General features: G+C 48.2%; 50 protein-coding genes, 2 tRNA genes and 1 pseudogene (1 of these 53 running past the window's edge). 28 read left to right on the forward strand and 25 right to left on the reverse strand.

Annotated elements, in window-relative coordinates:
* Nucleotides 1-426, forward strand: a pseudogene (locus tag E6C74_RS19060) (NADP-dependent phosphogluconate dehydrogenase); the annotation flags it as partial.
* A 59-nt stretch (nt 427-485) separates the two neighbouring features.
* Here the strand turns inward: E6C74_RS19060 and idi are convergent.
* From idi to E6C74_RS19080, 4 genes are all read right to left on the reverse strand, one after another.
* Complete coding sequence (idi, locus tag E6C74_RS19065) at nt 486-1,037, reverse strand: isopentenyl-diphosphate Delta-isomerase (protein ID WP_136487634.1); 552 nt, start codon at nt 1,035-1,037, stop codon at nt 486-488.
* Nucleotides 1,038-1,208: 171 nt separating this feature from the next.
* The gene (locus E6C74_RS19070; RefSeq protein WP_136487635.1) at nt 1,209-1,445 is read right to left on the reverse strand and encodes a non-oxidative hydroxyarylic acid decarboxylases subunit D; all 237 of its coding nucleotides are present in this window, start codon (nt 1,443-1,445) and stop codon (nt 1,209-1,211) included.
* Nucleotides 1,445-2,884, reverse strand: coding sequence for a non-oxidative hydroxyarylic acid decarboxylases subunit C (locus tag E6C74_RS19075; protein ID WP_136487636.1), 1,440 nt, complete (start codon nt 2,882-2,884; stop codon nt 1,445-1,447). Before E6C74_RS19075 ends, E6C74_RS19070 begins: the two co-directional genes overlap by 1 nt.
* Before the next feature lie 22 nt (nt 2,885-2,906).
* Nucleotides 2,907-3,488, reverse strand: a complete 582-nt coding sequence (locus tag E6C74_RS19080; RefSeq protein WP_136487637.1) for a non-oxidative hydroxyarylic acid decarboxylases subunit B — start codon at nt 3,486-3,488, stop codon at nt 2,907-2,909.
* Between the two features lie 203 nt (nt 3,489-3,691).
* Here E6C74_RS19080 and E6C74_RS19085 point away from each other — a divergent pair, with 203 nt between their 5' ends.
* Nucleotides 3,692-4,129 carry a MarR family transcriptional regulator gene (locus tag E6C74_RS19085; RefSeq protein WP_136487638.1) on the forward strand — a complete coding sequence of 146 codons (438 nt, stop codon included), beginning with the start codon at nt 3,692-3,694 and terminating at the stop codon, nt 4,127-4,129.
* Here E6C74_RS19085 and E6C74_RS19090 read toward each other — a convergent pair.
* Nucleotides 4,113-4,496, reverse strand: a complete 384-nt coding sequence (locus E6C74_RS19090) for a hypothetical protein (RefSeq protein WP_136487639.1) — start codon at nt 4,494-4,496, stop codon at nt 4,113-4,115. The two genes, E6C74_RS19085 and E6C74_RS19090, sit on opposite strands and share 17 nt — an antisense overlap.
* 612 nt (nt 4,497-5,108) lie before the next feature.
* On the opposite strand from E6C74_RS19090, the gene E6C74_RS19095 reads away from it, so the two are divergent.
* Entirely contained in the window at nt 5,109-5,888 is a 780-nt protein-coding gene (locus tag E6C74_RS19095) for a DsbA family protein (RefSeq protein ID WP_136487640.1), read from the forward strand.
* 1,167 nt (nt 5,889-7,055) lie between these two features.
* Nucleotides 7,056-10,109: an NEW3 domain-containing protein gene (locus E6C74_RS19100; RefSeq protein WP_136487641.1), complete on the forward strand. Its 3,054-nt coding sequence runs from the start codon at nt 7,056-7,058 to the stop codon at nt 10,107-10,109.
* A gap of 156 nt (nt 10,110-10,265) precedes the next feature.
* Here E6C74_RS19100 and E6C74_RS19105 read toward each other — a convergent pair whose 3' ends face one another.
* Complete coding sequence (locus E6C74_RS19105) at nt 10,266-12,587, reverse strand: hypothetical protein (protein ID WP_136487642.1); 2,322 nt, start codon at nt 12,585-12,587, stop codon at nt 10,266-10,268.
* Nucleotides 12,588-13,331: 744 nt separating this feature from the next.
* On the opposite strand from E6C74_RS19105, the gene E6C74_RS19115 reads away from it, so the two are divergent.
* Both E6C74_RS19115 and E6C74_RS19120 read left to right on the forward strand, forming a co-directional pair.
* Nucleotides 13,332-13,418: transfer RNA gene (locus E6C74_RS19115), tRNA-Leu, on the forward strand.
* A gap of 29 nt (nt 13,419-13,447) precedes the next feature.
* Nucleotides 13,448-13,521, forward strand: a tRNA-Cys gene (locus E6C74_RS19120).
* A 145-nt stretch (nt 13,522-13,666) separates the two neighbouring features.
* Here E6C74_RS19120 and E6C74_RS19125 read toward each other — a convergent pair.
* The 3 genes from E6C74_RS19125 to E6C74_RS19135 all read right to left on the reverse strand — a co-directional run bounded on the left by E6C74_RS19125 (nt 13,667) and on the right by E6C74_RS19135 (nt 17,684).
* Entirely contained in the window at nt 13,667-15,271 is a 1,605-nt protein-coding gene (locus E6C74_RS19125; protein WP_136487644.1) for a BCCT family transporter, read from the reverse strand.
* A 543-nt stretch (nt 15,272-15,814) separates the two neighbouring features.
* Nucleotides 15,815-16,009 (reverse strand): hypothetical protein, encoded by a 195-nt coding sequence (locus tag E6C74_RS19130; RefSeq protein WP_136487645.1) that lies wholly within the window; start codon nt 16,007-16,009, stop codon nt 15,815-15,817.
* Between the two features lie 460 nt (nt 16,010-16,469).
* Nucleotides 16,470-17,684 carry a winged helix-turn-helix domain-containing protein gene (locus E6C74_RS19135; RefSeq protein ID WP_136487646.1) on the reverse strand — a complete coding sequence of 405 codons (1,215 nt, stop codon included), beginning with the start codon at nt 17,682-17,684 and terminating at the stop codon, nt 16,470-16,472.
* Nucleotides 17,685-17,805: 121 nt separating this feature from the next.
* Between E6C74_RS19135 and E6C74_RS19140 the strand changes: the two genes are divergently transcribed.
* The 5 genes from E6C74_RS19140 to cobA all read left to right on the forward strand — a co-directional run bounded on the left by E6C74_RS19140 (nt 17,806) and on the right by cobA (nt 23,514).
* Nucleotides 17,806-18,333, forward strand: coding sequence for a hypothetical protein (locus tag E6C74_RS19140; RefSeq protein ID WP_136487647.1), 528 nt, complete (start codon nt 17,806-17,808; stop codon nt 18,331-18,333).
* 350 nt (nt 18,334-18,683) lie between these two features.
* The gene (nirB, locus tag E6C74_RS19145; protein ID WP_136487648.1) at nt 18,684-21,260 is read left to right on the forward strand and encodes a nitrite reductase large subunit NirB; all 2,577 of its coding nucleotides are present in this window, start codon (nt 18,684-18,686) and stop codon (nt 21,258-21,260) included.
* Nucleotides 21,257-21,583, forward strand: coding sequence for a nitrite reductase small subunit NirD (gene nirD / locus E6C74_RS19150; protein ID WP_136487649.1), 327 nt, complete (start codon nt 21,257-21,259; stop codon nt 21,581-21,583). Before nirB ends, nirD begins: the two co-directional genes overlap by 4 nt.
* Nucleotides 21,584-21,710: 127 nt before the next feature.
* Nucleotides 21,711-22,559 carry a formate/nitrite transporter family protein gene (locus E6C74_RS19155; RefSeq protein ID WP_136487650.1) on the forward strand — a complete coding sequence of 283 codons (849 nt, stop codon included), beginning with the start codon at nt 21,711-21,713 and terminating at the stop codon, nt 22,557-22,559.
* A gap of 193 nt (nt 22,560-22,752) precedes the next feature.
* Complete coding sequence (cobA, locus tag E6C74_RS19160) at nt 22,753-23,514, forward strand: uroporphyrinogen-III C-methyltransferase (RefSeq protein WP_136487651.1); 762 nt, start codon at nt 22,753-22,755, stop codon at nt 23,512-23,514.
* A gap of 26 nt (nt 23,515-23,540) precedes the next feature.
* Here cobA and E6C74_RS19165 read toward each other — a convergent pair whose 3' ends face one another.
* A complete protein-coding gene (locus E6C74_RS19165) occupies nt 23,541-23,978 on the reverse strand; it encodes a DUF4174 domain-containing protein (protein WP_136487652.1) in 438 nt (145 codons plus the stop codon).
* Between the two features lie 149 nt (nt 23,979-24,127).
* On the opposite strand from E6C74_RS19165, the gene E6C74_RS19170 reads away from it, so the two are divergent.
* Complete coding sequence (locus tag E6C74_RS19170) at nt 24,128-24,601, forward strand: NYN domain-containing protein (protein WP_136487653.1); 474 nt, start codon at nt 24,128-24,130, stop codon at nt 24,599-24,601.
* Here E6C74_RS19170 and E6C74_RS19175 read toward each other — a convergent pair.
* Nucleotides 24,590-24,793, reverse strand: a complete 204-nt coding sequence (locus E6C74_RS19175; protein ID WP_136487654.1) for a DUF2986 domain-containing protein — start codon at nt 24,791-24,793, stop codon at nt 24,590-24,592. The genes E6C74_RS19170 and E6C74_RS19175 overlap by 12 nt on opposite strands.
* 28 nt (nt 24,794-24,821) lie before the next feature.
* Between E6C74_RS19175 and E6C74_RS21080 the strand changes: the two genes are divergently transcribed.
* Nucleotides 24,822-25,013: a hypothetical protein gene (locus tag E6C74_RS21080; RefSeq protein ID WP_206208449.1), complete on the forward strand. Its 192-nt coding sequence runs from the start codon at nt 24,822-24,824 to the stop codon at nt 25,011-25,013.
* Between the two features lie 79 nt (nt 25,014-25,092).
* Here the strand turns inward: E6C74_RS21080 and E6C74_RS19185 are convergent, their stop codons facing one another.
* Together E6C74_RS19185 and trxC are read right to left on the reverse strand one after the other, a co-directional pair.
* Nucleotides 25,093-26,247 (reverse strand): MFS transporter, encoded by a 1,155-nt coding sequence (locus E6C74_RS19185; RefSeq protein ID WP_136487655.1) that lies wholly within the window; start codon nt 26,245-26,247, stop codon nt 25,093-25,095.
* A 195-nt stretch (nt 26,248-26,442) separates the two neighbouring features.
* Nucleotides 26,443-26,877 (reverse strand): thioredoxin TrxC, encoded by a 435-nt coding sequence (gene trxC, locus E6C74_RS19190; protein ID WP_136487656.1) that lies wholly within the window; start codon nt 26,875-26,877, stop codon nt 26,443-26,445.
* A 234-nt stretch (nt 26,878-27,111) separates the two neighbouring features.
* Between trxC and E6C74_RS19195 the strand changes: the two genes are divergently transcribed.
* Both E6C74_RS19195 and glpK read left to right on the forward strand, forming a co-directional pair.
* Nucleotides 27,112-28,206 carry a ketoacyl-ACP synthase III gene (locus E6C74_RS19195; RefSeq protein WP_136487657.1) on the forward strand — a complete coding sequence of 365 codons (1,095 nt, stop codon included), beginning with the start codon at nt 27,112-27,114 and terminating at the stop codon, nt 28,204-28,206.
* Between the two features lie 192 nt (nt 28,207-28,398).
* Complete coding sequence (gene glpK / locus E6C74_RS19200) at nt 28,399-29,937, forward strand: glycerol kinase GlpK (protein WP_136487658.1); 1,539 nt, start codon at nt 28,399-28,401, stop codon at nt 29,935-29,937.
* A gap of 137 nt (nt 29,938-30,074) precedes the next feature.
* Here glpK and E6C74_RS19205 read toward each other — a convergent pair whose 3' ends face one another.
* The gene (locus E6C74_RS19205; RefSeq protein ID WP_136487659.1) at nt 30,075-30,392 is read right to left on the reverse strand and encodes a DUF496 family protein; all 318 of its coding nucleotides are present in this window, start codon (nt 30,390-30,392) and stop codon (nt 30,075-30,077) included.
* 476 nt (nt 30,393-30,868) lie between these two features.
* On the opposite strand from E6C74_RS19205, the gene E6C74_RS19215 reads away from it, so the two are divergent.
* From E6C74_RS19215 to luxQ, 4 genes are all read left to right on the forward strand, one after another.
* On the forward strand, nt 30,869-31,507 hold the full coding sequence (locus E6C74_RS19215) for a YceH family protein (RefSeq protein ID WP_136487661.1): 639 nt from the start codon (nt 30,869-30,871) through the stop codon (nt 31,505-31,507).
* Nucleotides 31,507-31,806 carry a GIY-YIG nuclease family protein gene (locus tag E6C74_RS19220; protein ID WP_168797065.1) on the forward strand — a complete coding sequence of 100 codons (300 nt, stop codon included), beginning with the start codon at nt 31,507-31,509 and terminating at the stop codon, nt 31,804-31,806. Before E6C74_RS19215 ends, E6C74_RS19220 begins: the two co-directional genes overlap by 1 nt.
* Nucleotides 31,807-32,216: 410 nt before the next feature.
* Nucleotides 32,217-33,311 carry an autoinducer 2-binding periplasmic protein LuxP gene (locus tag E6C74_RS19225; protein ID WP_136487663.1) on the forward strand — a complete coding sequence of 365 codons (1,095 nt, stop codon included), beginning with the start codon at nt 32,217-32,219 and terminating at the stop codon, nt 33,309-33,311.
* 19 nt (nt 33,312-33,330) lie between these two features.
* Nucleotides 33,331-35,919, forward strand: a complete 2,589-nt coding sequence (luxQ, locus tag E6C74_RS19230; RefSeq protein WP_136487664.1) for a quorum-sensing autoinducer 2 sensor kinase/phosphatase LuxQ — start codon at nt 33,331-33,333, stop codon at nt 35,917-35,919.
* Between the two features lie 184 nt (nt 35,920-36,103).
* On the opposite strand, the gene E6C74_RS19235 is transcribed toward luxQ, so the two are convergent.
* Nucleotides 36,104-36,628, reverse strand: coding sequence for a hypothetical protein (locus E6C74_RS19235; RefSeq protein WP_136487665.1), 525 nt, complete (start codon nt 36,626-36,628; stop codon nt 36,104-36,106).
* 271 nt (nt 36,629-36,899) lie between these two features.
* Here E6C74_RS19235 and E6C74_RS19240 point away from each other — a divergent pair, with 271 nt between their 5' ends.
* Genes E6C74_RS19240 through modC form a run of 4 tightly spaced genes read left to right on the forward strand, consistent with a single transcriptional unit; the run spans nt 36,900 to nt 40,962 of the window.
* Nucleotides 36,900-38,381, forward strand: coding sequence for a cobyric acid synthase (locus tag E6C74_RS19240; RefSeq protein WP_136487666.1), 1,482 nt, complete (start codon nt 36,900-36,902; stop codon nt 38,379-38,381).
* 1 nt (nt 38,382) lies between these two features.
* On the forward strand, nt 38,383-39,156 hold the full coding sequence (gene modA / locus E6C74_RS19245; RefSeq protein WP_136487667.1) for a molybdate ABC transporter substrate-binding protein: 774 nt from the start codon (nt 38,383-38,385) through the stop codon (nt 39,154-39,156).
* Nucleotides 39,137-39,856, forward strand: coding sequence for a molybdate ABC transporter permease subunit (gene modB, locus E6C74_RS19250; protein WP_136487668.1), 720 nt, complete (start codon nt 39,137-39,139; stop codon nt 39,854-39,856). Before modA ends, modB begins: the two co-directional genes overlap by 20 nt.
* Nucleotides 39,853-40,962: a molybdenum ABC transporter ATP-binding protein ModC gene (gene modC / locus E6C74_RS19255; protein WP_136487669.1), complete on the forward strand. Its 1,110-nt coding sequence runs from the start codon at nt 39,853-39,855 to the stop codon at nt 40,960-40,962. The genes modB and modC overlap by 4 nt, the downstream gene beginning before the upstream one ends.
* Before the next feature lie 145 nt (nt 40,963-41,107).
* On the opposite strand, the gene E6C74_RS19260 is transcribed toward modC, so the two are convergent.
* The 4 genes from E6C74_RS19260 to yccS form a co-directional block, all read right to left on the reverse strand.
* Nucleotides 41,108-42,364 carry a hydroxymethylglutaryl-CoA reductase gene (locus E6C74_RS19260; RefSeq protein ID WP_136487670.1) on the reverse strand — a complete coding sequence of 419 codons (1,257 nt, stop codon included), beginning with the start codon at nt 42,362-42,364 and terminating at the stop codon, nt 41,108-41,110.
* Between the two features lie 115 nt (nt 42,365-42,479).
* Nucleotides 42,480-42,767 (reverse strand): hypothetical protein, encoded by a 288-nt coding sequence (locus E6C74_RS19265; protein WP_136487671.1) that lies wholly within the window; start codon nt 42,765-42,767, stop codon nt 42,480-42,482.
* Nucleotides 42,768-42,960: 193 nt separating this feature from the next.
* On the reverse strand, nt 42,961-43,122 hold the full coding sequence (locus E6C74_RS21025; RefSeq protein ID WP_168797066.1) for a hypothetical protein: 162 nt from the start codon (nt 43,120-43,122) through the stop codon (nt 42,961-42,963).
* Between the two features lie 221 nt (nt 43,123-43,343).
* Nucleotides 43,344-45,497 (reverse strand): YccS family putative transporter, encoded by a 2,154-nt coding sequence (yccS, locus tag E6C74_RS19270; protein ID WP_136487672.1) that lies wholly within the window; start codon nt 45,495-45,497, stop codon nt 43,344-43,346.
* Between the two features lie 263 nt (nt 45,498-45,760).
* Between yccS and helD the strand changes: the two genes are divergently transcribed.
* Entirely contained in the window at nt 45,761-47,824 is a 2,064-nt protein-coding gene (gene helD, locus E6C74_RS19275) for a DNA helicase IV (RefSeq protein WP_136487673.1), read from the forward strand.
* 93 nt (nt 47,825-47,917) lie between these two features.
* Entirely contained in the window at nt 47,918-48,544 is a 627-nt protein-coding gene (gene pncA, locus E6C74_RS19280) for a bifunctional nicotinamidase/pyrazinamidase (protein ID WP_136487674.1), read from the forward strand.
* Nucleotides 48,545-48,705: 161 nt separating this feature from the next.
* Here the strand turns inward: pncA and E6C74_RS19285 are convergent, their stop codons facing one another.
* The 3 genes from E6C74_RS19285 to E6C74_RS19295 all read right to left on the reverse strand — a co-directional run bounded on the left by E6C74_RS19285 (nt 48,706) and on the right by E6C74_RS19295 (nt 50,242).
* Nucleotides 48,706-48,984 (reverse strand): antibiotic biosynthesis monooxygenase, encoded by a 279-nt coding sequence (locus tag E6C74_RS19285; protein WP_136487675.1) that lies wholly within the window; start codon nt 48,982-48,984, stop codon nt 48,706-48,708.
* 21 nt (nt 48,985-49,005) lie between these two features.
* Complete coding sequence (locus E6C74_RS19290) at nt 49,006-49,461, reverse strand: methylglyoxal synthase (protein ID WP_136487676.1); 456 nt, start codon at nt 49,459-49,461, stop codon at nt 49,006-49,008.
* Nucleotides 49,462-49,621: 160 nt separating this feature from the next.
* Nucleotides 49,622-50,242, reverse strand: coding sequence for a lysoplasmalogenase (locus tag E6C74_RS19295; protein WP_136487677.1), 621 nt, complete (start codon nt 50,240-50,242; stop codon nt 49,622-49,624).
* Between the two features lie 304 nt (nt 50,243-50,546).
* Here E6C74_RS19295 and E6C74_RS19300 point away from each other — a divergent pair, with 304 nt between their 5' ends.
* Together E6C74_RS19300 and E6C74_RS19305 are read left to right on the forward strand one after the other, a co-directional pair.
* Entirely contained in the window at nt 50,547-51,434 is an 888-nt protein-coding gene (locus E6C74_RS19300) for an AraC family transcriptional regulator (RefSeq protein ID WP_136487678.1), read from the forward strand.
* A 515-nt stretch (nt 51,435-51,949) separates the two neighbouring features.
* Nucleotides 51,950-52,933, forward strand: coding sequence for a homocysteine S-methyltransferase family protein (locus E6C74_RS19305; RefSeq protein WP_136487679.1), 984 nt, complete (start codon nt 51,950-51,952; stop codon nt 52,931-52,933).
* A gap of 202 nt (nt 52,934-53,135) precedes the next feature.
* On the opposite strand, the gene glgC is transcribed toward E6C74_RS19305, so the two are convergent.
* The 3 genes from glgC to E6C74_RS19320 form a co-directional block, all read right to left on the reverse strand.
* Nucleotides 53,136-54,380 carry a glucose-1-phosphate adenylyltransferase gene (gene glgC, locus E6C74_RS19310; protein WP_256611817.1) on the reverse strand — a complete coding sequence of 415 codons (1,245 nt, stop codon included), beginning with the start codon at nt 54,378-54,380 and terminating at the stop codon, nt 53,136-53,138.
* Between the two features lie 135 nt (nt 54,381-54,515).
* Complete coding sequence (locus tag E6C74_RS19315) at nt 54,516-56,405, reverse strand: diguanylate cyclase (protein WP_136487681.1); 1,890 nt, start codon at nt 56,403-56,405, stop codon at nt 54,516-54,518.
* 264 nt (nt 56,406-56,669) lie between these two features.
* On the reverse strand, nt 56,670-57,194 hold the full coding sequence (locus tag E6C74_RS19320) for a hypothetical protein (protein ID WP_240798224.1): 525 nt from the start codon (nt 57,192-57,194) through the stop codon (nt 56,670-56,672).
* A 145-nt stretch (nt 57,195-57,339) separates the two neighbouring features.
* On the opposite strand from E6C74_RS19320, the gene E6C74_RS19325 reads away from it, so the two are divergent.
* Nucleotides 57,340-57,671, forward strand: partial view of a hypothetical protein gene (locus E6C74_RS19325; RefSeq protein WP_136487683.1) — the 5' portion only. 346 nt of this gene lie beyond the right edge of the window; only the first 332 of its 678 coding nucleotides appear in the window; its start codon is at nt 57,340-57,342; the stop codon falls past the right edge of the window.

Genomic DNA, 57,671 nt, shown 5'->3' on the forward strand with positions numbered 1-57,671 from the left:
GAAGCGTCAAACGAAAACGGCTGGGATCTGAACTACGGTAACGTCGCTCTGATGTGGCGTGGCGGTTGTATCATCCGCTCTGCGTTCCTGGGCAACATCCGTGACGCTTACGAAAACAATGCGCAGCTGGCTTTCCTGGGCTCAGATGACTACTTCAAAAACATCCTGACCGGCAGTCTGGCAGCATGGCGTAAAGTGGCAGCGAAATCGCTGGAAGCTGGCATCCCGATGCCATGTACTACTTCAGCGCTGACGTTCCTGGACGGCTACACCACGGCTCGTCTGCCAGCGAACCTGCTGCAGGCGCAACGTGACTACTTCGGTGCGCACACTTATGAGCGTACTGACCGTGCACGCGGTGAGTTTTTCCACACCAACTGGACCGGTATTGGTGGTGACACAGCGTCAACCACATACGACGTATAACGCCATACCGATGGGTTTGGTGATATGTACACACAGCCCGCGATGCGGGCTGTTTGCGTTCAGGCCATCAAACCTTGTTTGAGATGGGCGACCAAATCACGATGGCTGAGCTGCTCACGCATCCATGGGCTGAAAGCAAACGGCGCTGTTTGCACGCTTTGCAGCAAGTCATCAAAGTCGATCCAGGCGTAATCGGCGACTTCACTGGCTCTTGGTGCCAGCTCTGAGGTTAAACGTGCCTGAAATACAGGGCAAAATTCATTTTCGACCACGCCACTGCTGTCTTTGGCGTAGTACTGAAAATCTTCACAGACGCTGCGAATGTCAGCTATTTTGGCCCCGAGCTCATACTCGGCACGGCGATGCAGTGCGTCACTGAATACTTCGTCCGGCAGCGGGTGACCACAAAATGAGTTGGTCCAGACCCCGGGCCAGGCCACTTTATCGAGTGAACGGCGAGTCAGCAGAACCTGACCTTGGTCATTAAACAAATAACAGGAAAACGCCAGGTGCAGTGGCGTGTTTTCATCGTGGATGCCGGCTTTGTCGGCCGTGCCAATGGGTTGATAATTACTGTCAAGTAACACAACCTGCTCAGTCGTTGATGTCATAAGACCTCACTTTTGCCATCATTTGCATGACAGGCGAATACGATGGGAAATACAGGCAAAAAAGTCGCTAGATAAAGGGTAGTCAGATAAGCCTGGAATGCCGAATTGAAAATGCCAGTCTGTACAGACTGGCATAAAGGACAGTTAGGATAATCGCTCTTAATGACCGAATCAACGCTCAGATTCAGGTAGCAGCGGCGGAATCGATGGCACCATAGGCGCATTATCAATGTCCGTCTGAGTCATTTTAAACTCTTCCGGGTAGAGAGCCGGGTCAGTACGACGAGCGGGCTCTGTGGAACGCCAGGTATACAGGCAGCGTTGACACTGGAACACTTCCCAAACATCAGGGACGGGTGATTTTGCAAGTATTTCAACGTGGTCTTCACCACAGCGAGGACATACCATTATTTATGCTCCTGTTTCTGTTGTGCCAGCATTTCAGTCAGTTTATTGATCCACTCTTTAGTTTCCGGCAGGTCTTTCACCGGCTGGCTGTAATGGCCACGGGTATCCGGCGCGACAGGGGTGGTGGCATCAATGATCATTTTGTCGGTGATACCGGCGGGTGATGAGCCCGGGTCTAGCTCCAGCACTGACATGTTTGGTAACTGCACCAGATCGCCAGCCGGGTTCACTTTGGACGACATCGCCCACATCACTTGTTGCAGATCGAACGGGTCCACATCTTCATCGACCATGATCACCATTTTCACGTAGCCCAAGCCATGCGGCGTGGTCATCGCTCGCAGTCCGACCGCCCGGGCGAAGCCGCCATAGCGTTTCTTGGTTGAGATAATGGCCAGCAGACCGTGGGTGTACATCGCATTCACAGCTTGTACTTCAGGGAATTCAGCTTTGAGCTGTTGATATAAAGGTACACAAGTTGCCGGCCCCATCAGGTAGTCGATTTCTGTCCATGGCATACCCAGGTACAGCGACTCGAAGATGGGCTTAGTGCGGTACGACACTTTATCGATACGCACAACCGTCATGTTACGACCGCCGGAGTAGTGACCGGTAAACTCACCAAACGGGCCTTCAATTTCACGGACACGACTTTCGATCACACCTTCCAGCACCACTTCTGAGCCCCAGGGCACATCAAAGCCGGTCAGCGGCGCGGTAGCGATCGGATAAGGCTTCTCACGCAGTGCGCCGGCCATTTCATATTCGGACTGATCGTATTGCAGCGGCGTCGCACCCATCAGAGTGATCATCGGGTCGTTACCCAGGGTGATCGCCACCGGCAGATCCTGACCGCGCTCTTCGGCTTTGTTTAGGTGAATCGCAATATCGTGCATAGGCACAGGTTGCAGGCCAAGTTTACGCTTGCCTTTTACTTCCATGCGGTAGATACCGACATTCTGCTTACCGAAATTATCCGGGTCAGTCGGATCGCGCGAAACGGTGCAGGCTTTATCCAGGTAGAAACCACCGTCGCCATCATTGAGGCGGAACAGCGGCAGAATATCAAACAGATTGATATCATCACCGTCAACGCTATTTTCTGCCCATGGCGGGTTGTCACGACGTTCCGGTGCGACAGGGAATTTATCCCAGCGACGGACAAATTCGGCGATCTGCTCACTGACCGGTGTTTTTGGTGGCAGATTCATTGAAATGGCGTGGTTCTGCCATGAGCCAATGGTGTTCATTACGACACGAGCATCGGTAAAACCTTCGATATTGTCGAACCACAAAGCCGGGGCGCCGTCACCGATACGGCCAGTGGCATTTGCTGCTGCGGCGATGTCCGGTTCGGCTTTTACTTGTTCAGAGATTCTTAATAGCTGTCCATGTGCTTCTAATGATTGCAGAAAACTGCGTAAATCATCGTATGCCATAGTCTTTCTCCTTAGCGGTGTATTAGTCTAAATTTTGTGCGTGTGCGATGCCTTCCCAGCGTTTAGCTTGGGGGTAATCGAGATCAAACTGGTCGAGCACTCGGGTGACGATATGATGCTGCACATCTTCAATACTTTTCGGATGGTTGTACCAGGCAGGCATTGGCGGCACGAAAGAGACCCCTTTTTGTGCCAGAGCCAGCATGTTTTCCAGATGAATTGTGCTAAGCGGGGTTTCACGAGGCACCAGCACCAGTTTGCGGTTCTCCTTGATCACCACATCGGCGGCGCGGCCAACCAGTCCTTCTGAGTAACCGGCGCGAATACCGGCCAGGGTTTTCATACTGCAAGGAATAATGATCATGCCGTCGGTCTTAAATGATCCGGATGAAATCTTCGCTGCTTGGTCTGATGAACTGTAAGTGACGTCAGCTAATGCACTGATATCGCGGGCAGTGTATGCAGTTTCTAACTCGATCGTGGCCTTGGCCCAACGTGACATCACTAAGTGAGTTTCTACGTCCGGTATTTGTTGCAAGGCTTGTAAAAGTGTGACGGCTAAAGGAGCGCCTGTCGCGCCCGTGATTCCAACGATCAGTTTCATAAATGGTCTCTCAAATATTTTGTTCGTGTACGAACGATATGGTTAATCTATGCCTTTGGGAGATGGAATGCAATAGCAGAACAATAAAAAGTTCGTGTACGAACTTTTTGGTTTTTATATGTTGCTGAAAATTGGTAAAAAATAGTTTTTTGTAAGTTATGGTATAATGGCACTGTAATATCTGAATAAGAATTGAGAAATTTATGCAATCCAAATTAGGTCATATTGCCTTCCATCTGATGCGAAAACTCATGCAAGAGCATACGGCCAGCTGGCAGAGTGCTGTCGAAGGCCTTACCAAGCCACAATACGCAGTGATGTTTGCTGTTGCAGAAAAACCTGGGATTGAACAGTCTGAGCTGATGGAGCCGTCGGTATCGACCAAGGCTACGCTGGCAGAAATTTTGGCTCGCCTCGAAAAGCGCGAGCTGATCTTTCGTAAGCAGGGAGAAATCGACAAAAGACGCCGCTTTGTCTATTTGACTGAACAGGGCATGGCGGTATTCGAGCAGGCAAAAGCAAGTGCGAGCCAGGTCGACGACCACTTTCTGTCACGCATGCCGACTGAAGATCAACAAGAGTTTATCCGTTTGATGAAATGTATGACAGAGCAAAGCTCACCACTTAAATCGAATCAATAAAATCATTCAGTAGTTCTTCAACCAGAGACTGGATAACGCGAATATGCTCTTTACCAGCGTTATTAATATGAATCCCGCAACTGACGCTGACGACACAATTTAACTTTGAAGCCAGTGACTGTGCGACATGATGCGCCAGCAGTTCTTCTTTGTGTCCCTGTACACATATCACTGATGTCGATGCGCTGACTTTTTTTGGATCCTCAAGGCTGGCTCTGGGCTGAGCCAGCGCCGTCGCACCAATGTGCGCTTGATCACCACCGTATATCGCGACCATTAAGTCTCGACCGACGTGCAGTACGGTCATATTCACTTCAATACCACTTTGTTGTTGAGTAAAAGAATAGCAGACATGTTGCTGAGCCATAATGAGTCAAATCCTGTGTAATGTGATGGAGAGTCCTGGTGGTATCCGATATTTACTATTTATCAATTGGATGAGGATACCAGTCCAGAACCTATATTCAAAAGAGTGCTTATTTAGACTACGACCGGGTGGACTACCTGTAAATAGTCTCACTTCAGTTGCGGCATAAAGTTTTTATTTAAATCATCTTTTTACTCTTCTCTACTTTGTTGAATTATTGAATTACATCATTTTTGATATTGCTGCACAGATTCGGATTAGTACGCATGCAGAGTGAAGAAGTAATCTATTAAATTAAATTCATATTATTTATGCAACTATAACCCCGACAGTTAACTCTCAAAATTGACTAATAGCCTATGCTTAACAATACTCTTGTTGTTGTTTTAAATAAGTGTCTAGCAAACAATAACTTAAAATTAAGTTAAGTTACTAAATAGCATCATAAAAGTAACGAATGCACTAAGTTTTACAGACTAATGTTGATATGAAGTATAGAAAGTCAGCGCAAGTTTTATAGCATTTCACGCTTAATTTTTTCCAGGTACAGGTTATAACCGACAGAAGTATCGGCACATCATATTCACTATGTTTAATAGTGGGGGACTAAAAATGGTACGGCATAGCATAAAATTTTTTGCTTCTTTATCCGTGTTACTGTTTGTCTTCGGCTGTCAGCCAAAGCAAGACGAGCAGATGAAATCGGAGATGGAGCAGCTAAAACAGCAAATAACGCAGTTAACAGAAGATGTGAAAAAGATAACTGACAATGTAGAGAAAATAGATAAGGTGGTATTTAAGCCTAAATATCAAACTCTACCCAATCAAGATAATGTTTTTTCAGATGAGAAAACTCCGAGTTTAGGTAGCAGTGACGCTAAAATTGCGATCGTTGAGTTCTCCGATTTTCAATGCCCATACTGTAAGCGTTTCTCTGACAATACCTTTGGTCAGTTAAAAACAAATTATATTGATACCGGTAAAGTCAAGTATATTGCCCGTGATTTCCCTTTGAGTTTCCACCCTCAGGCTAAGGGGGCAGCGGTTGCTGCATTGTGTAGTTTCCAGCAGGATGCTTACTGGCCAATGCGTGCTTTGTTGTTCAATAATGTTAAGCAGTTGGGGAATGATCTGTATCAACAGTCTGCTTCTGAGTTAGAGCTGGATAAGGAGAAATTTGATAATTGCCTTTCTGATCAAGAGGTAATGAAAAAAGTAGAGCAGGATATGGCACTGGGGAGTTCATTGGGGGTACGAGGAACGCCAAGCTTTCTGATTGGTAAAGTTGCAAACGGTCAACTGATAGAACCTCAGTTAGTTGTCGGGGCGCAGCAGTATGCCGTATTTGCTGAGTTACTCGATAGCTTGGATGATACAGCCAAAAAAGAATAAACACAAAACCAGAGTAAGGCAGCCTTTCAAGGCTGCTTTTTTTTGTCTTTATTAAATATATTAATTTAATTACCTACTGTTAGTTTAATATATTAATTGTTTTTAGTATTAGTGGTTGTTATTAAGATGGAATTAAAAATAATCTTTCACCTTTGTGTTAAATTACATTTTACACCTGTCTTTATTATATTGCTTTATAATTAATAGTATGAAAACCCATAGACGATGAATTACCTAAGCTAGTATGCAACCAATAACCTATTTTTAAGCGGGGTTATGTTTATTTTATGTTAATGAGATGATCCACAAGTCATAAAGTTGACGAATAGATTTTTGTGTCAAATTAACGTCATCATTTCCCCATCTCTATGATTATTAATATTTAGATGACAAAGAAAAGAGGTCAACACTCGAGCTGTTGTTCTAATTTTATATGATTTTATAAAATGCATAAATTAACATTTTATTATCTGTTCTATCTTAATGATTTATGTGGTTTTTTACCTTATTGACATTTTCATGAATAAATTTGGTTGAATTTTAATCTGTTCGTTTGGTAGTATTCTTTCCGAATTAAAACGCTGGTTGTATGGTTGGGGGCAATTCAATGTCTCTGATGAGGTTAAGTGTTTAACCTGTTTTATATCAATGCCATGCTCAGTAAATCATATTAAATGGAAAGGCGGGAAGTTGTTTTTGACAGTTTTTCGTTGAATTTAATTTAATATTTTATTGGAGTCAGTAAGTTATGAAAAATTTACTAACAGCCAGGCATAGAGGGATGTGGATGATATATGTACTTACGTTTATAGCGTTTGTATGCATTTAGAATAAATAAATTTCAATGAACATAGAGGCAAGTTCGCAGCACTTTTAGAGTGCTCGTTGTGTCGCCCCTGTTTAGAAACACACGGTATCTGCTGTTATGCCGCTCTTGTGTTTCCCGAAACTAATGCGTTTTACCTTAACTCAATGTCTGCGTGCCAGGCATGACTCATTGTGTTTGGTATGCTGGTTAAGTGTTAAAAAGTATTTAAATTCAAAATGTTAAATTAAATTTCGTTGCTGAAATATGGACGCTTTTTAGCTTGTCCACAGGCTTGGTGTTTGTGTGAACTAAGGCTTTCATATCCGGCATTAATTATTAAATCCTGAGAAACTAAAAGTATGTTTAATCTCCATTTTAATTTCCGTGATGACGCTGTGCGCAGCAGTAAGCAAGCATCCGCACTGTTACTCGGTGCTTTTTCTTTGTTGTTTATCGTTCCCTTCGCCAGCGCTTCTCAGGTACATCAAGATCATGGCTTAAGCCACAGCCATTATGAAGATTTGTCTGGTCAGAATTACGGCCAGCAGATCGCTCAACAAAATCGCTTGCAAGCAAAAGCTGAAACTCAGGCATTGGTCGATTCGCTGAACACTTACCGTAGCGCTGACAAAGCCGATAAAAAGTCGGCGCTCAATCAGATGGTTAGCCTGGCTAAACAGCGTGAAGACTATTTAAAGCAACTGATGGAATCCGATCCTGCGGCTGTGGCCGGCGCGGTGTTGACTGCTGCCGAACGGCAGCAGATGCCTGATGCTGTCTCGCAATATCTGGAGCAAAAAAAGACTCTGGATGGCGAGCTGGAAGTTTTCTATGAAGATTACGAAGATCACAGTAAAAGCCGTCTGCGTCATATTTTGAAAACGGCCAATGGTCGTATTGAGTTGCACATGGCTGAAAAGTCAGCAGTGCAGTCGTTTTCTAGTGGGGAAAAAGTTCGTGCCCATGGCTGGAGATTTGATAATAGCGAGGAAAGCACCAATTCATTGGTACTTGAAAACGATCCTGAAGCATTAGCTTTGTTGGCACAGGACGGAACGTCAACAACGGGAAGTTCCGCATCCACAAACACTTTTGGTGAACAGCGTACTTTGGTGATGCTGATTAACTTCCAGGACAATATTCAGGAACCCTGGACTGCGCAAGAAACGCAAGATTTGGTTTTCGGGCCTGTCAGTGACTATTACAAAGAGAACTCTGATGGTCGCACTTGGCTAACCGGGGATGTTGTCGGGTATTATACGTTGCCGATTGCTTCGACGTGTGATTCCTGGGATATCTATGTCAATGCTAAACAGATGGCCGAAGATAGTGGTGTCGATGTAAGTCGTTATCAACGTTTAGTCTACATCTTCCCTAAGAACAGCAGCTGTGGCTGGACCGGAATGGGGACTCTGGGGGGAACTCAGACGCGTGCTTATATCAATGGCTCTTTTACCATGAATACTATTGGTCATGAATTGGGGCATAATTTCGGTCTATATCATGCTGAATATCTTGATTGTAAAAATGAAATCATAGGAGAGGGCTGTTTAGCGATTACCTACGGCGACACATTGGACATTATGGGCGCATACGGTGTTGAAGGTCATTTTAATGCATTTAACAAAGAACAATTGGGATGGTTGTCTACCGATTCGGGTGACATTGTAGAAGCTGACACCGAAGCTAGCTACATTATCGAACCATTAGAGACTACTCTGAGCGATTCTGCTAAAGGAATTAAGATTCCGCGTGGAGTTGATCCTGAAACCGGTCAGCAGCAATGGTATTACGTTGAATATCGTCAGGCGATTGGATTTGATAGTTTTCTCAGTACTAAGCCGGGTGTAACGAATGGTGTGGTGATACACCGTTCACCGGAGTCAAGTACGCGCGGTAGCCAACTATTGGATATGACGCCACAAAGTAGCCTGTTTGATCTGGATGATGCCGCTCTTTTGACCGGAAATAGTTTTACTGATTCCGATGCTGGGATCACAATTACCACTGAATGGGCCGATAGTACTGGCGCTAGTGTGCACGTGAGCTTTACCCAAGCGACGTGCTCATCATCGAGCCCTGGCGTCTCTGTCGTTGCAAACCAAAGCTCGGTATTGGCAGGTGATACGGCAAGTTATAGCGTAACTGTCGTCAATAACGATAGTGATAGTTGTGCAGCAACCAATTACAACGTGTCCGCCGAGGTTCCGGATGGTTGGCTAAGCACCAGTTCGGTTGTTTCTCTGGCTGCCGGAGCAACTGAGACAGTGACGCTAAATGTTACCCCATCAGATAAGGTGGCAGAAGGAAGCTATAGTCTTTCCTTTACTGCCGTCAATGGCTCTGACAGTCGTGATATAGGGAGCGCAGTCGCTAATCTCACCATTGATGCTCCTGTTGAACAATGTGTACCGGGCAATCCAGTGTTGTCTTTGACTGCCAGTCAAACAGGAGCGGTTGCAGCTGGAACGACGGTGAGTTATACCGCAACAGTAACGAACAAAGACAGCATGAGCTGCGAGTCTTCAACGGTAGATGTAATTGCAAATGTGCCGAATGGGTGGACGGCAGACAGCCGTAGCGTAGCACTTGCTCCGGGCCAGTCCGCTTCAGTCAATCTGAGCGTGACGTCATCGGATACCGCATCTGAGGGTGTCTACCCAGTCGATGTGTATACGTATAACACCGCAGATATTGCCTATAACAGTAGTGCTGAGAGTAGTTATATCGTCGCAGCGCCCGAAGCTCTGTGTGTAGAAGCTGCACCACGTATCTCGGTTGCATCGGTCAGTGGCGAGGTAACAGCAGGTAGCACGGTGACTTACAATGTGACTGTAACTAATCAGAATAGTACCGATTGCGAAGCGACAAGCTACAGTGTGTCTGCTCAGGTCCCGTCGGGATGGAGTAGCACTCATGGTATCATTTCACTGGCTTCAGGCCAGAGTAGCACCATGCAAATCGCGGTAACCTCTGCTACCCATGCCGCCGATGGAACTTATAACATCGCAGTACTTGCGCAAAGTGCGACCGACAGCAGTGTTGTCAGCAAGAGTTCACTAAGTTATGTCGTTGTGAATTCGGTCAATAACGCGCCTGTGGCAGTATATGACAGCGTATTATTGTTAGCTAAAGATCCGACATTGATTAACGTATTAGGCAACGACAGTGATCCGGATGGTGATACATTGCGCATCAGTGGAGTGACTCAAGGAGCTAAGGGCTCGGTTGACATCACCGCTAGCGGACAACTGCTGTATACACCAGCGAAGAACTTTAAGGGCAGTGATAGTTTCACTTATACCATTACAGACGGTGAGAAAACCGCGACTGCTACGGTATCGATAGGGATGGACAGCTCGACATCAAGTAATTCCGGGCCAAGCAATAACAGTGGTAAAGGTAAAAAATGATGTCATCGCAGGGTTGGATTAATCCTGTTTGTCGAATGATTGATTGATGATATTGATGAGAAAAAGGCGATGATAGGTATCATCGCCTTTTTGTTTCCTGTGAAAGTCTTAACAGGTCAATGTCAGCGCACTCGCTCGATTTGTCGTGATTTCAGACTATGGAGCTAATGCTGGCTCGTTGGTTACGATTTGAATACCAACAGAGCTGCTTTCGATGTTGCCCTCGTCATCAGAGACCTGAATATCAAGGTCGTTCAGCAGGTTGATACTTCCATCGGCAGGATCAAAGCCTGGGAGTAGTTTGAGTGTAAATGCACATTCATACACGTCTCCTGGGATCAGTACTGTACCTGTGGTACAGAAGTCTGGTGCGACGACTGCATCATAACTGCTCATTGCGGCGTTATTTTCTATCACAAAACTAGAACCGTCGGTTGAACCGTCGAGGACGGGTACACCATCGAAGTTCATAGTGATAATGGTAATATTGTCCACGTTACCGTTTACAATACGAACAAACGCTGTCGCTTTCATGGCAAACTCTGGGGTTAACTGCAGAGGCAGATCCAAGAAAGTAACCATTGCGTCGTCATCATCCGATACCATCAGGCCGTCTTCGTCTGTACCGTAAATGGTTGCGACGTTAACGTGTTCATCACCTGCATTACCTTGCAGTTGCAGTGTAATGGTACAGCTATCGGATTGTCCTGGACTGAGTGTAACAGGAAGAGCCGAACATTGACTGGTCAGATCGCCGAATTTATCATCGTCCAACTTATCAAAAGTCACGTCATCAACCGTAGGGTTACCCATGCTATCCACAGTTTTGACACTGAAGGTAAAGGTATATTCTACGTCGCGATAGACAGTAGGATCGTCGCCGGTCTCATCCACTGAGGTTGGGTTGGCCTCTTTGATTAATTCAACCACAGATGGGACGTCGCGAATAGAGACGGTCCATGAGTCTGAGTGCATCGCCTCGTCACTCTCATTGTCAATTGCAACGGCTTTAACGACGTTAGTAACGGATTCGCCTTGATCTCCTCCCACATATTGCGTGAAAGTACAGGTGTAAGCATTCATAGCACCGTTAACTATGTAACCGCCAGTGGCACAAGTACCTATACCATCGAGGTCTTGAACAACAGCACCAATGGTGTCGGTCAGAGTAGTCAGTTGTACTGGTGAGTCAAAGTCTTGGGAGGTATTGGTGACGGTTACAGTGTAAGTCACATTCGCACCGGGTTCCAAAACCTCGTCGGTATTCGCTGTTTTTACGACGGTAATCGTTGGTGGAATATTAGTAACCTGAACGGTTCTCTCCACACTACAATGTTCGCCGGCAGCAGAAGTCCCAACCCCCGCAGGACAGGTTTCACCGTTGGTCACCGCATCACCATTTTTATCTTGCATAGTGACTTTGACTACGTCTTTGTACAATTCCGGGCTCTGATCATCTGGCAGATCGGTATCCACAATATGGACTGTAAATTGACAGCTGTAGGTACCACTAGGTGCTATTTCTAGCAAAGGTGAACCCACTGTACAGTTCGTCTCGGTCAGATAGACACCGTCACCGCCAGGTGAGGATGTCGCACCCCATAAATTCAGCGTTTTATCGTAGCTGCCATCACCGTTGATATCGATTTCATCTGTAACGGAGCTTAGATACAGGGATGTCTGACTGTTAGGGTTGGTGAAGCTGAGGTTAAATGTGTATGTACCACCTGGCTCTGAGCGAGTCGTTGGGTTGCCTTCACTTTTCACAATGACTGGTGGTGTAGGTTTGATGAATACGTCGATGTTAAACGTATCACAGTTACATTTAGATTTGGTATTTGGAATCTGACCAGGGTATGGGTCTTCAGCCAGTGTACAGTTGTCTCGCTCGATGTTATCCCACGCAGCACAATAGGTGAAATCGGCACGATTATCACCGTCTTCATCCGCACAGAGCATGGTGATTGTTTCATTTTCCAGTACGTAGGTGTCTTCGCCCGCGGCTTTACTGATATCACCACAGACGTCGCCATCAAGTTCAACGTCAGCAGAATAACCGCTGTCACCTGGTATCGGCAGAATCATACTACAGTTATCACCGCCATCCTGAACAACCTGTGGGCTGTCTTCCGTTAATGGCAGATAAAAGGTGGTGTCATAACGCTCATTTGCGTTGGTACGAATTGTCACATCTGCATTAAATGAAAATACTTGTCCTGGTGTACATTCTTCGTTCGGATTTGTTGGCGTGACCTGAGTTATCTCAACATCATTCGCGGTACAGTTCAGTGCATCCTGAGGAAGCGAGTTGCCTGGTTTCATTAGATATGCATCAGCCATACAGGCGACCGCATCCAAATTTGGATAAGCTCCGGCACTTGCTGGCGCAGACTTCATTAACCCATACAGGGCCGCCGTACTCATCAACGCAATACTGAGTATTCTGATAAGTCGGCTGTGTATTAAGCGTTCCATCATTTACCTTCTTTCTCATTTGAAAATTGATAAAAGGGCTCTTTGAATGTTCGATATTCCGTCTGACCGTTAATGTCAGTGCAGATACCGGACAAGCTAACTCCTATGCCCTTTGTCCTAAGGCAACGGCCCAGTGTGATTGCTGATCACTTATGTCTATAGGGGAGTTGCCAACTGAACACTTTGTGAGCAAGAAATGAACCAAGAGTTATCTCTTTGATTTTCAATGAGTATTATTAATCTTATGGTGTAGATATACAGGTGGGTGAACACATTGTTAACAAATATGTCATTATTTATTGTTGAAAATAATAGAATATGAATTGGAAATTCATAAGGTTAAGGGAAAGCTAAACCAAGTGTAAGCCCCCTTACGGTTAAGTTTACAGTTGGACACTTTTGGTTTTTGGTGGAGCCCACGTATGGTTTTTGGTACAGCCTATGTTCTTAGTGCATGCGTGGATATCATCATTGGCTCAGGAGCATGAGTTATCTGCGCCTAAAGGCTTGTCGTGAAGAGGGGCTATTTTCTGACACTGTTTTGATTCAGAGTCCGGGCGACGTAAAGAAAGCGATGTCTTGTTATCCATATTGTGCGTTAAATAATCCCATTGGCACGTTTGTTGTTCAGTCAGTTGATAAATATCAAATTTCTTGTTGACCTGAAAACTCAATCCGTTAAAGTACACCTCGTTCTCACGGCACAGGTCGTCAGAACAGATGGTGTGACCATCGCTTGATTGAGTTGCCCTGGTGGTGAAATTGGTAGACACAAGGGATTTAAAATCCCTCGACTTTCGAGTTGTGCCGGTTCAAGTCCGGCCCGGGGCACCATCAATCAACTTATCACCATCTACTATTGAGGCGCGTTGGCAGAGTGGCCATGCAGCGGATTGCAAATCCGTGGACCTCGGTTCGACTCCGGGACGCGCCTCCATTCTCTTCTTTATTGTGAGAACGACATGACCAGCATAAAGCTGGTTTTTTTGTATCTGGCGTTCAGTAACCGCTACGAGCTTCCATGAAAAAGGCCAGCATAAGCTGACCTTGATCTGTTTGTGTGTTTCCATTGGTATCGCGTATTAAGATTTAACCGCAATGGCTTGGCTATCGTAGACATGATACTCAGAGCGCAGTCCCTTCACTAAGCTTACACACATTACCAGTAGCACGATACTGAACGGCAGAGCAGTCGCAACCACACCCGATTGCAATGCTTGCAGTGCTTCCTTGCCGCCAACCCAAAGCATCACCGCCGCGATTGCGCCTTCGACGCTCGCCCAGAAAATACGTTGCGGTACCGGGGCATCGATTTTACCGCCGGCGGTAATGCTATCGATGACCAGTGAGCCTGAATCTGATGAGGTAATAAAGAAAATCAGGATCAGTACGACAGAGATAATCGAGATTGCCGTACCATATGGCAGTTGTTCGTAAACCTGGAACAAGGTCAGCGAGATATCGGTCAGACCATTGGCTCCCAGTTCACCCACTTTGTTAGCGACCTGATCCAGCGCAATACCACCATAAATAGCCATCCAGAGCAGCGTCAGCAGAGTAGGGACAAAAATCACCGCAAACAGGAACTCACGCACGGTACGACCGCGAGAAACGCGGGCGATGAACATGCCGACAAATGGTGACCATGAGATCCACCACGCCCAGTAGAACACAGTCCAGCCGTGCATCCATACTTCATCATCACGGCCATACGGGTAGCTCAGTGGAAGAATATGTTCAACATAAGCTTTCAAGGTGAAAGGAATGGACTCTACAGTCAGATTGAAGGTCACAGCAACAATGAATACCAACAGTGCGAAGGCGAACACCATGTTGACGTTACTCAATACTTTAACGCCGCCATCGATGCCGCGAATAACGGAAATAATCGCAATCAAAGTGACGAACACGATGACCGACAGCTGCATACCGATCCCGCCATCGGTACCAAACACGTAGTTCATACCGCTGGTGGCCTGCTGAGCCCCCAGGCCTAATGAGGTTGCAAGACCAAACAGAGTTGCCAGTACCGCCATAATATCAATCGCATGCCCTGTCCAACCCCAGGCACGATCGCCCAGTACCGGATAAAAAACGCTGCGCAGAGACAGAGGTAAGCCTTTATTAAATGCAAAGAAAGCTAAGGCCAGTGCAACAATCGCATACATTGCCCAACCGTGAATTCCCCAGTGGAACATGGTCGCCCCCATCGCAAGAGATTTTGCTTCCGGGGTGTTTGGGGTCACATTAAACGGTGTACCCCACCAGTCGGTATAATATGCGGTTGGCTCAGCCACACTCCAGAACAGCAGACCGATACCCATACCGGCGGCAAATAACATCGAAAACCAGGATGCACGGGAGTGATCCGGTGTTGCTTCTTTGCCGCCGATACGGATCCTACCTAAAGGAGAGATCATGATGATGAAGGTAAAGAGGACGAAAAAGTTGGCGACCCACATAAACAGCGAATCAAACTGTTCGATGATGCCATTTTTCAAAGTGTTTAATGACTCTTTAGCGGTTTCCGGTCCGACAAGTAATAGTGTGGCCAGGAAAACAATAATGAGGCCAGCGCTGATGCCAAAAACTGGGTTATGTACATCAAAGCCCCATTTTTGAACATTGTCCTGACCGACCTGATAGTCAGTGGTTTCTATACTGTATTTTTTTAAAGCATCTTCCATAAAGATCAACTCAAATTGTTTTGTGTTCAATGTATGGTAAGCCAGTCCGTTTGGCTAAGACCTACATATAATTAACTAAATAGTTAGTGCACAAATGAAAATTCATGGCTGAAATTGTAGCCTTATCGTGTTGTGTAAGTCAAATTTGGTGATTTTATGCTGAGTTTTCTCCAGATTAGACGGCTTTTATGTTGGTTTAAAGTATTGTATACGAAACATTAGTCTTCATTGTACTGAGCCGTGTTAGCAGACTGCATGCATTATTGACCGTTAGGTCGGAACTCATCATTCGTGACCGCTTGCGTACTAGGCTGTCCTAAAGGTTGAAGAGGTTATCGTACTGAGTAACGAGTAGTGGGTGATTGTCTCAATGCGACATTATTGTCTTCCAAATAACGCAAATGCCTTCCAGTTCAAGGAATTGTGTGTCAAACCACAAAAAAGGTGGGTCAGCGAATGGCGTTGTCTAAAGTGCAGACTACTTAAATATAAAAAATCAGGGCCGTGGCGGCCCTGACAGAAGTGATGGAACACTAAAACTCATTACCAACCTCGGCAGACAGGCTCGTCCATACATGGTTCATCACCTTCACGGCCTTGATCTGATGTGGTGACCACGACGCTATTTAGCAGTCCGGTTGATGATTGATTGGGTTGAGCGACAGCAATACTGGCTCCGAAACTAGAAATCACCAGTGCAACTGCCAGAACTAATGCTTTTAAACTTATACTTTTCATGATCTTATCTCCTAGATTCTCGCGACCTTAGCGCGTCGCGTTTTCATTACACGCCTTAATGACAGGTGATAAAAACGTCTAAGTGAATCAAATACCGGTTGGTAAAAGCTTTGATACAGTCCTGCCGAAAAGCTGCTCATTCGTACGGAGCAAATATTGATCCAGATCATAATTGATTGAAAATCCTTAAAAGGGAGAATGGACGCTTTGTCCACGTTACAACTTGGGATGTGACACGTTGTGTACAGACCGGGAAACAATATGTAGGCGATTCTTTTGAAATAATCTTATTGTATATATAGTTAGGATAAATGCTTTTAGACTCTCAAAGGTGTAACACCTGTAACATTAGCAAGTGACAGATGTTACACCTTTGCGGTGAGTGACAATCAATGAACTGCTGATTAAATAACCGAGTGATGAAAGAAAAGGACTGAAGGGGGAGCTGTGATAACGAGATTCAGTTTTCAGTAAGGTCAGAGTCGATGTTCAGGCGGTAACCGATGCCTCTGACGGTTTCTATCATTTTTGACTGCGCTGCCAGTTTACGCCGCAGTGAAACGATAATGGTGTCGACGACGTTACTTGCTCCTTCGTAATGAATTCCCCACACCTGTTCCAGTAAGGCCTTTCTGCTGACCACATTGCCCTGATGAGTCATTAACACAGCAAGAACGCCATTTTCTAATGGTGTTAAATCGACTTTGTTTCCAGCCAACTGCAGTTGCCGCTGAGCCGGTATAAACCAGGTGAGTGGGGCGGCGTTATTTTGTTTCACCCAAAGCCGGGATCGATACTGCAGGCGTTTGTAGCGATGCGGATCCCTGGCCTGCAAATGAGAGTGAATCAGTTGGGCAATAACCGGTGAAAGGGAGAGTCCTTCGTGATGGTGCTCAATAGCCCAGTGCCGGTTTAACTGATGATAATCGCAGGGGCCGAGTTTGTTTTCGCTGATGTATGCCAAACCAGGCTCACTCATGTGCGGTACAAAGGTGAATAGCTCCAGATTCTTCAGGATGGCGATATCCTCCCGGTTGGGAAAGAAATAGTTGATGAGCAGATGAATCAGTTCAAAACAATCGTTGGGCGCCGGGTTATCAGGGTTAAACACGCTGGCATTAGCGCAAAGAATATTGAGTACTGCCGGATGGCCGTGTGCTAACTGCTGAATGTGTCCCGCAATCGGTTGCGATACATTTAGTGAAGTGATGTAGTGATGGGCATTCCGACTGGTCAGTGGTTGCAGAGTGAGGCTGTGAAAATGGTAGTTGAACGGTTTGGCTGTCATCCAGCTCATGTCGGGTCGTGACCGGCCTGCAATGATTACCTTCCCCGGCGGTAATGCGGCTTGGTAAGTTGCTTGTCTAATCCAGGGTTCGAGTTCAGGCGTACAATCGATGTGATCAACGATCAGCACAAAACTGAGCGTGGTTTGACGGAGTAACGCCGCCAGTTTAGTTTTCAACGTCTTGGTCGTGTTATGGCTTTGCAGTTCTGTATGGCAGTCAATAACGTGGCAGGAGGCAGGGCAGTGGCGAGCAAACTCCGTCAGTAACGTTGTCTTCCCGACGCCTTTCATGCCATGGATAAATACGATGTCACTTTGTAAAGAATTCAGACAATTCTGAAGCGAGCGGAGCTCTTGCTGCCGGCTCGCTAAACGCTCATCAGCCATGGTTTTCCGCCCGTTGAACTGGGTTTAGCGGCATCTCATCAAAATCTCATGAAATTACCATCAATAGATTTATCAATAGCGCTTAAGTTTATTGATGTAAAGCGAGTGAGGAGGAACTCCGATGAGATTAACTCAGTTATCGGCATGTGCGCTGGCTGTGATTGCTTTCTCTGCGTCGGCTGATATGGATGAAAAAATCCAGCGGGCAGAAAGCGCCGCACACAGTGATTTAAGCTCAATGGCAACGATTGTCGATACGGATGGCAGCGTGCTTAGAGAAGGGAACCATTGGCACTGTATGCCGGGCATTCCGGTGATGGCAGGCGACACTCATCCCATGTGTAATGATCCGGTATGGAGCGCTTTGCTACAGGCTGCGGCGAAAGGAGAACCGTTTGAAACGGACAAAATCGGCTTCTCATACATGATGCAAGGCGACGCCATGGTCAGTAACGCAAGCCCGGCAGCGACCGACCCGAATGATGGTGGTGTGTGGGTTAAAGAAGGCCCCCACATTATGATCGTCGGGCCTAAATCAATGTTAGAGGGCATCAGTGATGATCCATATAACGGCGGTCCTTATGTGATGTGGAAGGACACACCCTATGCGCACATCATGGTGCCACTGGATAACAAAACGAAACCTTAAGTAGTATAAGCAAGTCTGGTTCAGGGAGTATTGGGTTGCCGTCTGGCAACCCAATTTTTTGTATTGAACCTTTTTTTGTATTGAATCTTGATGCGTTGAATCAATCTGGCTGGCTTGTATAGCCCAACGGCGACTTGTTGTAATTTTCCAACTCTGAAAGCAAAGGTGCAGAGAAATCGGCGCGAACCGGATACGGGTTACCTTTACACATCAGTTGTTGAACAGTTGTTAACTTCTTATCTACCCCTTTGGGGTAGTTCAATTCTGTAATTGATTTACATCATTAATTCATTTTCTTTCATAAATAACAATCCGGATTAACGAATTAAGACAATTATCTGGGAATCCGTATGAGCAAATTGAAGCTGGTCATCATAGGTAATGGCATGGTAGGCCATCGCTATCTTGAAGATCTTGTGGAGAAAATGGACGCCACTCAATTAGAGGTAACTGTGTTCTGTGAAGAGCCACGCATTGCCTATGACCGAGTTCACCTATCTTCTTATTTTTCTCACCATACCGCAGAAGAGCTCTCTTTGGTCACTACGGGCTTCTATGAGAAACATGGTATCCAAGTGCATGTTGGTGAGCGCGCTGTCAATATTAACCGTGAGCAGCAGATAGTGTATTCCAGTGCGGGCCGTGAGGTTCACTATGACAAACTGGTTCTGGCGACTGGCTCGTATCCTTTTGTTCCGCTTATCAAAGGCAATGAAGGTAAAGACTGTTTTGTATACCGTACGATTGAAGATCTCAAAGCGATTGAAGCCTGCGCCAAGAAAAGCCGTAGTGGTGTTGTTATTGGCGGCGGACTGCTGGGACTGGAAGCGGCCGGCGCACTGAAAGCTTTGGGTATGCAAACTCATGTGGTCGAATTTGCTCCGGTACTGATGGCGGAGCAGTTGGATCAGCAGGGTGGCTTGCAGCTGCGCAACAAAATCGAGCGGATGGGCGTGCAGGTTCACACCAGTAAAAACACGCTGGAAATCGTTGCAGGTGGCGAAGCGGCGCGTAATACCATGGTGTTTGCAGACGGCACTTATCTTGAGGTGGATTTCATCGTCTTCTCTGCCGGTATTCGTCCGCAGGACAAGCTGGCTCGTCAGATGGGGCTCGACATTGCGCCGCGAGGTGGTATTGCGATTAATGATCGCTGCCAGACATCGGATCCCGACATTTATGCTATTGGCGAATGTGCCTCCTGGAATCAACAGTTCTTTGGCCTGGTTGCACCGGGCTACAAGATGGCAACCGTGGCGGTTGATCATCTGGCCGGCAACGACAGCAGCTTCAGCGGCGCGGATATGAGCGCCAAGCTGAAATTGCTGGGTGTTAAAGTCGGTTCGATTGGTGACGCTAACGGGCGTACACCGGGCTGTAAAAGTTACGTCTATCAGAATGAAGAGCAGGAAGTTTATAAACGCATTATCGTTTCGGAAGATGGTAAGAAACTGCTCGGTGCTGTTCTGGTCGGCGACACCGCGGACTATGGCGATCTGCTGCAACTTAAACTTAATGATATTGAATTACCCAAACATCCGGACACCTTGATTTTACCTGCCCATGCCGGAGCAGAAAAACCAGCGCTCGGCGCTGATGCGTTGCCGGACAGCGCCGTGATTTGTTCTTGTTTTGATGTCACGAAAGGCAAGATTGCCCATGCTGTCGCGCAAGGCTGCCATACCCTGGCCGCGGTCAAAGCAGAAACCGGGGCCGGGACTGGCTGCGGTGGCTGTATCCCGCTGGTGACTTCGGTGCTGAATGCTGAGCTTGCTAAGTCGGGTATCGAAGTGAAACGTGATATCTGTGAGCACTTTGCTTATTCGCGTCAGGAGCTGTTTCATCTCATTCGCATTGAAGGACTGAAAAGTTTTGCCGAGGTACTGGAAAAGCACGGCCATGGTTATGGGTGTGAAACCTGTAAACCCGCGATTGGTTCGATTCTCTCTTCTTGCTGGGGGGAGCATGTATTGTCACCGTCTCTGGTTGCTTTGCAGGATACCAATGACAACTTCCTGGGCAACATGCAAAAAGACGGCACCTATTCGGTGATACCGCGTATGGCAGGTGGTGAGGTGACACCTCAGGCTTTGGCTGCGCTGGCAAACGTCGCTGCTGAATATAATTTGTACACCAAAGTGACCGGTGCTCAGCGGATTGGTCTGTTCGGCGCGCAAAAAGATGACTTACCGGCTATCTGGCGCATACTGCTGGAGGCCGGATTTGAAACCGGTCAGGCCTATGCCAAAGCGCTGCGCATGGCAAAAACCTGTGTGGGGTCAACCTGGTGCCGCTTCGGCGTCCAAGACAGCGTTGGCCTCGGTGTACTGATTGAAAATCGTTATAAGGGTATTCGTACGCCGCATAAAATGAAATTCGGCGTGTCTGGCTGTACCCGCGAATGTGCGGAAGCGCAGGGTAAAGATCTCGGTATTATCGCGACCGATGCCGGCTGGAATATGTATGTGTGCGGAAACGGCGGGATGAAGCCGCGCCACGCCGATTTACTGGCCAGCGACCTGGATCAGGCTACGCTGCTGCGCTACATCGACCGCTTTATGATGTTCTATATCCGCACCGCAGACAAATTGCAACGTACCTCCGTATGGCTAGAAAACATGGAAGGTGGTATCGACTATCTGCGTCAGGTGATTGTCGAGGATAAATTGGGTATCAACGATCAGTTAGAAGCCGATGTCGCGCGCCTGGTGGATGAGTATCAGTGTGAGTGGCAGGCAACCCTAGACAATCCTCAGCAGCTGAAACGTTTTTCTCACTTCATTAACAGTGAGTTACGTGATGACAATGTGCTGTTTGTCACACAGCGCGATCAGCATCGTCCGGCGACGTGGGCGGAGAAACACGCCGACAGTGCAATTGCTCAGCGTGGTGACATTTTACATGTGGCTTTGGAGAATGAAGCATGAGTCAGTGGCTAAAAATTTGTGACATCAACGAGATTGTACCGGGAACCGGAGTGTGTGCGCTGGTCAATGGCGAGCAGGTTGCCCTGTTTCGTCCCGGACAAGAAAGCTGCGTGGCGGCGATTTCTAACCTGGATCCGTTTGCGAAAGCGAACGTTTTGTCCCGCGGTCTTATCGGTGAACATCAGGGCGAGCTGTGGGTTGCCAGTCCTTTGAAAAAACAGCGCTTTAATCTGCGCACAGGTCTGTGTCTGGAAGATGAGCGTTTCAGTGTGAAAACGTATCAGACGCGAGTCTGTGACGGCATGGTAGAAGTCGCACTGTAATACTACCTGGCCACCTTCTCAACAACGGGGTGGCCAGGATTGCACAGGCAAAGGATTTGTATCTCTGATCCCTTTACCTGTTCAATCTTCAATTTTTTCAATTTAACTTTTCGATGGGGATTCCTCTATGTCAGCACTGAAACCTGCAGAAATTGTTCAAACCATGGTTGATGTCGGCGAAGCAAAAATCAAAACCGGCACCCGGGATCTGATATTGCGCGGCATGATGGCCGGTATCATTTTGTCTCTGGCGGTCGTTGTTGCCATCACTACTATTACTCAAACCGGTCTGGGTATTGTCGGGGCATTGGTGTTCCCGGTCGGCTTTTGTATTCTGAGCCTGATGGGCTATGACCTGGTGACAGGCGTGTTTGGGCTGGCACCTTTAGCAAAACTGGATAACCGCCCGGGAGTCACCTGGGGACGGGTGCTGCGCTGCTGGGGCCTGGTCGGCTTGGGTAACCTGATTGGCTCTCTGATTGTTGCGGGCCTGATTGCACTCTCGCTGACCATGAACTTCAGTGTTGAGCCGAATGCGGTGGGTCAGAAATTTATCGCAGTCGCCACGGCGCGTACCATCGGGTTTGAAAATCTGGGTGCTGATGGCTGGCTCACCTGTTTTGTGCGCGGTATTTTATGTAACCTGATGGTGTGTCTGGGCGTGATTGGTAATATGACCTCTCGTTCAGTGGCGGGTAAAATTGTCGCCATGTGGCTGCCGATTTTTATCTTCTTCGCTCTGGTATTTGAACACGCTGTGGTGAATATGTTCCTGTTCCCGCTCGGTATGTTACTGGGCGCCGATTTTGGCATCGCGACCTGGCTGAATTTCAACCTGGTGCCGACTATTCTGGGTAATATGATTGGTGGTCTGCTGTTTACCTGCCTTCCTCTTTACCTGACCCACGCCAAAACCGCACCTAAGCTGGATGATGAAACTGAACATAGCGCGCAACCGGTATTGAGTGCTAAATAATCCGCTGCAGGCTCTGCGTGTGAGCACGGCCTGCTCCTCTCTGCTGCTGTTTTAGGTCGTCTTGAGGCGTTGCAGGCTAGTTTGTGGCATTGCAGTCCAATGTTTTACATCAGTTTAATTATAAAAGGTCATCAGGGTGGTGCGTCGGCATCAGTGACTTTTGATAATTGAATTTACCCGGTAGGTTTTAACGATGAGTGTGACTCAATCTTATCCGCAATCTTGTGGTTTTGTTTCTCTGGTCGGTGCCGGACCCGGTGACCCGGATTTGTTGACAGTGAAAGGACTGCGAGTTATTCAACAAGCGCAGGTTGTGGTGTATGACCGTCTGGTTTCGCAGGCCATCCTGGACTTAGCGCCGGCCCAGGCAGAGCGCATTTATGTGGGTAAGCAGCTCGATTTTCATTGTGTTCCCCAGCAGCAAATCAACCAGATTCTGGTAGATAAAGCGCGGCAAGGATTACATGTGGTGCGTCTGAAAGGCGGCGATTCATTTATTTTTGGTCGCGGTGGTGAAGAGCTGGAAGTACTGGCAGATCATCACATCGCCTATGAAGTGGTGCCTGGAATTACGGCGGCAGCGGGCGCAACGGCCTATGCCGGTATTCCGCTCACTCATCGCGAGCACGCGCAAAGTGTCCAGTTCATCACCGGGCATTTGCAACAAGATGGCTCCCCAATTAACTGGCAAGCCTTAGCGCAAAGTAATCAAACCCTGGTGTTTTATATGGGGCTCAAGCAGAGCCCGCACATCGCCGAGCAACTGATCAGCGGCGGCCTGGCGAAGGACACTCAGTGTGCGATTATAGAGAAAGGCACCACGCCACAGCAGCGGGTATTGCGAGGTGAATTAGCTCAGTTGTCTGAGTTGGCGGTTCAGGCGCAGAGCCCGGCATTAATCGTGGTTGGCAGCGTGACCGCTCTGCACGACAAACTGGCCTGGTTTGGTGAATAACCAGATATGAAAGCTGAATACGATCGCTAAATCTGACAGCGGCTGGATGAGCGAGCCATCTCCTGCCGCCGCATGGGCATAGCATCAATGGTTTGCTTGAGAGCGTCCCAGTCCGTGGTTTTTCCCCAGCGCATTTTTTCGCTGCCGTCTTTGCCAACCAAAACAGCGGTGTGCTGGCCAGGGGACACACGGTAAGCGAGCAGAATATCATTGAGGTCAAACTCATGTTTCAGCCACTCAGGCTGGCTGAAACCATCTTCAGTGATGACTATAGTGACAACGTCACGCTCTGTCAGTTCGCACTGGTGCATCAGAGTTTCTACTAAGAACTGGCGCACGTAGTGATCCTGAGTGGGGGCAAAGTAGAGCACACTGCGATGAGTCCACTGATTAGAATAAAGTGGGTAAGCCTGAGCAACAACAGGGACAATAAGCACAACAACAGCAAGTAGCGCAGATTTCATGGTTTACCTCCTGTGCTGCCGGGGCAGTGAATGGCTAAGGATTCCATGGGCTGAATGTGTTAAGGTCTTCCTTCCACACATAAGCCAGCCCTTGCTGCACGTTTTTACGCGCAGGGCACGGTTAAGTTCACTTAAAGCAGACATAAACTATGCAAACCATCGCCATTCTGGTTGACGTTCAGAACGTTTACTACACCTGCAAGTCACGTTATCAGCAGCACTTTGACTATAATCACTTTTGGCAGAGCGTGACTCGGGGACGCAAGGTTCATCAGGCCAACGCCTATGCCATAGCCTCCAACGACAGCCGCCAGCGTCAGTTTCATCACATTCTGCGTGGTATCGGTTTTGAGGTGCAGCTTAAACCTTTCATTCAGCGTTCTGACGGCAGTGCCAAAGGCGACTGGGATGTAGGGATCACACTGGATGCGATTGAACTGGCAGCCGAAGTAGACACAATCGTGCTGGTCTCCGGTGACGGGGATTTCGATATTCTGGTTAAACGTATTCAGGACAAATACGGGAAAGAAGTCGAGGTATACGGTGTGCCGGGGTTGACGGCTAAAAGTCTGATTGATGCCGCCAACCACTACGTGGCTATCGAGGGTGACTTACTGCTCTGACTGAGGCTCGGTCACTGCGCTCTCTTGCTGCTCAGGCGCTTGTGCTGCTTGCTCACCTTGTGCCTGTTCGGCTTCAAGTTTGGCGCGCTCCGCTTTGGAAATGTAGCGCGGCTTGTTGCTGTTATGCAGCTTAGCGTTCTGTTTTTTCAGTTTGGTTTTTAAAATCTGGTTAATGCGTTTTTTACGGTTCATCTCAGGCTCTGTGAGTCTAGGTGTTGAGGTGCGGAGCTTACTGGTTTTCGATGTGAAGCTCAACTGTACCGAGTGGTTATTTACTGGCGGCAATGGCGGGACAATGTTACTGCCGCATCCGCTGCTGGCCATCCGGCACTTGTTGCATGAGCGCAAACCCGTTCCAGATAACCCGCCCAGAGATCAGTCTAACCGCCGTCTCAGACAAGCGCAGAAATAACAAAGACAAGCCGCGTGGCTTGCCTTCATCTTTTTAGAGTCGTTGAGCTTTGGCTGACTTTATTCGCCGCCAAGCTGTCTTATTCTCCGGCCACCCATTGGCGCTTGGTTTTTACACTCGACATCAGCATGTATATACAAGTTGCCAGCAGGATAACGAACAGGTAACCCAGCAGACCTTGCGTATCTTGCATAAAGCTGTCGGCCAGGACCGGACCCAGTACCGACCCAATACTGTAACTAAACAGCATCACCTGAGTTGCAGAGACAATGTAGCTTGCGTCAAGCTTGTCACAGCCGAGGTTAATCGCAATCGGATAGATAGCAAAAGTTGCCATGCCGAGCAGGAATAAACCCATCGCTAACATGTCTGCGCCCGGATTGATCAGTGGTAAAACCGTAGCACCGGCACCGACTAAGCTGAACAAAGCCATCAGTAATTTACGTCCCATGAATTTTGACATCCATGGCACCATTGGCTGGACTGCCATTGCACCCAGAATGATCAACGCCATTAATGTGCCAATATGGCTATGGCTGATACCACGTTTTGCCAACTCGACCGGCATCAGGCCGTAAATTGCACCCAGTGTCAGGCCAGACACCAGACAGCCGATAATCGCCGCGTGGCTGAGTTTAAAAATTTGTTTCCATGACAGGCTGACACCGTGCTGTGTCTGTGGCTGATCGGTTTTACCGTAAATCAGTACCACCGATGCCATAACCAGCAGTGTGATAATGGCAAAGAAAGGAACACCACCGGAAACGCCCAGTACACCGATACCAAGCTGACCGATTGCAGTGCCGCCGTACAGAGCCGCCATGTAAATGCCCAGACGTTTGGCACGGCCAGATTCGTTACCATGCAGTAACCAGGACTCAACGACCACGAAGACGCCCGCAACGGCAACGCCGGCGACAAAGCGAGCAACAAGCCATGCTGCGGCATACGGCAACACCGGTAGCGCAACAATCGAAATAATCAGTAATGCCAGACAACCCAGGAACGCCAGACGGTGCCCGAGACGGTTAACAAACGGTTCCATAATCACCGCACCCAGCAGTAAACCTGCATAGAATACGCTGGCCATCCAGCTGGCCAGAGATGCTTCAAGCCCATAATCAGAAAGCATAAGAGGGATAAGACTCATCAGGTAGCCGGATGCTACCGCATACAGTGACAGGGCGATCACTGGTACAGAAATTCGTTGGACAGAAACAGCAGAAGTACTCACGGAGTAGCCTCGAAAATAAGCAGGAACAGGGGGATTTCGCGGCGAATATGAAACTTATGATTTGAAAGGTAAAATGAAAAATTGTGATCTTGACGATTAATAAATTTTATCAAGGAGTCATTTAGCAAAAAGGGAAGTAAAGTTGGTGTTCTCTAGCATAAAACACCAACTTTTAGCTAAATTTATAGGAATAAGTTACTTAACTAACGCTTGGTTCAGCCATTGATCAAATTGCGATTTTGGCAACGCACCGTTGATCATATCGACCCTTTGCCCCTTTTTGAACACCATGATGGTCGGGATGCTTCGGATCTGAAATTGCGCGGCTAACTGCTGCTGACTTTCGGTATCGATTTTGACAAAGCGAACCTCTCCTTTGCGCTCTTCAGCCACATCGGAAAATACCGGTGCGAAGCCAACACACGGGTTACACCAGGGAGCCCAGAAGTCGACTACGACAGGAACATCGCTGGTAAGCAGGGCGCTGAAGTTAGCGATAGTACCTTCAAGCGGAGCGCCGTCCAGCAGCGAGGCCTGGCATTTGCCGCAGCTCGGGTTTTCTGAAATACGGGTTTCTGGAACGCGGTTCATCGCATGGCATGCGGGACAGCGGGTATTAAATGTGGTCATAACTTCCTCTCAAATGTGACGCCCGGGTCACCCCGGTGATTTCGCCTTGGCAGCCAAATCGGCGTATACTTTCTTGCATTGATGCGATATGCGAACCTTATTCGATTCCGGCCGTATTGAACATTTGCCATGCTCTGACCTGCATGTGTCTTGTCATTATCGCAGTTGATGAGTCAAATGTTGGGGCAGGTCGCATGATTACAATGATAACAACAACAAAAAAACAGGATGACCATGACTAAGTTTTATGCGGACATTACTGGCTGGGGGAAATGTCTGCCCCCGGCAACGCTCTCCAATGACGACCTCAGTACCTTTCTTGATACCAATGACGAGTGGATTCGCAGTCGCACCGGCATTGAACAGCGCCGAATCAGCCATGTGAATACCTCTGAACTGGCCACCGTTGCGGCGCGCCACGCACTGGCTTGTGCCGGGCTTAATGCCGCTGACATCGATCTGATTATTGTCGCGACCTGTTCACCGGATTCGCTGATTCCTAATATCGCGTCCAAAGTACAACAGAATCTCGGCATTCGCAGTGCTGCTGCGTTTGATCTCAACGCCGCGTGTACCGGCTTTGTCTACGGCCTGGAAACCGCGACGCGGCTTATTCAGGCTGGTAATTATCAGCACGCATTAGTGATAGGCGCAGAACGTCTGTCTTTTTACCTCGACTGGACTAAACGCGATACCGCGGTGCTGTTTGGCGATGGTGCCGGTGCTGTGACGCTCAGTCGCACCGAGCAACCGGTCGGGCTACAGGATGCCAAGATTGGTTGTGATGCCGCCGGCCGCGACATTCTGGCGGTGCCTGAGTTTGGTACGGCCATGGATCGTTTTGATGAGCAGAACGGCTTCTGGGCGTTTGAGTTTGTTGGTCAGGAAATTTTTAAGCGCGCGGTGAAAGGCATGGGCGCAGCGGCCAAGAGTGTGCTGGCACAAAGCGGTCTGTCGAAAGATGATATTGATGTGGTCATTCCCCATCAGGCGAATATCCGCATTATCCAGACATTGTGCGAACTGTCGGGCATTGAACAGAGTAAAGCTTTCGTTAACATTCAGCGCTATGGTAATACGTCAGCGGCTACTGTACCGATTGCACTGTGCGAGGCATTGCAACAAGGCCGGATAAAAGCAGGCGATAATCTGCTGCTGGCTGCGTTCGGCGCAGGCCTGACCTGGGGGGCGGGTTATATCAAATGGGGCGAGCGCACGACACCGTTGGGGCTCAGTGATGGCGAGCTGCCGCCATCGGAAAAAACCGCGTTAGAACTGCTGCAGGCGGCGATTGAACATTGTCAGCACCACGCGGCTCTGCAGGTATAAATCGCACGTCTTCACTCGCTGGCTGCGGGGCCAGCGATCCTTCATTTTGATTTCATTTTATTGCTTCAGCATGACGTGAATTCAGTACCGCAATCATTTTGTCGCACCTTGATTCAGTCCAGATTGATTCAGCTGATGGGCGGAATATGGCATATGCTCAAAAGAACCGTAGCAGCAGTGTCAGGGGTGTTTATGACCAAGCCTAAATCAGCCGGACCAAACTTCATCGTCGCTCTGGATCAGGGAACAACCAGCTCCAGGGCGGTGGTACTGGATCACGATGCTAATATTGTCAGCGTCGCACAACGCCAGTTCAGCCAAATTTATCCTCACCCTGGCTGGGTTGAACATGATCCAATGGAAATCTACGCCACGCAAAGCGCAACCTTGATTGAAGCCCTGGGTAAAGCCGGGATCCGCAGCGATGATGTGGCGGCCATCGGCATCACCAATCAGCGTGAAACTACGATTGTCTGGAATAAGGAAACCGGCAAGCCAGTTTATAATGCGATTGTCTGGCAGTGTCGCCGGACCGCGGATATGTGCGCCGCGATGAAAGCTCAGCAGTTGGAAAGTGATATACGCGCTAAAACCGGCTTAGTGCTGGATCCTTATTTCTCTGCCAGCAAAATTAAATGGATTCTGGATAATGTGCCCGGGGCCCGGCATGCTGCAGAGCAGGGCAAACTGTTGTTTGGCACAGTCGATAGCTGGCTGGTGTGGAAAATGACTCAGGGCAGAGTCCATGCGACGGACTACACCAATGCCTCCCGTACCATGCTGTTCAACATTAACCAGTTGTGCTGGGACGAGTCGCTGCTTGAGTTGTTCTCCATTCCCGCCGCGATGATGCCGGAAGTGAAATCGTCATCGGCGATTTACGGCCAGACCAATATTGGTGGCAAAGGCGGAACCCGTATTCCGATTGCTGGTATTGCCGGTGATCAGCAGGCAGCGCTGTTTGGACACTTATGTGTGAACCCTGGTGATGCCAAAAATACTTACGGTACCGGCTGTTTTCTGCTGATGAATACCGGCCAGCAAAAAGTCTGCTCAGACAACGGATTACTGACCACTCTCGCGTGCGGTCCGGATGGAAAGCCGTGTTACGCGCTGGAAGGCTCCGTTTTCATGGGCGGAGCAGCAATTCAGTGGCTGCGCGATGAGCTGAAGTTACTGAGCGATGCAAAGGATTCCGAATACTTCGCCACCAAAGTGGAATCGTCTGAGGGGGTTTATGTTGTGCCCGCATTTACCGGACTGGGCGCGCCCTATTGGGACCCGTACGCGCGGGGAACCATCGTCGGATTGACGCGGGGGACGAATGCCAGTCACCTGATTCGTGCCACGCTGGAAAGTATTGCCTACCAGACCCGTGATGTACTGGATGCGATGCAGGCCGATTCTAACATGCGTCTTGCAGCGTTACGGGTCGATGGCGGCGCGGTTGCCAACAACTTTTTAATGCAATTCCAGGCGGATGTTCTCGATACCAGGGTTGAGCGGCCGGTCGAAACGGAAGTGACCGCACAGGGTGCTGCCTATCTGGCCGGATTAGCAGTCGGGTATTGGCAAAGTCTGGGAGCGTTGCAGCGTAAAGCCGCAATCGAGCGCTGCTTCGAGCCGTATCATGATGAAGCTAAGCGTCAACGGCGCTACCGTGGTTGGAAACGAGCTATCCAGTGCGCCCGCGCCTGGTCGGAATTACATCAGGATGACCAAGAACGCTAATGTATGAGCCAAAACTAACGTGTGAGCCAAAACTGATCTGTACGCCCAAATGGGCGTCTATCAGAAACGGCGTCGGTAAAATAACAAACCCGCCGGGTGGCGGGTTTGTGCAATAGATAACTTAGCTCAGGACAGGATTATTTCTTACCCTGAGTGGCCAGTTTGTCCTGCTCGGTCAGGTCGCGGATGCGACGGCTGATTTCACGGCGCTCTTTGGAGATTTCTGCACTCTTGATGATGTGGTCATCAACACGGTCTTCGTAGTCCGCTTTCATGTTTTTCACGATTTCGATGATCTCTTCCTGAGTCATGTCTGGCTTGATGTAGTCAACCAGGTTCTCAAGCAAGTCAACACGCTTACGGTTGTCACGAACTTTCTTTTCGTTATCCAACAGTTCACGCTTGAGTTTGTTTTTACGGCGAGCCAGACTCACAATTTCAAATACGCTGTTCATAGGTCCCTTTCCCTAAAATGAATTAAAGCAACTGTGGCTGATTAAAGCATAACATCCCAGCTCATAACAGCCTTTAGATCAAACATGACAACACCTTGACTAATAAATCACCACTCGATATACGGGTGGATTGTACATGCCTGAAAATACGCTATAACATGGATTCAATAATGATGAACCTATGATCGATTATGCAGCCTTCAGAGATTATTGTTCCCCCAGGCGAAGAGTCAGCCCCCAGCACGAAAGCGCAGCCTGTTCCGATAGAGCAGCGGGTAGACTCTCAACGGGCTAAACTAGGTCAAGCTTATATACGAGAACGTCACAAGCAGGAATTGACGAATATAGAATTACATCGTTCTAAAGTGATTGTGATGGATGAAAACGGGCGTATTCTGCGCATGTCCCTATCGCCTGAGCACTAAGAACGTGAGTTCGGCAGTGAGCCGTAACAATAATAATTAAGGAAAAGAACAATGAATCAAGAACTATCTCCCCTTGAAGCACGAGTTATCGGTTGCTTGATAGAAAAAGAAATAACCACGCCGGATCATTACCCGCTGACGCTCAATAGTTTAACCACGGCCTGCAATCAGAAAAGTAATCGTGAGCCTGTCTTGTCATTATCTGATGCAGAAGTACAAGATACGGTTGAAGGGTTGATCAGTCGCCGTTTAGTCAGCGATGAAAGTGGTTTTAACAGTCGTACGCCTAAGTATCAGCACCGTTTTTGTAACACTGAGTTTGGTGATTTGAAGCTGGGTGAACAAGAGCTCGGCCTGGTATGTTGCCTGTTACTGCGCGGAGCCCAGACTCCGGGCGAATTACGTACCCGAACTAACCGTCTTTGTTCTTTTTCTGATGTAAAGCAGACCGAGGCAGTGTTGGATGCCTTGGCGCAACGTGACTTGGTGGTCAAACTGCCGCGTGAACCGGGTAAACGTGAATCTCGTTACCAGCACCTGTTTTGTGGAGAAGTCGATTTAGAATCTCTGCTAAGCGCATCTGTCGCTCCAGCGGCCAACTCACAGATTGAAGCACTGGAGCAGGAAGTGGCGACACTGCGTGAAGAAGTTGCGGAATTGCGTGCTCTGGTTGAACAAGCTTTGGTCTGATGACGCTCGTGAGCAGTGAAAATTCAAGTCCGAATTGGTGGGTGTATCTGATTCGGACTTCCTCCAACGCCCTTTACTGTGGTATCACCACTGATGTGGAGCGACGCTTCAGTCAGCATGAGAAAGGGCAGGGGGCGAAAGCGTTACGGGGTAAAGGGCCATTAACCCTGGCCTGGCAATATGAACTTGGCCCATTAAAGGGCGAAGCACTGCGTCTGGAATATAAAATAAAACAGCTAACCAAAGCACAGAAAGAGCGCCTGATAATGGATGATTCCCGTTTGTCGCTGGTTTTGTGATCCCGCTGATTTTCCTGCCTTGTTGATGTCAGACACTCTGTCTATGATTAAGTTGTGTCCATATTATTGATATAACTGCTGTTTTTTTAGGGGTATTTAGGGGCTGTACTCAATGACAGTTATCTGTGCCCTCGCAAGCGGTTTTGCAAACACAGTACTGTTTCAGAAATAGGAAACAGTTATAACTTAGATTATTTATTGTATATACAACCAAGAAAATGTTGTTAATTTAATCACTTGCATAAAAAATTCATGCTTTATTTGCCGTGCAAGCTGTTAATTGTACGCTGTATGCTTAATAATTCTCAGGCAATATTGATTTGCTGATATTACGGCGCTGCTTTGTAAACAAGCACGTCTCAACAATGCGTTGATGGTGTGATTATCAACCAACAGGCGGAATGTGTGGAATGAAGAAGGCGCTCTTTCTCTCTTTTTTACTTGGTTTCACCCCGGTAGCTACGTCCTATTCATCTCAATTGTTGAGCGGATACTGGCATTATCAGGAATTCTTAAATGCTAACCCACAGCAAAAGCAGTTGACTGATCAGTTGTCACGCGCCGTTCGCCAGGCACCAGTTGCAATGGTAGGGGAACAACAAAAGCCCGTATCCATTTCCGTTGTTTTTCCCGGCCAGCAGGTTTCAGACTATTGGGTTCGCAATATAAAAGCGTTCGAAATGCGTATGGAAGAGCTGGGGATTGAATATCAGATCAATCAGGTCTTTACCCGGCCAAATCTGGACACACGTCAGCAAAGTCTCTCTCTGATGGAAGCGTTAAAAAACAATTCTGACTATTTAATTTTTACCCTGGATACGACACGGCACCGAAAGTTTATTGAACATGTACTAAGTTCTTCGCCAACTAAGTTGATCCTGCAAAATATTACGACGCCAGTCCGCGACTGGGACGGCAGACAGCCGATGATGTATGTTGGCTTTGATCATGAAATGGGTGCACTGCAACTGGCCCATTATTATCGTGAGCATGTTCCCAAAGGCAGCAAGTATTCTGTACTGTATTTCTCCGAGGGCTATGTGAGCGATGCGCGTGGTGATACCTTTATTGAGAATATGGAGCGCAGCGGTGATTATCATCTTGCTTCATCGTATTACACCAAGGCGACAGAAGAGAGCGGTTATGAGGCTGCTCTGAATATTGTCAAAAATGATCCCGATATTAAATTCATCTACGCCTGTTCGACAGATGTGGCTTTGGGGGCGGTGAAGGCCCTGAAAGAACTCAACCGGAACGACATTATGGTGAACGGCTGGGGCGGCGGTTCGGCAGAGCTGCAGGCGCTGGAGGATGGCACTTTGGATGTCACCATTATGCGCATGAATGATGATACTGGTATAGCGATGGCCGAAGTGATTAAACGTGATCTCGAAGGGCTGGCTGTCCCGACGGTCTTTTCCGGCGATTTTGAGCTCGTTTCTCATGATGATAAGCAGCAGATCAGCTTATTCAAACAACGTGCGTTTCGGTATTCCGATCGTTAATTAGCCCAAGGAACACTGAGTGAACATCCGGTCCAGTACAGTAAAACAGAAAAGAAGAATTGCGACCTTTATCAGTCGTGCCATCGTGGCGGTGCTGGGCGCCCTCACGCTGGCTGTGCTGTTCCAAAGCTATCAAATCAGCAGCCGGTTAATCTCACAGGAAGTGGCACGCAGTGCTACCCAGACCGCGAGCTTGATCCAGAATCTGTTTAATTACCGTCTTGCTACGTTGCAGATTCACCAGGACAGTAGTGCTAAAAACAGCAGTTTTATTGATGCGTTAAGCAGCGATTCTGGCGCTGCACTTGATCAGTATTTTCTCAGCGTGGACCAACTGGAGTTGAGTAATACTCCGGACATCCGTTTTATCACCGATTTGAAAGAGTTGGTCTGGGAAGACGGTAACGCCCAGTTTTACGGCATTCAAAGCCGAGAAATGAATAAAATTATCCGTCGGGTCTCGGTGAGTAACAATTGGCATTTGGTGCAGACCCCGTCTTTACTGGGTATGACTTATTTGTTAGTACGTCGCTCGCCCGTCGTCAACAGTACGACAGGTGAAGTGATAGGCTTTCTGTTTGTTAGCATAGTGCTTAACAATAATTTTGCCCTGATTGAAACCATTCGTGATAGCAGCAATTCACAGAATTTAATTCTGGCTGTTGGCTCTGAAGTTTTAGCGTCAACTCTCAACGGGGACGAGTCCTACTCGGCGTTTGATGTGATTGAAGATGGCCTGAGTGAAGGGCTGTACGATAAAAACATGGTCAGTAAAGCGGTACTAGATGTCGAAGGTGTGCCTACTTATCTTGAGGTGTATTCGGTACAGAGCAACCAAAATGCGCTGAGCTTACGCGACAACTACTATTTCTGGATGATTTTTGCTCTGGTGGCGATGATCGCGGTCTCTATGCTAATTCGCTGGTGGTTGCAACGTCGTATTGAATCTGAAATTGAAGGCTTGATGACCTATACCCACAACGTTGCTGAGCGCGGTTTGGACGGATTCTTTCCCGGTTCTAAAATTTACGAATTTGACCATTTTGGCCGCACGTTGGAACACACTTTCCAGCGTTTGTCACAGCAGGAAAAGCAATTTGAGGATCTGTTTACTTTCGCTTTATCTCCGACCATTTTGTGGACCAGCGATGGTGAGATGATCCGGATGAATCCGGCTGCTGAGTCTCACTTCAGGCCAAAGGATGCTAATCAGTTGTCTCTGTTCAATGTGTTAAAGGCACAACTGGTACCACAGATAAAGCTGGCCGCACGAGGTGAAATCCTCAATGAGGTGAACACCGAAGTCGACGGTCGGGTTTTCTTGTGGAATCTGTCGCCGATTATTGTGGAGAATCGGGTCGAGTCCATCATTACTCAGGGCCAGGATGTCACTACGATTGCTGAGGCAGAAAAACAGAGCCGCATTGCCCGCAATGAAGCAGAAGAGACCGCGCGAGTACGAGCCGATTTTCTGGCCAAGATGAGCCATGAATTGCGCACGCCGCTTAACGGCATTCTCGGTGTATCTCAGTTACTGAAACGCACGGTGAAATCAAAAGAACAAGCGGAGCAGGTCAACGTTCTGTGCAGCAGTGGTGAACATTTGCTGGCGGTACTGAACGACATCCTCGATTTTTCCAAGATTGAACAAGGCAAGTTTCGTATTCAAAAAGTGGATTTCCGGCTGGTTGATGTGGTTTCAGCGATTGAAAGAATCTACGGGCCGCTATGCAGAGAGAAACAGCTGGAACTGCAACTTGAGAGTAATATTGATGAAGACATTTTCATCAATGGCGATCAGGTTCGCTTAAATCAGGTGCTGTTTAACCTGCTCAACAATGCGGTGAAGTTCACCCATGATGGTTCTATCTCCGTTCAGCTTGAGCTGAATCAGGATGTGTCACCGACCAAGCTGAAAATCGTCGTGCTCGATACCGGTATTGGGATACGCGATCAGGATCTGGCTGCTATTTTCGAACCTTTTGTGCAGGCGGAGTCGACCAATACCCGCGAATATGGCGGTAGCGGCCTGGGGCTCACTATTGTTCACAGTCTGATTGAAATGCTGGGCGGCAGCATTGAGGTTTCTTCTCAGTTTGGCGTCGGCACCCGTTTTGATATCGAATTACCGGTAGAGATTGTTGCCAATGAAGTGCGGGAAGCTGACACCCAGGTTGGTAAATCCCGCTATGATCTTTTCGACGATACTGTTCAGGTATTGATGGTGGAAGATAACCATACCAACGCCTTCATTGCCAAGGCTTTTTGTAATAAATACGGCATGAATGTGGAGTGGGTGACCGATGGCCTCAAAGCGATAGAGAGGGTCAAACAGCAGCATTACGATATGATTCTGATGGATAACCAACTGCCTTATCTGGACGGGGTCGATGCTACCCGGATCATCAAACATGAAATGGGGTTACCGATCCCGGTTTATGCCTGTACTGCGGATGGAATGCTGGAGACACAAGAAGCGTTTATGCAGGCGGGCGCCGAGTACGTAATTGTAAAACCGATCAAAGAAGATACCCTGCATCAGGCACTGGTGAATTTCCAGCTCAATCGTTCAGGGTATAACGCGCCGGTTAAAAAGAATTATTCCTGAACAACTTTTCGAACAGAGACATTTTCAGCTGGTCAGAAAGTTCAATGGCTTCTTCAAATTGTACATTTGATTATATTCCATTTTTTAGCAGTATCGACAATGCAAAGCACGGCTTAGTGACAGCGATATGATCTCTATGTTCAATGTATTCAACATGATCTATATGTTCAACCTGATCGATGAATTAAAACTGAAAACGGACACCCATACTGAATTGCGGGCCCCACACTCCTGCATTTCGCGCTTCAGCGTTCAGCGACATTTGTTGCGTGGAATGGAAACGCACACCAGCGATGATAATAGAGTGCTCTTCAGTCCGGCCAATGCGTCCGTGTACTTCTAACTGATTGGTCAGCCACAGGCGTGAGCCTACGTTTAACTCCATAACGACGTCAGTATTGTGGTTCTCGTCGCCATTACCACGGAGATGGTGCGCGAGAAACTGGCCATAGATGTCAGCGAACGCATTAATCGGGCCGTTGAAACCAATGCCGCCCGCAGCATCCCAGTCTCCTTCCATGCGAGAATCAATTCGCGCGACTAAATGCGTGTTTTCAGTGAAAAATGTGCTGAATTCTCCGCCAAATGATTCCGGACTCACGCCAGTGCGCAGTTCTAAAAAGTTGTAGTTAAAGTTGTTCGCCAACGCCGTTGTTGGCAGGGCAGTGGCAAATGCCACCAGACCGGCCAGACATGTTCTTTTTATCATCACTTGAGTCCTAAAATGGAAATTTAAAAAGGCAGGCAAATTACAGGCCAAATCATGCGATAAATCAATAGCGTAGCGGATGAATATTGTACAAACTGGACCCAAAGGCACAATTTTATCCATATTGAGCGTACTTTTGCGCAGTGCGCTGGGCCGGAATGAGGAAAGATTCGGCGTTGATTCAGATATCTGCCGTCCCCCGCTTGTGCTTTGGCTGCACTCACGGACCAGTTACGTATACAATGGTGAAAACTTCACGATAAGCAGAATTATGGAATCTACATTAAAGGCGCTGATGGTGCAGGGCACAACGTCAGATGCAGGTAAGAGTGTTTTGGTGGCTGGCCTATGCCGAGTGCTTAAACGGCGTAACATCAAGGTAGCCCCATTTAAACCGCAGAATATGGCACTCAACAGTGCCGTCACACCCGATGGCGGAGAAATTGGCCGCGCGCAAGCGGTGCAGGCGATCGCGTGTGGTATCGAGCCGACCGTGCATATGAATCCGGTTCTGCTCAAACCCAATTCGGATACCGGCGCCCAGGTGATTTTACAGGGGCGCGCACTGTCGAATATGGAAGCTAACAGTTATCACGATTACAAAAAAATAGCGATGCACACGGTGCTCGACTCCTTTTCCCGCCTGCAGAGTGAGTATGACAGCGTGATGATTGAAGGGGCCGGGAGCCCGGCGGAGATCAACCTGCGTGCTAATGATATTGCCAATATGGGCTTTGCTGAGGCTGCCGATGTGCCGGTGATTATCGTTGCGGATATTGACCGTGGCGGTGTGTTCGCCCATCTGTATGGCACGCTGGCATTGTTGTCAGAATCGGAGCAGCAGCGCGTCAAAGGCTTTGTCATTAACCGCTTTCGGGGCGACATTAGTTTGCTGCAGTCTGGTCTTGACTGGCTGGAGGAGAAAACCGGTAAGCCGGTGATTGGTGTCTTGCCGTATTTGCATGGTTTTGATCTCGAAGCGGAGGATGCCATTGCAGCCAAACAGGTATTGGGCGATAACGTTAAGCTGAATGTTGTGGTGCCAGTGTTCACCCGGATCAGCAATCACACCGATTTCGATGCCTTACGCCAAAACCCGGATATTAATCTGCGCTATGTCGGTAAAGGTGAACGTCTCGACGGCGCAGATCTGATTATTCTGCCCGGCAGCAAATCAACCCGAGCCGATTTAAAACATCTGCGTGAACAAGGTTGGGACAAAGACATCCTGCGCCACTTGCGTTTGGGAGGCAAAGTGATGGGTATTTGTGGTGGCTATCAGATGCTCGGACATTGGGTACATGATCCTGATGGTGTGGAGGGAGAAGGCGGCAGTACAGCAGGATTAGGGCTACTAGATACAGAGACCACTCTGACGCAAGAGAAGCAGCTCACCAATGTCTCTGGTCAGTTGGATTTAGATGGTGAATCGGTGGCAGTAACTGGTTATGAAATTCATGTCGGTCGTACTGTCTCAGTGTCAAACGAAACGAAAATTAATCCGCTGATCACGTTGACTAATGGGACTGAAGATGGTGTTGTTAGTGAATGTAATCAGATACTTGGTACTTATCTGCACGGTATTTTCGATACATTCTCTGCCGCCCGGCTTATCTGTCAATGGGCAGGAGCTCAGGGTATTCAAACACGCGATCATCTCAAGGCCAAAGAGCAGGCGATCGATCGCATTGCCGATGCAATCGAGGCGCATCTGGATCTTGCACTTTTGTGGCCGCAACTTGACGAGAATTAACATGAAAAAAAGGGCTTTATTAATTAGCGCTATGTTGGCGGCAACACCGGCGTGGGCTACAGATGCGGTCAATATTTACGCAGCGTCATCGATGACCAATGCGGTCGAGGATTTAATCAAAGCGTATGAGTCCGATCATGATGTCGATGTGGTGCCGGTCTTTGGCGGCTCATCTTCTCTGGCTCGTCAGATTGAGCATGGTGCTCCTGCGGATGTGTTTTTGTCGGCGAATGAAAAGTGGGTGCATCACTTGGTTGATAACGACATCGTTCAGGCTGACCATGTCAAATTGCTGGCTGGTAACCAACTGGTGCTGATTAAGCCGGTAGACTCCGACCAGGCTGCCTTTGATGTGGCGGACAAACAGCAATGGCAAACTTTGCTGAAAAACGACCGCATGGCGGTAGGTAACACCGACGCTGTGCCGGTGGGTATCTACTCTAAAGAAGCGCTGACCAATCTTGATGTATGGAAAACCGTTGAACCTAAGCTGGCGCAAACTGCCAATGTCCGTTTAGCTCTGGCACTGGTAGAACGCGGAGAAGCGCCTTTGGGGATGGTTTACAAAACCGATGCGATTCTGACTGACAAAGTCGCTATTCTGTCAACGTTTAAACCCACGTTGCACAGCGCTATCCATTACCCGCTGGTGCAGATTTCTGATACTCAGGCCAGCGCCAATTTCGTTCAATTCTTACAATCAGACAAAGCGAAAGCCGTGATGCAGCAATATGGTTTCCGCACTGACATGGGAAATGAAAAATTTGTTGAATAGCGACAGCTTTTTGACCCCATACGAATGGACTGCACTGCTGCTCAGCCTGAAAGTGGCCGGGTATGCAGTGTTATGGTTGCTTCCGGTTGGTCTGATCATCGGCTGGCTGCTGGCTCGTAAAGAGTTTGTTGGTAAGAGTGCGTTAGACAGCCTGGTTCATTTACCTTTGGTGCTGCCTCCGGTGGTGATCGGCTATCTGCTGTTGATCTCAATGGGCAAAAAGGGACTGATTGGGCAGTGGTTTCATGACTGGTTTGGTATCACGTTCAGTTTCAGTTGGCGCGGTGCGGTCCTGGCGTGTGTGGTGATTGCTTTGCCACTCATGGTGCGTTCGATACGCCTTAGCCTGGAAAGTGTTGATCCTAAACTTGAGCAGGCCGCCCGCACATTAGGTGCCTCGCCACTCAAGGTGTTTGTCACTGTGACGTTGCCGCTGACGTTGCCCGGTATTATCACTGGAGTGATGTTGTCGTTTGCCCGCAGCCTGGGTGAATTTGGCGCGACAATTAGCTTTGTGTCCAATATTCCGGGGCAAACCCAGACGATTCCTCTGGCTATGTACAACTTCCTCGAAACGCCGGGAGCAGAACTGCAGGCGGCACGCTTGTGTGTTATCTCGATTGTGATTGCCCTGTTGTCACTGTTTATCTCTGAATTGATTAGCCGGCGAATGAAGAGAAAACTGGGGGTCAGTCAATGAGCCAGTTACAGGTGCAGTTCCAAAAGTCGTTGGGCAGCACAATGCTCGATGTCGACCTGGTTTTACCTGGTCAAGGCATTACTGCTGTGTTTGGCCGTTCTGGTGCCGGGAAAACCTCGTTCATCAATGTGATCAGTGGCTTAATCAGACCGGATGCAGGTTTGATTACGGTTAATGAACGGGTGTTATTCAACAGCGCGGCGAAGGTCAGTCTGCCAGTCGAGCGCCGCCGTATTGGCTATGTGTTCCAGGAAGCCCGGCTGTTTCCGCACTATACGGTGCGCGGTAACCTGAATTATGGCGTGCGGGTTAAAGATGACGGTTATTTCGATTCTGTCGTGGCATTGCTGGCATTGGAGCCTTTACTGGCGCGTTATCCGAACGCCTTGTCCGGAGGGGAAAAACAGCGGGTGGCGATTGGCCGCGCGCTGTTGTCCAAGCCGGATTTGTTGTTGATGGATGAGCCACTGGCCTCGTTAGATTTACCGCGTAAACGGGAAGTGATGCCGTTTCTTGAGCAGTTGTCACAACAGGTGCAGATTCCTATTTTGTATGTTACCCACAGTATGAATGAAATTCTGCGTCTGGCGCAGCACCTGGTCGTGCTGGATGGCGGTAAGGTTGTCGCATCAGGGCCGATTGAAGAAGTCTGGTCATCGTGCAGTATGCGACCCTGGCAGTCGTTTAGCGAGCAGAGTACTTTGTTTTCTGCGACCATTAGCCGGCACCAGTCTCGTTATGGCCTGACTCAGATTGAGCTCGCCAAAGGGGTTGGTTTGTGGGTTCAGCAAGTCAGCGGTGAACCGGGCGCTGCGATTAGGCTGCAGATTCGCGCCAACGATGTATCGGTGACATTAAATGATCCGGGTAAAACTTCGATTCGCAACATTCTCGCCGCTACCATTGCTGACATTGAATACCATCAGCAGGGTGAGGATAAAAAGAGTATCGCTCTCAAGCTTGAACTGGCGCCAGAGTGCTATTTATGGGCGGTGATTACCGAGTGGGCGCTGCAAGATCTCCAGCTTGAGGTTGGGATGTCGGTTTACGCGCAGATCAAAGGTGTCAGTGTGTCCCAGCGCGATATGGTGTTGAGTCAGGTGTGAATCTGTTGCAATACAGTGCTGCGGCCCTCCATTGTGAGGGCCTGTTTTACTGGGGTTTGGTGTAAGAGAGATGGCGAGCACGCATCTCGATAAAGTGAGTTTCGTTACAACGCTTGTCTAAGCCGCGTTTTCGTCGAAAAAACAATCAACGAGCCAGTTTATGGTGCGCACGGGAGAAGTGGCCGGCACTGAATGCGCCGACAATAGACAGTTCGCCTGCCAGGCACAAACCAGCCACAACCTCTGCCAGTGCGCGTGCTTTTCCCTTTCCGGCCAGGCCGAGAATATCCAGACAGGCTTTCTGACTCGGCAGTCCGGTGCCACCACCCACCGTACCCACCATAATATTCGGCAGGGTGACACAAGCGTATAAGCCACCCTGTGCATTCACTTCCATTCTGGTAATGCCGACGGCTGATTCGGCAACACAGGCAGCATCCTGACCACAGGCAATATAGAGCGCAGCTAATGCATTAGCATAGTGCGCATTAACGCCGATTCCGCCGCTGAGTGTCGCGCCTAACGTCGTCATGTGGCCAAACTCCACCATATTCTTTGGCGTGGTGTGCAAATATTTTTTAACCAGCGTGGCTGGCAGATGGACTTCAGCGGTCACTTTTTTACCGCGCACACTGCGCAGAACGTGACTGTTTGCTTTCTTATCGCCGGAGAGATTGCCGTCCAGAAACGCCTGCTGCGGACTGACCGGAGCATGCGCCAGAATGAATTCAAACACCGCGTTGGTAGCAATCGTGACCATATTCTGGCCGGATGCATCGCCGGTGGTGTACTCAAACACCAAATAGACGTGATTGCCTTCAATCGAAACGTTGATGTCATGCAGGCGGCCATGTTGAGTGGTGGACTGTGCAATCGACTTAAATTGGTCGTATTGGGTAGTAATCCAGGCGACAAATTGTCCGGCTTCGGCCAGGTTATAGAAGGAAAAAACCGGTGTTCGGGTTATTCCTTCATTGAGCAGCATAGCGCTCACCCCGCCCGCTGCGGTAATCAGGCGGCATCCACGGTGATAGGAGGCAACCAAAGCGGCTTCTGTGGTGGCAAGAGGAATCGCATAATCACCATTGGCGTGTAAGCCGTTGATCCGCAGTGGTCCGGCTATACCGACCGGCACTTTTACCGTGCCGATAAAGTGTTCAATGTTCTTCTCGTAACGCGCCATATTTTGTGCCGTCTGGGGATCAAGCAGGTGATCTCTGGCGTGACGGATATCTATTTGCTGCCAACGCTTTTGTACTTGCTTGTGGTTCAGCGCTGCGCTAAGAGGTAAAGACGTGGTGGGAGTGAGTTTGGGGTCAAGGGCGGCACTAAACTGTTCGTTCGTCAGCGCAGGGTGAAGATCAAGTGGGGCATCGTGACGAAGCGAGTTTAATTTAGGCATGGCGATTAGAGAGCATCAGTCAAAATTGGACTGCATTGTACCGCTGACAGGAACAAACTCAATGTTTTGTCACAGCCGGTGACAAATTAATACCGGAGGAGAGTCAATGCTTAAATTAAACACTGATATCAAGCAGGCTGCCGATCATATCCTGATCGCGCTGTAAAACATGAGTCCCAATTCGGTTGTATTGTTGAGCCTGATTGAGCCGCACCAATGAATCGACGTTGTCAGGAGCCGGCTGAGGTTTATCCAATTCCACTTTATTGAAGGCAAGAGCATCGTTGTTGGTATTGGCAGGGTTGACAACTTGGTTACGCTGAATGTCACGCGCAGCATCGTCAGCCATCTTTGAAGATTGCTGAATAATCGAATAACCTGGTTGTACGGATGACACTGACATAGGCGTTCCTCTCTGCTGATCGCAGCATATGGTGATAAATTAACCAATGCAAGCATTTTGAGAACATCACGTTGACATCTGTTGCTGCCTGTCAACTGAGCAGGCTTGAAACCGATAGTTTTTTAAACAGAAGTGCGTTTTCTAAATCATCAGTTGGCTTTCTATAGCAGCAGAGGAGTATAAAACCTGACGCTTAGGAAAACAGACTGACGATTGCGTCCATCTCTTCATCAGTTAATATCGTCGCCGGCTCATCGCTCAGTGAGTGACGGATTTCACCTTGTAAAGATTTCAACTGCTGAGGTGTCAGGAGTTTAAGCTGTGATTTAAGTTGTTCAAACTGGATACTGTTCATTGCTGTATTCCGGATAACGGGTCTGTGGTGGCGCAACAATCTTTGGTGTTCTTCTTCCATAATGGTCTTACTCAGGTAAGAACGGCATGAGTAAAATTTAGTATTTGCCAGCGGTTTTTTTGTCCGAAATGTGTTAATAAAACGCAAAAAGAGGCCCAGTTTGGCCTCTTTAATAACGGAATATGTTTAATTATGAATTGGTTGTATATTGCGCGGTGAGGTCAGTTAACCCGCACCGCGAACTTGCTGGCAAGTGAATGAAGTTCGGGCAACATGCGATAAATAAGATGCAACTGTTGCAGTACCATACGTGCCGAGCTGTCATCCTCTTCGCGCCATTCTGACAGACGTTTTTCCAGCCCTTCAGAATTGATCGCACTGATGTCGCATTCCCCCTCTCGGGTAAACAGTTGTTGATACAAGACGTCCAGATGTTTATGAATGGCACGGTGCGAGTCGAGTACCAGTTGATGCACGGTTTCATCATCAATCCGGGTACGATGCGCGCCGAGCGCGGAGATGTAACTCAGTAACGCATGACTCAGGGTCAGAAAGCGATAGCTCTCATCGGTAGCCGCGCGGTACTTACCCGGTTCAGCCAACATGTTACTCACGGCCGCAGCCAGAGAAGCATCCTGATTGTGTGCGTTACGCCGGGCGATACGATAGGTCAGGTTGTCTTTCTTACCAATACGGTACTGACCGATAATCTGGTCCAGATATGTCTTATTGGCCTGGATAGTATCAGCCATCACCTTGTGCAGACGTTTTGAGTGCCAGTCCGGCAAGATAAAGGCCACGGCAGCGACCGCTAATCCGCAGCCGATAAGTGTATCGGCCAGACGGGGCAGGACCACCGCAAAACCTTCACCCAGTTGGTTAAAACAAAACAGCACCAGCAGGGTAATAAAGCCGGTCGCATAACCATAGTTGTTAAGACGAAACGCAAAGAACATGACTCCGGAGAAGACAATAAAGACCAATTGGCTTTCCTGAGACGGGAAAAACGTAAGCAGTGGTACCCCGATCAGCAGACCGGCCAGAGTACCTATAATACGAGAGGTCAGTTTTTTACGCGTGGCGGCGTAGTTGGGCTGGCAGACAAACAAAGTCGTCAGCAGGATCCAGTAGCCCCGTTCCAGGCCCAGTCCCTGTAAAATGCCGTAACCGAGAGTTAACGCTATCGACATCCGCACCGCGTGGCGAAACAGCAGCGAATCTTTATTCATATTGGCTTTAATACGCAGCCACATTGATTTGAGTGTATGTGCTTCGGTATCGTCCAGTTCATCGTCTTCCGGTTTGCTCACGTCCGGGTTGCTTACGTTACTTAACTGGCGTTCAACGGTGGCAAGGTTATTGAACAGATAACCGAGCTGTGCAAGCAGCATTTTCCATTCCGGTTGTTTTTGCTGCTGAAGATAGGTCAGTGAAAGCTGAAGTTCATCCAAGGCCAGTACCGAGTCACTGGCGTGCTCATAGTGAGCACCGATACGAATGGAGTGAGCAATGTCGCGACAGGCTTTGGCCTGAGTCTCGAGAAGATGTTTGAAGCGGAACATGACGTCTGTACGGCCAAAATGGTCTGCCAGCTCCTGATAGCGATAGTGGGTGGAGCTGACCCGTTCATGAATATCCTGGGCAACAAAATAAATTTTCAGAAAGCGGTCGCTGGCACCGTCAACGTGGCCTCGCTTGGAGCGGGTCAGGAAAGTCGCTTTACACTGATTCAAGGCACTGACGGTCGATGCGTTGAGGTTCGCTTCGGTAATGCGGTGCGGTTGTGGCGCCAGGTTCGACACCGGATGAAACAGTTTGGATTTGGCATCAAGGTAGTTGGCTAACTGGACAAATACATTCGCCAGATCCTGCTGCACCGGCTGAGTTGGCCACAGTGCGTGCCAGAGCATAGAAACCAGGTAATACCAGGCAGAACCGCTCAGTAACAGTAAAGGCTGGAACCAGATGTTGGTGCTTTGGTCTGCGCCGAGCATGGCATAAATGGCGATCAGCAGAGAGCCGAACGCAATGCTGGCGTAACGGGCTCCCATTGCACCGAGCATGGTAAAGCCAAACGTTGAAATAAACAGGCCGAGCGCAAACAATGGCGGTGTGTCGAACAGAATTTCAATTGAGAAAGAGGCTACAGCAAAACAGACAAATGTCAGCGAAATGGCTTTCAAGCGTCCGGTAAAGCTATCATCACGTTCTGCCAATGCAGCGGCGATCACGCCAAGGATCAGCGGCGTGACCCAGGTATTGAGGTTGTAATGCCAGGCCGGAATGACAACACCGAGTAAGGTGACCAGAATCAGGACACTGTAGTTGATGGTTTTGTTGGCCCAGTAAAGACGAAGTTGATTGGTTAACTGCACTGTTGATCTACACGCCAGACGGAAAAGTGAGAGTGTAGCAGAACCCGATGCTAAGAATCTGATCAAAAATAAAAAATCATTAGTTTTGCTGATAATGTGAGACAAAGGCTGAGTGAATTTTGCCCGTGAAGCGGTGAATTGTCCGCCAGACAGGCAGGAACAGAAACCTGGCGGTGTTGCGTGTGGCAACTTTGACATTAATTTTTCATAGCGACAGTGGTTTACGTTATTATGGCCGCAACGAAACAGGTGAGTAAATATCCATGCAGCTAAGTGCAAAAAAGTCTGCACAATTTTTTATTTCTAACGAATATCATCAGGTAAAACTGGAGGACGAACTGGTTGTTCTCTCGTCCCATCTGAGTGAAGAGCGGATCCCGTTTAATATCTGGAATGGTCAGATCAAAGTCCATCGCGGTTTGCTGTGGGGCGCTTTACAGTTTTTCGCCTATGAAGAGCAAGGGATCCAGCGTTCATGGATGGTGCAGGGGCTGCCCTGGCCCGATTGCCGTCATTTTGCTCATCAGTTGGTCAATTTGTATCAGCAATGGCACAACCGTCAGTGCCAGATGCTGGGTGAATACTTACCTGACTGGCAGCAGAAACTGACTCAGTTGCAGCGCTTACCTTCATTTCTGCCGCATTCGGCAGTGGATAACTGGGTCACCAGTGTATTTGATGATCTGGCTAAAATAGGGATGACGTTAGAAGAAGCTCATCAGCGCCTGCCTGAACATATTGAAAAACTGGTGCCTTGGTTACTCGACACCACACAGTCGCTGACCGAGCGTAATCACGATTGGATCGAAACCGAACGTCGCAACTGGGAAGTCCTGTTTTCGACGCTGGAATCTTCTGCGCTTAACTTGTCCCAGCAACAGGCGGTGTTGCTCAATGATGATCATAACCTGGTGCTGGCCGGAGCCGGCTCCGGTAAAACCAGTGTTCTCACCGCGCGAGTTGCCTATCTGCTGCAGAGCCATTTGGCTCGTGCAGAACAGATTTTGCTGGTTGCCTTTGGCCGCGATGCCGCTAAGGAAATGGAAGCGCGACTGAGTGATAAAATTGGTTTGGCGGCCGAGCAGGCGCGGGTCAATACCTTCCACCAGTTAGGGCTTTACATTCTTAACCGGGTTGAAACCGAAAGCGTGGTGATATCTCCGATCGTTTTGGACGACAAGCTGAAAAAGGCGTGGTGTATTGACTGGTTAAAACGTCACTGGATGACTCCGACCAACTTTAAACGTTGGCAAAAACACCTCACTAAATGGCCGATTGCTTATTTGGCAGGTGACGATGAACTGGGCAGCCATGTTGAGAATCCTAAATTGATTGCCTGGCTGGAGCGTCAGCTGGATCAACTGGCTCAATTGAGTCTGTCGAAAAAAGAGTTCCAGCAACAGTTGGTCGAACATCCTGATTACACGCGACTTAACAGCGAACTGGCACTGACCTGGCCGTGTTACCAGGCTTGGCAGCAGATGCTGAAAGAGACCAATCATATCGATTTCAACCTCATGATCAGTCGCGCCACTGACTACGTGAAGAAAGGTAAATTCGTCTGTCCGTGGAAATTTATCATGATCGATGAGTACCAGGATATTTCACCACCCCGGCTGGCGTTGATTCAGGCGTTGTGTGAACAGAATGCCGATCAAACCAATCTGTTTGCTGTCGGTGATGACTGGCAATCTATTTACCAGTTTGCCGGTTCGGATGTGGACTTAACGACGGACTTTTCCGCCCGTTTCCCACACTCAACGGTACATTATCTCGATACGACCTATCGTTTTAACGATCAGATAGGTTCGGTAGCGAATCAGTTCGTTCAGCAGAATCCACATCAGTTGCCGAAGACGCTTAACAGCTTTAAGACCCAGAAACAAAAGGCGGTCTATCTGGCACCGAGCAGTAACGTGGAGAAGATCCTGGATCAGCTTAATCGTCAGGCCAATGGTATCAAGAGCGTGCTGTTACTGGGACGCAATCATTACCATAAACCTGAGTTACTGCGTGACTGGCAGAATCGCTACCTGTCACTCAAAATGGAATTCATGACCTGCCATGCCAGTAAGGGTAAAGAAGCGGATTACGTTATTGTCCTGGCGGTCGATGAAGGTCAGTTCCCGGCCAGGGTTAAAGCCATACATCTTGATGGCGCGTTAACGCAATCGGCGCACGATTTTGCCTATGCAGAGGAGCGACGTCTGTTCTATGTTGCGATGACCCGGGCCAAAGAAAAAGTGTGGGTCACGTTTAACGGCAGTGGCTCGACATTTGCGCAGGAGTTAGCAGACGGAAACTATGCAGTTGTTAAGCAAAAATAATCCTGGTATCGATATGAGTAACCAAGGAAGCACTTTGCTAGCAAGGAACCACTTTGTTCGTAAAGAACGATTTTGTGAGTAAGGAAGCATTTTATGAGTAAGGCACTGATTTTAGTCGATGTTCAAAATGATTTTTCCCCCAGTGGAGCATTACCGGTGCCGCAAGGTGATCAAATCGTACCGGTCATCAACCAACTGATCCCTCATTTCGAGCATGTGATTGCAACCAAAGACTGGCACCCGGCCGGACACGCCAGTTTTGCTTCTGTTCAGGGTAAGCAACCTGGAGACGTGATTGATTTAAAAGGGATCAGTCAAATTATGTGGCCCGATCATTGTGTGCAGTTTTCACACGGCGCAGAATTTATTGCCGGCTTAAACAGTGAGGCGATTACACACACGGTTGTGAAGGGGACCAATCCGTCTATCGACAGTTATAGCGGCTTTTTTGATAATCAGCGTTTGCAAAGTACAGGTCTGAGTGACTACCTCTCTGAGCAGGGAATCGATGAAGTGTATGTTGTCGGTCTGGCGACCGATTATTGTGTCAAGTTCACTGCATTAGATGCGGTCTCGCTGGGTCTTCGTACCTGGGTGATCAAAGATGCATGCCGGGGCGTCAATATTGCCCCGCAAGATAGCGACGATGCTTTTCAGGCTATGCAGGATGCCGGCTGTGAAGTGATTTCATCGTCGGTATTCTTGGCGCAGCAGATGTAGCCAGCGAAGACGATGGATGAATCTCTGTTGCTCGCAGCCAGAATACAACAAAGCCGTTGGGCAGCTTTGTTGTATCTGCAGGTGACTGGTGTATCTGCAGGTGACTGTTGTATCTGCAAGGCGACTGTGGTATCAGCGCTCAGGCAGAGCCGGTACAGGACTTAATCGCCACTGATTTGGTAGTGTCTGGCGACATTGGCGGTGATTTTTCCCCATGGTGAGGCTTTGGCCCTGGCTTGATGCTGTTCAAAGGCGTTACGGTCAACAAACTCCTCATACACATCAAAACGATTTGGATTGCCTGGCGTGGGTGTGACATCAAACACCAGACATCCGCTTTCGGCAAGGGTCAGGCACTTATGTTCTGCTAATGCTTGTTTTACTGCGGCTAAATCTTCATTCTCAACCACAATATAGCCGCTTAAAGTCACCTTACCCATTTAAATTCCTTGTGGTTAGGTTCAGATACGTTCAGCCAGGTAAGCCTGATAATCCGGGATCTCAATATCGACATCCTGCGCCATTAACTCTGAATTAAACAGAAACTTAGCGGTCGCACGGTTAGTCGCAACCGGAATGTTCCACACGCTGGCGATGCGCAGTAGAGCTTTGACATCCGGATCATGCGGGACGGCGTTGAGTGGATCCCAGAAGAAAATCAGGACATCAATTTTACCTTCAGAAATCAGAGCACCGATCTGCTGATCACCGCCCATCGGGCCACTGATCATACTGGTAATTTCAAGGCCGGTTTCTTTGCTCAGCATATGGCCGGTTGTACCGGTTGCGTACAAGGCATGATGTTCCAGCTTGTTTTGGTTCTCTTTCACCCAGCGCAGCAGTTCGCCTTTGTAGTTATCGTGAGCAACCAGAGCCACATGCTTGCGCTGTGACATAGTACGCGTGGTCTTTTTCATTGATGACCTTCCTAATGTTTGATACGTCTGTTATTAAACTCAGATGTTAATAACCAAAATGGTTTGCCTATTCAATGGCTTTTATCAAAAAAGGTGCGCTTGAGGTGGTCACAGATAACGAATTCAATATTCCGCGCCCGTTCCGGGCACGAAATGATGGCTATAGCACAATGGCTGACCACGCCAGCAGGGCATGCGCGAGATAGTAACTCACCAGCACCGCCTGACGAGTGAGGAGCGTCGAAGTTAAGAAACGGTTTCTGGCCCACATTAAATCACACAACAGCAGCATGAAAGCACCCATGATAGCGAGGTTGGCCGATGTCGACTGGCTGCTGAGCCAATACTCGGCGCTCGAAGAACCCAAAGTTGCAATCACTACCAGATAGATCAGAACCGGTACCATCAAGCGCTCCAGATTGGGCAGCAGCAGGAGGAACGTCAGGATACCGAGTGCAAAAATGACCACAGGGATCCACCAGGTCACCGAGCCGACCATGCTGATAAATCCTATCACGTAGCAGATGTGGGCGAGTAAATAGCCGGCGGAGGCGAGTCGGCTGTTATCTCCTGTCAGGGAGATAACACTGTCAGCCAAGGCGAAGACCAGCAGACCGCTACTGACCCATAACGCTAATGGGGTACGGGTGGCTGAGCTGAATAAAATGGCCGTTGCCATCAGCAGCAGTGGCAGTGGTTTAGTCAGTGAACACAACCAGCGTGGCCCACGCTCGTCAGAAAACAGTTGAATACAGGATACGATCAGAATACTTGGCCACATAAATATTTCCCGGTTAAGACACGGCGCGAATAAGCACATGAATAATAACAGGAATACAATTATCAGAGTAGAGCTATTGCGTCATGGTCGTGCAAAGGGTGACCGAACACTCAGCGGGAAAAATGGGGAAACACGTTTGCCCCCAAAACAGTGGACTTGGAACCGGATACGGATCGTAAAATTAAAGTGTGCATAATAATATTCACTTTACGGCTATTGAAGTTTGATTTGTGCAATTAAATTGCCTGATTCTATATTTTGTGGCAGATTGGAGGCCGTTTATTTAGGGAGTGAGTGGTAATCTATGACTGAACTGGCAGAGCTGATGCAAAGGTATGTCGAGCAGTACTCGTTGTCTGATCTGGAAGGGGCCATTCAAACCGATATTCCCGGCGTACATTTTTACCGCAGTGAGAAGGGTAACCCACGTCAGCCTTTTGTTTACCAGTCCGGTATTATCATTTTGGGGCAGGGTCACAAAGATATTCATATCGGGAGTAATGCTGTGCATTACGGACCCAATGACTATCTGGTGGTTGGGGTGCCCATGCCGCTCGAGTGCGAGGCGCTCGTTGAACCTGGCAAGCCTTTGCTCGGACTGAGTATCGATATTGATCATTCTATCTTGCTGAAACAGATCGATTTACTCGAACAGGCCGAATTTACGCCGCTACAACAATGTAAAGCCAATCCGTGTGGTATTCAGGCGGTAGCGATGAATACTGAGATGCAGAGCAGTTGCAAGCGAATCATGCAGGCTCTGATTGATGGTCTCGAAGCTCAGGTTTTGGGTACGTCTTTGTTAGAAGAGATGATCTTCAGGGCATTGACCAGTTGTGAAGGGCATGTGCTGTTTGAACTGGCTTACCATGAGGGCCATTACGCCCGGGTTGCGAAAGCATTGAGTAAGGTTCATCGGGATTATGCTCAACCGCTGACGGTGCAGGCTTTGGCTGAAGAGGCCAATATGAGTATTTCAGCCTTTCATCAGGCGTTTCGACGGGTCACAATGGAATCACCGTTGCAGTATCTGAAAAAGGTTCGCCTCAATAAAGCCAAAGAGCTTATCCATATTGAAGGGAAACGGGTGAATGATGCTGCGTATTTGGTGGGCTACACCAGTACTTCGCAGTTTTCCCGTGAGTACAAACGTCATTTCAATGAAACGCCTCGCGGCATAAAAGCCGCCTAAAAGAGGAATAAAATTGGTTCAGATTTACTCTTTTCGTGCACTATCTAAAACGAGATACTAAAACTCCCCCGTACAAGTCACTGGTCAGCGAAAGTCGGTAACTTTCTGTTTGATAGTAAGTTTCTTGATAGTAACTATCGGTTTTCGAGTAACTATTGATTTGAAGGCAAGTTACGACTCGCTTTTAGATTGCGACTTATGTTCAAGCCAGGCGTTACCTAGTACCTTGTAGACAAGTGCCTTGGACACAAAAAGCATCGTTATGCTTCTGATGTATTTACCCGTATTCATGTTGAATACGGGTTTTTTTAATCTGTTCCTTTTTTGGGACGAGATCTAAATAGTCCCTTAAAGCTCACCTTTCTTAAAGAAATAAATGATTGTGTTGACTATATTGTCATTATGGTTCCTGCCGTACGCTGCTCCGATGAATAGAGGAGGGTCAGCATAGCAGTGAAGGTATAAGCATGGTTTGTCCACACTTTCAGGGATGGGTTCCCCGATTAGGAGGGGAGATGGCTAAATATAGATATGCATTACCCCAGCTTCAAGGTGGATTTTTTATGACTGATGGTGGCCTGGAAACGACGCTGATCTATCTGGAACATTTTGATTTACCTGTATTTGCCGCTTTTGTTTTGCTGCAAAATGAACAGGGAGAACGAGCCTTAAGACGCTATTATGCCTCTTACGCCAAGATAGCCCGACGCCATGATGTCGGTTTAATTTTGGAAACGGCGACCTGGCGGGCCAATCCGGAGTACGCTGGACGTCTGGGATACAGTCTGGCACAGCTTGAAACGGAAATACGCAAAGCCGTCAGTTTGTTACTTGATATTCGTCAGGAGTATGAATCGCCGCACACTCCGGTGGTGATCAGTGGTTGTCTCGGTCCCCGTGGGGATGGTTACATCGCACAGCAACGGATGACCGCTCAGGAAGCCGATGATTATCACGATTTTCAAATCCACAGTTTTACCACCGCAGCTGCGGATTTGGTTACCGCGCTGACGCTCACTTATGCCGAGGAAGCGATTGGCATCTCTATGGCGGCCAGGCGGCACGCCATGCCGGTGGTGATTTCGTTTACAGTTGAAACTGATGGCCGTCTGCCGTCAGGTCAACCGTTAGGTGAAGCGATTTGTCAGGTTGAACTCGATACCGATGCTTATCCGTCGTACTACATGATCAATTGCGCTCATCCAAGTCATTTCAGGGCCGCAGTCAGTGGTGGTGAACCTTGGGTTAGGCGCATACATGGCCTTAGGGCCAATGCCTCCGCACTGAGTCACACTGAATTGGAACAGTGTACCAAGCTGGACGATGGTAATCCGCACCAGCTCAGCCTTGACTACACACAGCTGCTCAGTAAGTCAATGCGCCACGTTAACATTGTCGGGGGGTGTTGTGGTACCGACACCCGTCACTTAGAGCGAATTGTCGCAAGCTGTTTACCCGTTTACCGTCAAGGAAAGAATGATAAACCGTTAAATAGTTAAATAGTTAAATAGTTAAATAGTTAAATAGTTAACTGGGGAATCGTGGAAATGGCTTCGCAGTGATTAAGAGGCACTGAGTGTTACGTGTTATACCTATAGGCAGAGTAGGGCAGATGGGGCGGCGGTGAAGAGGAATCACCTTGCGTGACTCCTCTCGACTGATGGCCGGTTACCATTTTAGTAACAGCGGCGATTCGTGGGTTCAGAACTGGTAGCTTTCCGGAACGACCACTATGCCTTTTTCGGAAATACGGAAACGTTTCGCATCTTCAATCGGATTCAGTCCGATCTGGGTATGCGGCGGAATTTTTACGTGTTTGTCGATAATACAATTGACCAACTGGCAACCGTCACCGACTTCAACATCGTCAAACAGAATACAATCAACAATGGTTGCACTATCGTTGATACGTACGCCGGATGAAATGACCGAGTGTTGCACGGAACCACCAGAGTTGACTACGCCGTTGGCGATGATGGAGTTGATGAAAATGCCCTCATTACCTGTGGCGGAGGAGACGGTCCGGGCTGGTGGCAACTGCGGTTCATAAGTACGAATCGCCCAGTTTTTCTGGTACAGATTCATTGGCGGAACAGGTTCCAGCAGATCCATATTGGCTTCATAGAACGAATCTATGGTACCCACATCGCGCCAGTAGTTATCTTTGGCAACCCGACCTTTTTCGTCACCAAACTGATAAGCGTAGACGTTATTGTCAGGGATCAGTTTCGGGATGATGTCTTTACCAAAATCATGACTGGAAGCATCATTTTCCGCATCTTCTTTCAGCACTTGTTGTAACACAGCCATATCGAAGATATAGATCCCCATGGATGCCAGACTCCGGTCAGGCCGGTTTGGCATAGATGGCGGATCGCTCGGTTTTTCAATGAATGACGTGATACGGTGTTCGTCATCAATCGCCATTACACCAAACGCTTTTGCTTCTTCGCGTGCAACATCCATACAGGCAATAGTCAGTGCCGCGCCTTTTTCACGGTGCTCATCCAGCATCGCGGCATAGTCCATGCGATAGATATGATCGCCGGACAGAACAACGACGTGTTTGGCATCGCTGCGCGACAGTAACCACATGTTGTGGAACAGGGCGTCGGCCGTCCCTTCGTACCATTTACCACCTTTACGCATTTGTGGGGGGACCACAGTGATGAATTCGCCCAATTCAGGATTGAATATGGACCAGCCATCGCGTAAATGCTTTTGTAACGAGTGCGATTTGTATTGCGTCAACACCAAGATGCGACGTAACCCGGAATGCAGACAGTTGGTAAGTGTAAAATCGATAATACGGTATTTACCGCCAAATGGTACGGCAGGTTTAGCGCGGTCATCGGTTAGCGGGGATAGTCGCGAGCCGACACCACCGGCAAGCACGACTGCTAAGGTATCTTGCATCTTATTTCTCCCTAAATATGTGCAATTCATAACCATCTTAGAGAGTAGTACAAGTTTCACGCCAATATTGAAAACACTGTCGAATATGGGCTTTGGGTTACATAAGTTCTCACTAATGCACTAGTTTGATGCAATATTGTGATTTTATATGCCTCAACTTGGTGCTCAGGCAAAATGCACCATTTCTGTGCTGGTGAGCACCGAGACCAAATTGCGTCCCGATGCTTTTGATTCATAAAGGGCCAGATCGGCTCTCTGATAGACATCGCCGGTAGATTCCGTCACATCTGTAATCCCGCTGCTGATAGAAAGCTCGCCTTTGTACTGGTCAAAAATCGCGACCCGCAGGCGGTTCAACACTTTATCGGCCTCTTCGAGCGAAGTGTGGGGCATTATGATGGCAAACTCTTCACCACCAATGCGTGAGATAAAATCCGATTCGCGCAGTTCGGTGCGCAGGCAAACGGCAACATTACGGAGAATCTCATCACCGCGAGCGTGGCCAAACCTATCGTTAATCCGTTTGAAGTGATCAATATCAACGATAGCCAGGCAAGAATGCTCCTGCTCGGGATAACGTTTGACCCGCATACATTCGGATGAGAACTCCTGATCAAATTTACGTCGGTTCCAGATCCCCGTCAGGCCGTCTTTTTCACTTTGATCGCGCAGCAGGTTTTCCAGTTCTTTACGTTGGCTGATATCAACGAAGGAAGCGACATAAAACTGGATGATACCGTCATCATCGAGAATAGTCTGGATACGCAGGATTTCAGTGATTTCATGGCCGTCACGATGCCGGTTAACGACTTCACCTTCCCAGGAGCCATCTTCCTGCAAAGACTTCCACATATTGAGATAGAATTCTTGGTTATGTTTACCCGAGGCAAAGATAGACGGTTGTTTACCCTTAACTTCATCAAATGAATAGCCGCTTTGGTTGGTGAATTCACTGTTCACTTTGATGATGCGGTTGTTCTTGTCGGTAATCAAGACCGCAGACATACCATTCATCGCGGCGCGGGCGAGCTTACTTTCGATACTGTTTTTGTGATGATTACGATTCCAGCAGATGCATCCTAATGCGATTAAGGTGATCACAAAGAACATGGCATACATTTGCCACAACAAGCGGTTTTTGCTGCTGCGGATAAGTGGCTGTAATGCCTGAACGTCAAAGCTTTCCAGCAGAATCAACGGCTGAACGTTTGCTAACGTCTGGCTCTGTGAAATCGTAACAAAACTGAACCACTGATCCTTAGTAAACAGTGTTCCCTGCTGCGAACTTTCAATGTGTTGCCATAACTCTGGCATTGTAAGGGCCAGGTTGGTTGCCGGGAAGACTTCAATGTTCTGATGGTTGTCTAACGTCATCAAAACATCGCCACGACTATTGAGTAGGCTGGGCAAACCGGCTGATGGATCATCGGTTCCGAGCATTTGCTGATAGATGTATTCCAGGCTGACTTCAGCGACCAGGTAACCAGCCCGTTCACCGTTAGAGTCTATCGGTGTCACGAAATGCAAAACGGGTTGTTTTGAAGTTGCGGTCAGAGCGTGAAACTGATTGCCGCCGACCACCACGATTTGCCCTGATTTAAGGTGTTGTGCCGTCAGGAACTCATCGTACTTGCTACGGTTGATTAACCCCGTATCGGTTATGGCTACCGCCATCCCCCGGATATAATCAACACGTATGGTTTCTTGTCCTGTGCGGTCAATAAAACTCAGGCTGGAATAGCCTCCCAGAGTACGGGCCACCAATAACCAAAAGTCCTGCACGGCCTCGATATTGAATTCATTCGGATTACTGACCGCCCGGTGAAAAAGGCTGTTGTTGGTCAGAGTGGTAAAGGTTTTGTAAGCTTCGTTGAGTGAAGACACCAGTTCACGCTTGCTAAAGTCGAGCTTCACTCTCTGTTTTTGTTCCTCCAATGCCAAAGCCTGCCCTTCAAGCTTGGTAAATTCCTGAGCGAAATAAAGTGCCGGCACAAATCCGATGATGAACAAGACGAGTACGAATTGACCGATGTATTTGGTGAACGTTGACGGCATAGCAACTTAACTAAAAAATGACTGCGACAGTATAGCGTTTCATAATGAGATGTCGCTTCCAAAATTTCCGGTTCGTGCGTTAGTTCAAACTAAAGTATGTCGCATTCTTTAGCTGGTGTTTGACCGTAGCTCTAACGAAGCAGGGAGTTGCAGGAAATATGGGGAAACACCATTCAATACGTGTACGCTCGAAGGGATAAACAATAAGATAAAGTTAATCAATCGAATGGAGATTCGGGATTTACAATGTAAACCCTAGTTTTCCTAAGGGCTGGAGGTGATCTCGGTCAGAGCAGATAAGGCGGAAATCTCATAGTCGTAGTAATTTTGCATCGTTTGCAAAGAACGACGCAGAACATCGAGTGAGCCTTTCAGCTCCTGGTTTGATTTCAAATAGAGCTCAGCTGAAAAGTAATTGCTCATCAGCCCTTCATTTTTACATTTTTCTCCCAGCTGAAACCACTGCTCGGTTTGCATGACGATATATTTTGGCGTCTCATCGAGTAAAAACAGCAGGTTGATCACATCTCTGCTCGCCTTCTGCGCGCTTTCTAGCTGCATGGCGATTTTAGTGCGAATGTCATGTCGATTGCTGTCCCAGAGAAATTGCAGTTCACTTTGGGTAAATTCCTGATGCAGAAAAACCGCGTGTTGGAAGTTAGGTAGCCACAGGTTGTATTGGGAGGCGAGTAAATTGTAACGCTGGTCTAAAGTTTGTTGAGAACTGAGTGCTTTATTCCATTCTTGTTCGTTACACTGCACCGCATGACTTTGCTGCGGTAAAGTCATGTAAATAACGGCCGTTATAATCAATAAGCATGCTCGCTTTCCGGTCATGGTGATAGGTCATTAGTGAGTGTTAATTTAGTATAGATTAGGATAAATGAGCGCTGTGCCACATTTATCCTGATTGAGACACGGAGCCTCTGCATCAATGAAAAAAATACTGATGATTGTGATGTTGCTGTTGGGACTGGGTGGTGCCGGCGCGGGTTATTACCTGTTCTATTATCAACCGATGCATGAGCAGGCAGAGGCGGCCAAAGCCGGACAGAAAGATACGCCAGCCCCCCAGGAGACGGAATCACAACCTGGTCAGCCTGATGTGCCTAAGCCGGAGGTGATGGATTACTTCGTGGAATTGCCGAAATTAGGGGTACGTGAAGCACCGAATGAAGACGCGTTTGTTGAACGCTGGATGTATCGGGGCGATAAAGTACATCTGTATGAAAAGAAAGATGGCTGGGGACGGGTGAGTCAGTACTT

The organism is Vibrio sp. H11 (assembly GCF_004804295.1).
GTDB lineage: Bacteria > Pseudomonadota > Gammaproteobacteria > Enterobacterales > Vibrionaceae > Vibrio > Vibrio ostreae.

Coding starts and splice junctions, on each gene's coding strand:
- nirB (WP_136487648.1), top strand. CDS start 18,684: ATGAGCAAATTGAAGCTGGTCATCATAGGTAATGGCATGGTAGGCCAT.
- helD (WP_136487673.1), top strand. CDS start 45,761: ATGCAGCTAAGTGCAAAAAAGTCTGCACAATTTTTTATTTCTAACGAA.
- E6C74_RS19265 (WP_136487671.1), bottom strand. CDS start 42,767: ATGTCAGTGTCATCCGTACAACCAGGTTATTCGATTATTCAGCAATCT.
- modC (WP_136487669.1), top strand. CDS start 39,853: ATGAGCCAGTTACAGGTGCAGTTCCAAAAGTCGTTGGGCAGCACAATG.
- E6C74_RS19155 (WP_136487650.1), top strand. CDS start 21,711: ATGTCAGCACTGAAACCTGCAGAAATTGTTCAAACCATGGTTGATGTC.
- E6C74_RS19090 (WP_136487639.1), bottom strand. CDS start 4,496: ATGGCTCAGCAACATGTCTGCTATTCTTTTACTCAACAACAAAGTGGT.
- E6C74_RS19165 (WP_136487652.1), bottom strand. CDS start 23,978: ATGAAATCTGCGCTACTTGCTGTTGTTGTGCTTATTGTCCCTGTTGTT.
- pncA (WP_136487674.1), top strand. CDS start 47,918: ATGAGTAAGGCACTGATTTTAGTCGATGTTCAAAATGATTTTTCCCCC.
- cobA (WP_136487651.1), top strand. CDS start 22,753: ATGAGTGTGACTCAATCTTATCCGCAATCTTGTGGTTTTGTTTCTCTG.
- E6C74_RS19075 (WP_136487636.1), bottom strand. CDS start 2,884: ATGGCATACGATGATTTACGCAGTTTTCTGCAATCATTAGAAGCACAT.
- E6C74_RS19085 (WP_136487638.1), top strand. CDS start 3,692: ATGCAATCCAAATTAGGTCATATTGCCTTCCATCTGATGCGAAAACTC.
- E6C74_RS19195 (WP_136487657.1), top strand. CDS start 27,112: ATGACTAAGTTTTATGCGGACATTACTGGCTGGGGGAAATGTCTGCCC.
- E6C74_RS19235 (WP_136487665.1), bottom strand. CDS start 36,628: ATGATAAAAAGAACATGTCTGGCCGGTCTGGTGGCATTTGCCACTGCC.
- E6C74_RS19315 (WP_136487681.1), bottom strand. CDS start 56,405: ATGCCGTCAACGTTCACCAAATACATCGGTCAATTCGTACTCGTCTTG.
- idi (WP_136487634.1), bottom strand. CDS start 1,037: ATGACATCAACGACTGAGCAGGTTGTGTTACTTGACAGTAATTATCAA.
- E6C74_RS19285 (WP_136487675.1), bottom strand. CDS start 48,984: ATGGGTAAGGTGACTTTAAGCGGCTATATTGTGGTTGAGAATGAAGAT.
- E6C74_RS19105 (WP_136487642.1), bottom strand. CDS start 12,587: ATGATGGAACGCTTAATACACAGCCGACTTATCAGAATACTCAGTATT.
- E6C74_RS19300 (WP_136487678.1), top strand. CDS start 50,547: ATGACTGAACTGGCAGAGCTGATGCAAAGGTATGTCGAGCAGTACTCG.
- E6C74_RS19220 (WP_168797065.1), top strand. CDS start 31,507: ATGACGCTCGTGAGCAGTGAAAATTCAAGTCCGAATTGGTGGGTGTAT.
- trxC (WP_136487656.1), bottom strand. CDS start 26,877: ATGACCACATTTAATACCCGCTGTCCCGCATGCCATGCGATGAACCGC.
- modB (WP_136487668.1), top strand. CDS start 39,137: ATGAAAAATTTGTTGAATAGCGACAGCTTTTTGACCCCATACGAATGG.
- E6C74_RS19135 (WP_136487646.1), bottom strand. CDS start 17,684: ATGGCTGATGAGCGTTTAGCGAGCCGGCAGCAAGAGCTCCGCTCGCTT.
- E6C74_RS21025 (WP_168797066.1), bottom strand. CDS start 43,122: ATGAACAGTATCCAGTTTGAACAACTTAAATCACAGCTTAAACTCCTG.
- modA (WP_136487667.1), top strand. CDS start 38,383: ATGAAAAAAAGGGCTTTATTAATTAGCGCTATGTTGGCGGCAACACCG.
- E6C74_RS19095 (WP_136487640.1), top strand. CDS start 5,109: ATGGTACGGCATAGCATAAAATTTTTTGCTTCTTTATCCGTGTTACTG.
- glgC (WP_256611817.1), bottom strand. CDS start 54,380: ATGAATTGCACATATTTAGGGAGAAATAAGATGCAAGATACCTTAGCA.
- E6C74_RS19320 (WP_240798224.1), bottom strand. CDS start 57,194: ATGACTTTACCGCAGCAAAGTCATGCGGTGCAGTGTAACGAACAAGAA.
- E6C74_RS19170 (WP_136487653.1), top strand. CDS start 24,128: ATGCAAACCATCGCCATTCTGGTTGACGTTCAGAACGTTTACTACACC.
- E6C74_RS19125 (WP_136487644.1), bottom strand. CDS start 15,271: ATGGAAGATGCTTTAAAAAAATACAGTATAGAAACCACTGACTATCAG.
- glpK (WP_136487658.1), top strand. CDS start 28,399: ATGACCAAGCCTAAATCAGCCGGACCAAACTTCATCGTCGCTCTGGAT.
- E6C74_RS19140 (WP_136487647.1), top strand. CDS start 17,806: ATGAGATTAACTCAGTTATCGGCATGTGCGCTGGCTGTGATTGCTTTC.
- E6C74_RS19100 (WP_136487641.1), top strand. CDS start 7,056: ATGTTTAATCTCCATTTTAATTTCCGTGATGACGCTGTGCGCAGCAGT.
- E6C74_RS19295 (WP_136487677.1), bottom strand. CDS start 50,242: ATGTGGCCAAGTATTCTGATCGTATCCTGTATTCAACTGTTTTCTGAC.
- E6C74_RS19175 (WP_136487654.1), bottom strand. CDS start 24,793: ATGAACCGTAAAAAACGCATTAACCAGATTTTAAAAACCAAACTGAAA.
- E6C74_RS19225 (WP_136487663.1), top strand. CDS start 32,217: ATGAAGAAGGCGCTCTTTCTCTCTTTTTTACTTGGTTTCACCCCGGTA.
- E6C74_RS19305 (WP_136487679.1), top strand. CDS start 51,950: ATGGCTAAATATAGATATGCATTACCCCAGCTTCAAGGTGGATTTTTT.
- E6C74_RS19260 (WP_136487670.1), bottom strand. CDS start 42,364: ATGCCTAAATTAAACTCGCTTCGTCACGATGCCCCACTTGATCTTCAC.
- E6C74_RS19290 (WP_136487676.1), bottom strand. CDS start 49,461: ATGAAAAAGACCACGCGTACTATGTCACAGCGCAAGCATGTGGCTCTG.
- E6C74_RS19070 (WP_136487635.1), bottom strand. CDS start 1,445: ATGGTATGTCCTCGCTGTGGTGAAGACCACGTTGAAATACTTGCAAAA.
- E6C74_RS19215 (WP_136487661.1), top strand. CDS start 30,869: ATGAATCAAGAACTATCTCCCCTTGAAGCACGAGTTATCGGTTGCTTG.
- E6C74_RS19240 (WP_136487666.1), top strand. CDS start 36,900: ATGGAATCTACATTAAAGGCGCTGATGGTGCAGGGCACAACGTCAGAT.
- E6C74_RS19080 (WP_136487637.1), bottom strand. CDS start 3,488: ATGAAACTGATCGTTGGAATCACGGGCGCGACAGGCGCTCCTTTAGCC.
- E6C74_RS19205 (WP_136487659.1), bottom strand. CDS start 30,392: ATGAACAGCGTATTTGAAATTGTGAGTCTGGCTCGCCGTAAAAACAAA.
- nirD (WP_136487649.1), top strand. CDS start 21,257: ATGAGTCAGTGGCTAAAAATTTGTGACATCAACGAGATTGTACCGGGA.
- E6C74_RS19130 (WP_136487645.1), bottom strand. CDS start 16,009: ATGAAAAGTATAAGTTTAAAAGCATTAGTTCTGGCAGTTGCACTGGTG.